Genomic DNA, 54,401 nt, shown 5'->3' with positions numbered 1-54,401 from the left:
CGATGACGCGGTCGCAGACGCGCTGCACCTCCTCCAGTTCCGAGGTGTAGAACAGCACCGACTTGCCGTGGCCGGCAAGTTCGCGCAGCAGCTTGTAGATTTCCTGCTTGGTGCCGACGTCGATGCCGCGCGTCGGGTCGAAGCACAGGATGGTGCGGGCGTCCGCCGCGATCCAGCGCGCGATCGTCACCTTCTGCTGGTTGCCGCCGGACAGGCGCTGCACCTCGCCCTGGGCGCGGGTGTCGATCTGCAGGCGCTGGATGGCGCTCGCCACCGTGGCGCGCTCCTTGCGCATGGCAATCGGGCCCCAGTTGCGCAGCGCGGCGCTGAAGGGAAGCGCAATGTTCTCGCGCACCGAGCGCTGCATGGCGAGTGCCTCGGACCGGTCGCCCGGCACATAGGCGATGCCGGCGCGGATGGCATCGATGGGATGTGCGAATTTCACTGGGCTGCCGTCGACTTCGATGGTGCCGCCCGATGGCTTGATCGAGCCGGCAAGGGCTGCGAACAGTTCGTCCTGGCCCTGGCCTTCCAGCGCCACCACGCCGGCGACCTCGCCATCCCAGAGGTCGAAGGAGATGTCGCTGAGCTTGGTGCCGACGCGCAGGCTGTGCACGGTGATGCGCGGGCGGGCAGGGGTGACCGCTGCCTTCTCGCTGGCGCTGCGGGCGACCTGGGTCTTGACGATGCGGGTGCCGAGCATCAGCTCGACGATCTTTTCCTCGATCCCCGGCACGATGTCGACGACGCCGACGGTCTCTCCGTCGCGCAGCACGGTGGCGCGGTCGCATAGCGCCGCGATTTCGACGAAGCGGTGCGAGATGAAGATCACGGCGCGGCCGGCGTCACCCTGGCGGCGCACCACCTCCAGCACTTTTTCGGCAAGGTTGGCTGGCAGTGCCGCCGTCATCTCGTCGAGCAGCAGCACGTCGGGCTCGACGGCGAGCGCACGGGCGAGGTCCAGCACGCGCAGCACGGCCAGCGGAATGTCGCGCGCGGTGTCGCGCAGGTCGAGGTCGGGAATCCCGAGTTCGCGCACCCAGGCGCGGAACGGCTCGACCGGCGTGCCGGTCAGCCGCAGATTGGACAGAACGTCGAGATCGGGGATCAGCGACGGCTCCTGGTAGACGGGCAAAAGCCCGGCTCGGCGCGCGGCCGCGGGCGAGCGTATGTCACGGGCCTCGCCACGGATAAGGATGCGGCCGGCATTGGCCTGGATGGCCCCGGTCAGGATCTTCACCAGTGTCGACTTGCCGGCACCATTGGCGCCCATCAGCGCGTGAACCTCACCCGGCAGCACGGAGAGCGACGCGTTTCGAAGGGCGGCAACCGCTCCGTAGTTCTTGGCGACGCCTGACGCGTCGAGGAGGGGGCTGGTGGTCAAATCGTGTGGTTCTCGGGGTTGTGTGTTCAAATAAACTGCGAATGTCGGCGCCGCCCCTCACCTGCCTGCCGGCATCCTCTCCCCGTATAGTGACGGGGAGAGGGGGCTTGTCGCCGGCGTTGCGGCCAGCTTCTCTCTCCCCGTTCACGGGGAGAGATGTCCGGCAGGACAGTGAGGGGCAGCGCCGACGCTAGTCAGCGAAGCCTCTGCTTATTCCCCCGGTCCCTTGCACGCCACGATCTGGTCCTTGGTGTAGGTCGTCCAGCCCGGGATCATGATCGAGACCGGCCATTCGGGGCTGAGCGACGGGTCGGCGGCGGCCTTCAGCTTGGCCTTGCCTTCCTCGGTGGCGTTGTCCCATAGCTGCGGGTCGACCAGCACAGTCTGCTGTGCCGGCTTCTTGCCGTCGAGGATCTGCAGGGCGAGCGTCACACCCGCACCGCCGATCGAGCCGGGGTTGGTGACCGCGGCACCGACGAGACCCTTGACCGAGCTCAGCTGGCCGACGAAGCCGGCATTGTCGGCGCCGACGACGGGCACCAGCGGCGCCTGCGATTCGACCAGCGCGTCGACGATGACGTTGTCGATGCCGGAGGTCCACACGCCGTTGAACGGCGTGCCGGTGGCCAGGAACGACAGCATCTGCTGCTTGGCCTGGTCCTGCTGCCAGCCGGTGAAGACTTCCTGTGCGACCTTCACGTCGGGGAATTCGGCCAGCGCCTTCTTGAAGCCTTTGTCGCGATCGCTATCGGCCGAGGCGCCGGCCGCTCCGCGCATGTAAAACACCTCGCCCTTGCCGCCCATCTGCTGGAACAGCCATTTGGCGCCGAGATAGGCATATTGTTCCTGGTTGTTGGAGATGATGTAGGCCGACGGTTCGGTGACCGCCTGGTCGACGGCGACCACGACGATGCCGGCCTTGGTGGCTTCCTCGAGGCCCGCCTTGATGCCGGCCGGATCGGCTGGGTTGACGACGATGGCGTCGACCTTGGCGCTGATCAGGTTGCGGATGTCCTCGAGCTGCCCGGCGGCATCGGTGTTGCGATGGGCGATGTTGAGCTTGGTCACTTCGCCCGAGGCCAGCGCCTGCGCCTTCATGGCGCACACCATCTCCTCGCGCCAGCCATTGCCCTGCACGGTGTTGGAGATGCCGATCGTGTATTTGCCGGCTGCGGACGAGACGCCCACCGAGGCCAGCAGCGCCGCGCTGGCAAGCAGCGGAACCATGGTCAGATATGTCTTCATTTCAGTACTTCCTCCACATTGTTTTTCAGTTTCAATTCCAACCCGTTAAAGCACGCCGCTGACAAGGTCAGTCATGCGGCACGCTCCGATTCACTTGACGAAGGGACGCAGCACGTCGCGGGCGAGCAAAAAACCCCGCTTCACCTGATCGTCGCTGCCTTCAAATCGCCTGTCCTCATGTTCGATGATGATGGAGCCGTCATAACCGGCGCGGTAGAGGCCGGAGAAGAAGCCGCTCCAGTCGACATCGCCCAGCCCCGGCATGCGCGGCACCTGCCAGCCTATCCCGGCCGAAAGAATTCCGCGCTCATACAAACCATCATGATCAATCATCAGGTCCTTGGCGTGGACATGCAGCATGTAGGGGCCGAATTCCCTGATGAAGCGGGCCTGGTCGATCATCTGCCAGACCAGATGCGAGGGGTCGAAATTCATGCCGACCTCGCCGCCCCAGGTTTCGAGGATGCGGCGCCACACCTGCGGCGAATAGGCGATGTTGTGCCCGCCCGGCCACTCGTCATAGCTGAAGATCATCGGGCAGTTCTCGAAAGCGAGTTTTACCCCGTGGCCGCGCGCGAAAGCGACGATCTCGGGCCAGATTTTCAGCGCGTCCTGCCAGTTGACGTCGACGGTCTTCGAAGCATCGCCGCCGCAGAAGGTGTTGACCACGGGAACGCCCATATTGGCGGCCAGCACGATGACCTTCTTCAGGTGGCCGATGACCGCCTCGCGGTGGGCGGGATCAGGATGCAGCGGGTTGGGGTAGTAGCCGAGGCCGGAGATGGAAATGTTCTTTTCCGCCAGCGCGGCGGCAATCTCTTTTGCCTGCGAGGCCGATGTGCCGTCAGCGTCGATATGGCTGGTGCCGGCATAGCGTCGGGTCGCGCCGGAGGTTTTCGGCCAGCAGGCGATTTCCAGCGCCTCGAAGCCGACAGAGCTTGCCCAGCCGGCGACCTCGCCAAGCGGCGTCTCCGCGAACGGTGCGGTGAGCAGTCCAAGTTTCATTGTGCCTCCCCTGACCGCGAACCCGCGATCGATACCTATAATGCCGATTGTTTGGATCGCTTCAACCTCGCGACCTGATCTTGTTCGAGACTGTGACGGACGGCCGCCATCGGATCGTCCGAGAGCAACTCGCCCAGCGCTGATGTGACGGCCGCGCGGAATATCTCGTTCGCGGCAAGGCCGGGGTCGAAAATCGTGTCGATGGCAAGGATGGCGGAAGCCAGTGCTTGCGCATCGCGTCCGGTTTCGTCGGCAATCGCGGCGATCCTGCCGGCATAGGGATCCGATACCGGCCAGCGTTTGCCGAAGCGGGCCGAGGCCAGGATCAGATAGGCCATCCAGCCGGCGACCGGCACCGACAGCAGGCCGATGCTTGTGCCGCGCTCCAAGCAGTCGCGAATCGGGTTGAGCAAGCGCTGGACGATCTTCTGCGAGCCGTCGGTGGCGATCTGGTGGTTGCGGTGGCGAATCGCGGTGTTCTTCAACCGGCCAAGGCTCTGCTCGACATAAGCCAGTGGCTCAATGCCGGGCACCGGCATCAGCGTCGGCAGCGTTTCCTCGACCAGCATGCGCCTGACGAAAACCGAAAGCAGCGGGTCGGCGACGGCATCGAATGTGTGTTCCAGACCGGCCTGCACGCCGAGCGTGGCGAGCGTCGTTTGCGCGCCGTTCAGCACCCGCATCTTGAGATGCTCGAAGGGCGTGACGTCGTCAACGAAAGTCGCGCCGGCCAGGTCCCAGCTTGGTATGCGGCCGGCGAATTTCTGCTCGATCACCCATTGCCGGAACGGTTCGCCCACGGCGACGGCTGTATCGCGGTAGCCGAACCATCGCTCGACGCTGTCGAGATCATCCTGTGTCACCGCCGGGGCGATGCGGTCGACCATGGCGGAGGGGAAGGCGGCGTTTGCCGCGATCCAGTCGGCCAGCCCGTCGCCGCGCCGTTCGGCAAACGCCCGCACGACATTTTCCAGGATGACGCCGTTGGTCGGAATGTTGTCGCAGGAGAGCAGCGTCAGCTTCCGTCCATGAGTGACCCTACGCTGCTCCAGAGCCCGTGTGAGGATGCCTGGCACGCTACGCGGTGCGTCCGGATTGGCGAGGTCATGGATGATGTCGGGATGGCCGAGGTCGAGCGCGCCGGTCGACGGGATATGGCAATAGCCTTTTTCCGTCACCGTCATCGTCACCAGTTCGATGTCGGGCGAGGCGAGCACGGCGAGCGCCGGATCGGGGCTGTCCTGGCTGTCGACCACCTTCACGATGCTGCCGATGACGCGTGCCTCGACATGGTCGTTCTCGCGGGTCAGCCTGGTGTAGAGGCCGCCCTGCCTGCCGAGCGTGTCGGCGAGGGTGGGCGGGCGGATGTTGATGCCGACGATCCCCCAGCGGTCGAACTGCAGAGCAAGCAGATCATCCGTGTATTCGGCCTGATGGCAGCGGTGGAAGGCCCCGACGCCAAGATGGGCCATGCCCGGAGCCAGTGACGCACGGTCATAGGACGGCCTTTGCACGGCGGCGGGGAGCCTCTCCAGCAGCCTGGGCCCGAGCGTTTCGATGGTGTTCACCGGTTCGCCCCGATCACCGCCTGCTCCTGGTCGATCACCGCGCCGGTCATCGGCCCGGCCGCGTCGGAAAGCAGGAAGACGGCGAGGTTCGCGATATCGTCCGGCTTAAGCAGCCGGCCGAAGGGCTGCGCGGCATTGGCGGCGTCGAGCCAGCCCGGGCCGTTGCCCAGCGTCTCGGCCTGCATCACCCGCTCGGCCGGCGTGTCGGTCCAGCCGACATTGATGCCGTTGACGCGGATGCGGTCGAAGCGGTGGGCGTTGGCGGCGTTCTTGGTCAGCGTCGCCAGCGCGCCCTTGGTGGCGGAATAGACGGCGAGTTCCGGCGAGCCGCAATGGGCGTTGATGGAAAGGATGTTGACGATCGCACCGCCCTGGCCGCGTTTCTTCATGTCGGCGATCGCCGCTTGCATCAGGAAGAACGGTGCGCGCGCGTTGACCGCGAACAGCGCCGCCCAGTCGTCCGGCGTCGCGTCGAGGAAGGAAGCGCGGTCGGTCATGCCGGCGGCGTTGACGAGGCCGTCGATGCGGCCGAAGCGCTCGATACAGGCCTGCGCCAAAAGGGCGGGGGCTGCCGGATCTCCGAGGTCGGCGGCGACAAAGAGTGTCGGCGGACCTAATTGCGAAAGCTCCGCCGCCACCGCCTCGCCGCGCTTGCTATCGCGCCCGGTGACCAGCAAGCCAGCAGCGCCGGAACGCGCCAGCGTCTCGGCAATGGCGCGGCCGATGCCTTGCGTCGACCCGGTGACCAATATCACCTTGCCGTCGAGCTTGATCTCCATTCCTCCTCCCGGAACAAAGTTTCTATTTTTGGAAATATGGAATGTAAATTCCCGATAGTCAATTGTGCCAGCGGCGCCTCATGTGCCGCGGCGCGCGGCGACGCCTTGGACCAGCGCCATGCCGACGGCCAACGATGCCGCCAGCGAGCGGAAGCCGGCGAAGTCCGATTCCACCACTTCCAGCCAGCTGTCCGACAGCCGGATCAGCGGGGAGAAGGTGCTGTCGGTGATGGTGACGATGCGGGCCTTGCGCTCATGCGCCACCGCCACCAGATCCGGCGTGATCGAATTGTAGGGGCTGAAGGACACCGCCAGCACCGCGTCGCGGGCGCCGATGCAGCCGACCTGGTCGAGCGCGGTCGAGCCGACATTGTCGACCAGCACATTGCGCACGCCTTGCTGCGAGAGCGTCAGCGACAGATAGGTGGTAACGGGGAAGGCGCGCTTGGAGCCGATGACGTAGATCAGATCCGCTTCGGCCAGCAGCGTCACCATCTTCTCGAAACTGTCGACATCGAAGCCGCTTTCGATACGACCGAGCGAGGCCTGCGAGGCGCCGACCATGCCGTGCAGGAAATGCAGGGCGGCGTTGGATTCGGCCTCGGCGCGCTGCTCGCCGCGGCCTTCCGGCCAGGATCCCTTGATGTGGTCCTTGAACAGGCCCTGGAAATCGGAAAAGCCGGAATAGCCGAAGATCTGGGCAAAGCGCACCAGCGTCGAAGGCTGCACGCCGGCCTGTGCCGCCACCTGAGCGATGGTGCCGAGCGCCACCTCGCTCGGATGCTGCCACAGGAAGATCGCCACCTGGCGCAGGCGCTTGGGAAAATGCACCGTGCCGGACGACAGCACGGCGCGCAGCTCCTCATAGTTCCGCGGCTGTATATAGCCAAGTGCCGCCAGCGAACGTCCGCGCTTGCGCGTCGCCGCCTCGTCGGCACTGGATCGTCCGGATGGTTTTCTCGCCCCGCTCATGAATTCAGGCTAGCGCGATACGATCGTTTCGCAATATGGAAATTGGAAATGGTGTTCGCTTGGATGCCTTAGAGAGGGATGCAAACCGTTCAAAGATGGCACTCTACGGGGGGCGCCGTAGAACTCGGCATCGGGATCAGCCCCTTAAAACAGTCAGCCCCGAGGAGAAAACATGGTCTACGCAACATCGGATGGATCGACGCACCAGCGTCTGCGCGTCGGCATGGTCGGTGGCGGCCGCAATGCCTTCATCGGCGCCGTGCATCGGCTGGCCATGCGCCTCGACGACCAGATCGCGCTGGTCGCCGGCGCGCTGTCGTCCGATCCGGACAATGCCGCCGCCTCGGCCGCCGAGATCGGCATTGCACCGGAGCGCAGCTATGCCGACTACCGCGCCATGGCAAAGGCCGAAGCCGCGCGGCCGGACGGCATCGAGGCGGTGGTCATCGTCACGCCAAACCATCTGCACGCGCCGATCGCCACCGCCTTCCTCGAAGCCGGCATCGACGTGATCTGCGACAAGCCGCTGTCGACGACGCTGGGTGATGCCGAAGCGCTGGTGGCGCTGGCGCGCGCGAAAAAGCGCCGCTTCGTCGTCACGCTCAACAACACCGGCTACGCCATGGTGCGGCAGGCGCGCGAGATGGTGATGGCGGGCGAGCTTGGCCGGATCGTGTCGGTGCATGGCGCCTATATCCAGGACTGGCTGACCAAACCGATCGACGCCGACGGCCAGAAGCAGGCCGAGTGGCGCACCGATCCGGCGAGGGCAGGGCAGTCGGCGGTGCTGGCCGATATCGGCGTGCATGCCTTCAACCTGGCAAGCTTCATTTCCGGCCGCGAGGCCGAGGCTGTGTCGGCCGACCTGTTCACCGCGGTGCCCGGACGCCGGCTCGACGACAATGCGCATGTGCTGGTGCGCTGGAGCGACGGCGCGCGCGGCACGATCCTGGCCAGCCAGACATCGCCCGGCCATTACAACGACCTGTCCGTGCGCATCTATGGCGACAGAGCTGGGCTCGAATGGTCGGGCGGGCGGCCGGAGGAACTGCGCTTTTCCGTCCATGGCGAGGAAACCCGCACGCTGGTACGCGGCGGTCACGGCTCGACGGCGGAAGCGCGCCGCGTGTCGCGCATGCCGGCGGCGCATCCGGAGGGCTATATCGAGGCCTTCGCCAATTTCTACCGCGACGCCGCCGACATCATCCGCGCCCACCGTTCCGGCGGCGCGGTCGATCCAGCCCGCGCGGCGCAGGTGCCCGACGTGGTCGACGGCGCGCGCGGCGTGAAGTTCGTCGCCGCGGCGGTGGAGTCGAATGCGTCCGGCGGCGCGTGGACGGCTGCCCTGTTCAGGTGAGGTCACGCCAAGCCTACAGCATGTCGCGGCGAATAGGATTCGCCCGACTGCTGTAAGCTTCTGATTTCATGCATGTCGTTATCCCGGAACCGAGGACACTTCCGGGCGACATGCATTAGGAATTCGAACGGAATTAGAGGAATTCGAACGGAATTAGCCGGCGACGGACAACCGACGAGATCGAACGAATCTTTCCAGCCCGTCGGAATCCAAGGGCTGCCCGAAGGCGTAGCCTTGCAGAATGTCGCAGCCAAGCGCTTTAAGCAGACGGGCATGCTCCATCGTCTCGACACCTTCAGCTACGATCTCGATGCCGAGGGATTTGCCGATTTCGATGATCGAAGACACGACTTGCCTCTGCTGGGGCGAATTCACGATCGGATCGACCAACTGGCGGTCTATCTTCAGGCGGCGAGGCTGCAATTTGAGCAAACTGACGATCGAGGCGTAGCCGGTGCCGAAATCGTCGATTTCGATGTCGATGCCGAGTTGCTTGATCTGCTCGACGTTCCATGTGGCCAGGTCATCGTTGTCGTCGAGGAAGATGGATTCGACGAGCTCAAACGAGAACGTTCCCTTCCTGATGTTCAGATCTCGCAAACTCGCTATGAGTTGCTCATCGTGAAGGCGCCGTGCCGAAACGTTGACTGACACGCGCGGAACGCCAATCTTCCGCGCGGACCATGCTTCGAAGTCCAAAAGCGATTGCTGGAGGATTTTCTGGTCTATTATCGAGACGACGTTCAATTCTTCGGCGGTCTTCAGGAAAACGTCGGGTGTCAGAATGCCCTTCTCAGGGTGGTTCCATCGCGCCAGCGCTTCAACTCCCACGATCTCCCGCGTCCTGGCGCTAAATTGAGGCTGGTAGAATGCGATGAATTGATTTCGTTCGAGGCCGGCGAGAATTTCGTCGGCAATTCTCTTCGTGTTGACGATTTCGCTTTGCAACTCGCCGCTGAAGAATTCGTGCCGGTTGCGGCCACGTCTCTTTGCCCGGTAGAGGGCGATATCGCCATTTACCAGCAACTGCCTGGTATCGGCGCTCGTACCATCGTCGATTGCAATCCCGACGCTGACGCCAAAACGGCACTGGTGACCGTTGTAATAAACGGGCCTGCGCATCTCTTCGATAATGCGGTCCGCGAGCGCGGCCGCCTGGGCATCGCCATCGTCCATCGTGCAGAGCACGACGAATTCGTCTCCTCCGACCCGAGCGACGAAACCTCGATCGCCGGCGTTGGACTTGAGAACGGATGCCGCATGCACCAGCATCGCGTCGCCCGCCGCGTGGCCGAGCGTATCGTTGATGTGCTTGAAGCGGTCCAAATCGACGTGAAGCAGCGCGGCACGGCCGCCGTTCAGCCTGGCCTTTGCCGCGTAATCATCCAGTACCTGATCCAGGTAGCGCCGATTGGGCAAATCCGTCAGCGAATCGTGCATGGCGACGTGTTCCGTGCGCGCCTTGGCAGCTTCGAGTTCCGCATTTTTCGACTCGGCCAGCTGTTTTGCGCGAACCAGATCGGTGTTCAGCATTACATCGGATGTGACGTCCCATTCGGCCCCCACCATTCGCGGCGAATTGTTCGCGGTCTCGTAAATGATCGCCCTGGACCGGACATGGCGAATTTCGCCGTCTGGACGAACGATCCGGTATTCGGATGAATAGGTGCCCCGTCGGGCCACGGCTTCGTCGAAATCCGCAAGCGCACGGGGCAGATCGGCCGGATGAATGGCACCGGCCCAATCCGGATATCCGCGTGGCCCTCCGGGCTCCTTACCGTATATTTCGTTGACGCGATTGTCCCACGCGAGAGAGTTGGTTTCGAGGTTGTGCTCCCACACTCCGATGGCGGATGCTTCCAGAGCAAGTTCCAGTCGTTGCGAAAGCCGATGCAGTTCCCAGTAATTCCGCTGCCTTTCGTCAACGAGACGGCCTGCCAGCAGAAAAGGGGACAAGATCAGCGCGGCCGCCGCCGTCATGATAGCTCGCAGCAGCCAGGCGTTGGCGGGGGTGCTCGGCCAACCGCCCTTGGGGATCGCCGCGATCCGCCAGGAGCCTGACGGGACAAGAACGTCGACCGTCACCGGATCGCCGTTGACGACACGTTCGTCACCGAAGAACCGGACTCCCTTTGCTCCGGGGGCGTCATCGCCGATGAGCGCGACCTCAATTCCGAGATTCTTGTCGAGCAGTCCGCTCGCCTGGTAGAGGCGTTGCACGTCGACGACCGCGGAAACGATTCCCCAGAACCGGTCGGTATTTCCCGCACTCTTTACGAATACCGGAAACCGGCCGATGAAGCCCTGTCCTCCCTGCTGCAGATCGACCGGGCCCGCGAGAACAAGCTTGCGCTCGTCGCGCGCACGCAAGGCAGCCGCACGCTGCTGGTCGTTGTTGCGGTAATCGAGACCAATGGCTTTCTCGTTGCCGGCCATCGGGTACATCAAGGAAATGACTAGGTCGGGCGCGCCGGCAATATTGCGAAGTTGAGACTCTTCGTTGAACAATCTGCTGGCAAGCTCAGCGAAACGTTGCTGTCCCATATAGGGTTCGGTCGTGACTGCCGCGACCAGTCCTCGCGCCAGTTGGAGGTTGCCGTTGATGTTTCCTTCGAGCCTGGCGCGAACGACATTGACTTCGGCGAGGACATCCGCCCGGGCAGCCTGGTCCGAAACGACTTTGTTTTGATGGTCAGCGAACGCCGCGCAAACGGCAATGACCACAACCGCGATCGCCACCGGAATCCTCGCCGGCGAAGAGACAGCCGCCTTCAAGCGGCCGAACATGTCGGCGAAAACAGCCAATAAGCGAGATTCCCTGTGCTAGTCAGGCTCTCTGGGAAGCCTCATCAAGGGAATATTAGTTCGCTATAACTTAATTTTAGCCTTCACAGTCCTTAAAATTTTTTCGCCTGCGGACACTGCGCGCGGACCGCACCAGAATTCGCCACATGGCGAAACTAGTGGCTATCGACCTTCTTCTGGACGATCCGATATGTTCCGACGCCGCGCTTGGTTGCCCCGATTGAATAGGCCATTGGAATCTTGGGAGCGTTTTCCGGCAGGCCGTACATATCCTTGCCGGCCCTTACCGCAAATGAAAAATGCTTCCAGGAAACGGTGTCGTGCTCGTTGAGAAAATCGAGGGTCAGCCCCGCCGCGATCAAGGCGTTCACGACGTCGCTGATCGGATGGATCCACTCATAGTAGCGAGGATGCTTCAAGGTGCGCTCGTCGCCGGTATAGGTCAGCTCCTCGTTCCAGACGAGCGGTCGCGCTACCGGCGTTCGCCAATCGTCCTTCAATTCGAGCGCAGCAGCCTTGCGATTGCACTGGAACATCAAGGGATGGCCCTCGGCCATATAGAGCCGGCCGCCGGGCCGCAGAAGATCGGCGACCACCCGAGCCCAACGGAAGACATCGTCAAGCCAGTTCACCGACCCCCAGGTAACGTAGACGATATCAAAGCTCCGGCCGACCGCCTCGACCGCCTCGTATAGTGGCGCTTCCACGAAGCGAACGTCGCTGCCCGCCTTGGAGGCGAAACCTCGCGCCGCGGCGATCGCCCTTGGTGAAAAGTCCAGGCCGGTCACACTGCCCGCGCCGAGATTCCTGAGGCTGATCGTGTCGAGCCCGATGTGGCACTGCAGATGGACGATGTCCTTGCCGAATAAGTCACCGATCTCGCGCGTTTCCAACTCGTAGAGATTGGATCCACCAGCCAGCACGTTCTCGATACGATAGCTGCCGGTCCTGTCGGTCGCGTGCAGTTCGGCCCGATCGTCCCAATTCAGGAGGTTCGCGTCTATGAACGGTTCCAAACTGTCCCCCCATCTCAGCCGCGGCATGGTAAACAGCTGGTTAACATAGATTGCAGTGAGTGGGCGTGCACGTCAATCCCAGGGTCTTGCGACGTGTCACAACTGGCAGGGGTAACTGGCGCGGTCATCGCAGATTCGGTGCCCGGCGCCACTTACGCCGGTAGGTATCCCGCATGCCGATGGCGCACTGGGATGGGGCGTGGACGACGACGAAGTTTGAGGAACGTCAGCCAATTGCCCCGCTCCCAGGGGTGGTTGGCAGCTTTATCGCGACCGCATCAAGCCGCCCCCAGCCGTTCCGCCAAATCCGCCACCATCGGGCGTTGCCCCGCAAGCATCTTGACCTCGGCCTCCGGCAAGGTGAACCAGCCGGCCCTGTCGACCTCCGGGAATTCCTTCATCGATCCGGACCTCGGCGGCCATTCCATGGTGAAGGTGTTGCTCCTGATGGCGGCGACATCGATGTCGGCCTCGACGGACCAGGCCGTGACGATCTTGCCGCCCGGTTGCCGGTAGTCGCCAAGGCGAGCGAAGGGGCCTTCGACCTTCATGCCGAGCTCTTCCTCGGTCTCGCGTCGTGCCGCCGCCAGTTCGTCCTCACCCTCCTCGACAAGGCCCTTTGGGATCGACCAGGCGCCATCGTCCTTTTTCGCCCAGAACGGTCCCCCGGGATGCACCAGAAGCACCTGGATGTCACCACCGCTGGGGTGATAGATCAGCAGGCCCGCGCTGCGTTTTGCCATGTTTGCATGTCCGTTTGCGACACTGGTGCGAAGTCGGCCGATCCTGCGTCGATCACCGCCGACCTTGCACCGGGAAATTGCGACGCTATGTCAGGCACGTCCGCATTGCACCTCCCGCGCTAGTCCGGCAATCTGAGAGAATCGTTTGGGGCGGCGTCGAAAGTCAGGTGAGGCGTCCGAATGCAGCTGAGTCTGATCGGCTATTACAGCGACTTCGTGGTCTATCCCCTGGTGATCGCCTTACTGGGCGTGGCCGGGCTGATCGAGGCCGGAGAGGAGGGGGCACCGGACTGGATCGGCACGGTGCTGATCTGCCTCGGCCTTTGGACGCTGCTCGAATACGTCCTGCACCGGTTCGTGCTGCATCACGTTCCCTGGATCCGGGATCTGCATGACCGTCACCATGTCGAGGAGCGCAGTCCGGTGGGCACGCCCACCTGGCTCAGCCTGGGCGTGCATGCGCTGGTGGCGTTCCTGCCTGTCTGGATGATCTCCGGTTTCGCGACCGCCAGCGCGGTGAGCTGCGGGCTTATGCTGGGCTATCTCTGGTACGTCAGCATCCATCACGCGATCCATCACTGGCATCCGGCCCATCCGAGCTATCTCTATACGCTCAAGCGCCGCCACGCTGTACACCACCATATCGACGACAATGCCAATTTCGGCGTGACGTCGATATTCTGGGATCGGGTGTTCGGCACCGCGCGGCTCTAAGAGGCGTTATTCTGCATTTTGTTGACAAGCCGTGCTTGCCGGCAGACGTTTTGGTGTGGGGGAATTGCCGTGAAGAAGATTTATCAAAAGCCGGTGCTGGTGAAGCGCGAGCTGCTGTCCACCGTGACCGCCGCGCCTGTTGGTTCCGGGCGTTGATCCGGAAGGTGTGACGGCGAGAGGCTGAGGCACCTCCGCTCATAGGTCCTTTTCCGCCAATTCCCTGAATTCGTCGGGCACCGAACGCGCCGCCTCCAGCGCCACCGTGCCGTAGCCGACCGCCTGTTTGCCGAAGCGTTCGCGGATCTTGTCGATGGCACGGTCGGCGCCGAAGCGCGCCAGGCCTTTTTGGCTGCCCGGGCGGCGCTTCTCGTCGGCGAGGCCGAGCGGCAGGTCGAGCTGCAGCTCGACGCTCTCTTCCAGGTGCGAGACCGAGATCGCCAGCAGCGAGATCGTCTTCTCCCGTGGATGATCGGCGAGCACGCCCCGCACCAAATCCCCTGCGATCTCGGCCAGCATGATGGTCGCCGAGATCGGCTGCTCCAGCGTGATCGAGCGCGTGACGGCGCTGAGATCGCCAAAGCGCACGCGCACCGTCACCGTGCGGCCGGGGCGGTTCTTGGCGCGCAGCCGGCTGGCGACGCGGTCGGCCAGATGCAGCAGTGTCGGCACAATCACCCGCGCCACGGCCGGTTTTTGCCCGAGCGCCGATTGCGCGCCGGCCGAGTGCGCCCGGCGCTTCGTCTCCAGCTTGCGCGGGTCGCGGTTCCATGACAGGGCCGCGAGCTTTTCGCCGGCGGCGGGGCCGAGCAGCCGCGTCAGCGCGCCGCTGTGCGTCCGGGCCAGCTCGCCGATGGTCTCGACGCCGATCTCGGCCAGCCGCGCCCTGGTTGCCGGCCCGACGCCCCACATCAGCGAGACCGGCAAATCGTGCAGGAAGGCAAGCTCGGTGCCGGGGTCGACCACCACCAGCCCGTCGGGCTTGGCGACCTGCGAGGCGATCTTGGCCAGATGCTTGGTGCGCGCCACGCCGATCGAGATCGGCAGGCCGAGCTCTGCCCGCACACGGCGGCGGATCGCTGTGGCGATCTCCCGGGGGGAGCCGAACAGATGCGTGCAGCCGGCGACATCGGCGAAGGCCTCGTCGATGGAGATGCGCTCGACCACCGGTGTGAAATCGTCGAGCACCTTGATCGCCGCGTCGCCCAGCCGCTGGTAGTGGCTGAAATTGCCGCCGACGAAGATCAATTGCGGGCAAAGCTCACGCGCCCTGCGCCCCGGCATACCGCCGCGCACGCCGAAGGCGCGCGCCTCATAGGAGGCAGCGAGCACCACGCCGCCGCCAACCGCGATCGGCTTGCCGTGCAGCGTGGGGTCGAGCAACTGCTCGACCGAGGCATAGAAGGCGTCGAGATCGGCATGCAGGATGGTGGCCGTCGTTTCCATCCTGTTCCGCTCATCCGCGATTGCTGATAGACTGGAACATATAGAGAACAAATGAGGATCATTGTCAAATGGGAGGCGGGTTGTGGAGGCATCTCGTTGGGGGTGTGACCTAGTTCAAATGCTTCGACTGGCTACCGAGGCGGCAGTGCTGCCCCTCATTGCCCTGCCGGGCATTTCTCCCCGTATAGTGACGGGGAGAAAGGGCGGCGGCTCCGCCGGCGCCCCTCTCTGCCACGCTGACGATTGGCGAAATCGTTGGTGCGAGTTGTCCCTCTCCCCGTCACTATACGGGGAGAGGATGCCGGCAGGCAGGTGAGGGGCGGCGCCGACTTTCAACGAAGCTGCTTCGCCCTTAGAACAGCGCACCCGCCTAAACAACATGCTCCGCCCGCAGCGCCATCTTCATCCGCTCCAGCGCCGGCTCGCCGCCGGCCGCCAGCTCGTCGGCGGTGCGGGCAAGTTCGCCGTCGGCCTTGCGGTGCCTGCTGCCCCAGGCGCCGAGCGTGGCCAGCACCGGCAAGAGGTCGATGCCGGGTTCGGTCAGCCGGTAGATCGCCTTCAGCCCGTGGCTCGGGTCGTCGCTGCGGGTGAGAATGCCTTCATCCTGCAGCGTCTGCAGCCGCTCGGCCAATGTGCGCGAGGAGATGCCTTCATCGGATTGCAGGAACTCGCGAAAATGCTTTTTGCCGGCGAAGATCAGGTCACGGATGATGAGCAGCGTCCAGCGGTCGCCGAGCAGTTCCAGCGACAGGTTGATCGGGCAACCGGATTTTTCGCGCGTCGACATTCTCTATGGTTCCATTTTTAAATCACTTTACTATTGACACCATTTTTTTCAGCAGGTCAAATGGTTGCGAAAGTAAATCGTTTCCGGCTAAACCTGACGAGGACAACCCGATGAAAAAGCTCATCCTTCAGATGCAAATGTCGGTCGACGGTTTCGTCGGCGGCGATGCGGATCATTCTTGGCAGCTCTGGGAATGGGGCGACGACAATGGCTGGGATGCCGAGCTGAGACAGGATTTCAACGCCGTGTTCGCCGGCATCGACACCATCCTCTTGAGCCGCAAGATGGCCGAGGAGGGCTATCTCACCCATTGGGGCAATGCGGCGAGGAAATATCCGGCCGATCCGTTCTATGCCTTCGCGCAGCGCATCGTCGACGCGCGCAAGGTGGTGCCGAGCGACAGGCTCGAGGCCTCGCGTTGGGAGCGCACGGCGGGGGTGAGCGGCGACCTGCCGCGCGAAGTCAACGCGCTGAAGGCAGGCGAGGGCGGCGACATAGCCGTCTTCGGCGGCGCCGGCTTCGCCTCGGCGCTGATCGCGGCCGGGCTGGTCGACGAGTTTCAGCTGTTCGTCAATCCTGCCGTGCTGGGTGCCGGACGCCGTATCTTCGACCAAGGCGGGTTCCGAGACCTGCGGCTGCTCGGCTCGAAGGCCTATGTGTGCGGGATGGTGGTCGGCCGCTATGCGCCGGCAGGCTGATCGCCGGCGTGTAGGCCGATAAAAACCTTTGGCCGGAATCCTTTGTCCTCTTCTCTTCGTCTTCAAGGTGCGTTCGTCGGAATGGCGATCGCATCAATGCTGAATGGAGAGATAGACCATGATCCTGGTGACAGGCGCCACCGGCCTGAACGGCAAGGCGATCGTGCGCGAGTTCGCGCGGCAGAAGCATCAAATGAGGGCGCTGGTTCGCGATCTGGGCCGGGCATCCGCGGCAGGGCTCGGTGGACTTGCCGGCGTCGAACTGATCGAAGGCGATATGCGCCGGGCCGAGACGCTTGGTGCAGCCCTCGATGGCATCGATCGCGTGCTGATGATTTCGACCGCCGCGCAAGACATGGTCGAGACGCAATGTCGTTTCATCGACGCCTGCAAGCAAGCCGGCGTCGCGCATGTGGTGAAGTTTTCCGGTGCCGAATCCAATATCGGCTATGACGCGACGAGGTTCCGCTTCACGCGTATGCATGAGGAGGTCGAGCGCTATCTGGAGGGAGCCGGAATGGCGTGGACCCACCTTCGCCCCAGCCAGTTCATGCAGGTCTATCTGCGCGACGCGCCGACCATCGCCACGGAAGGCGCTTTTTATCTCGCGCTCGGCGATACCGAACTGTCGCCGGTCGATGTCGAGGACATCGCCAAAGTCGCCGTCCGGCTGCTGCGCGATGGCGGCCACGAAGGCGAGAGCCTGGACATGACCGGACCCGAGGCGCTGACCATGAGCGACATCGCGGCGCGGATTTCGCAAGGGATCGCCAAGCCGGTCCGCTATGTCGATATCAGCCCGCGGGAGCGCCGGCGCAATCTGCTGGCCGCCGGCGTCCCTGCCGACTTCGCCGACGCGCTGGACGAGCAATTGGCGGAGCGGCGGCGGCGGCCGAAATCGCGGGTGCATCTGGCCACGCATGAGATGTTCGGTGTGCGGCCGACGCCGTTCGTCGAATTCGCGCGGCGGCATGCCGCGATGTTTGGCGGCTGAGCGTGTCCGCAAAAAAAGCGCCCGCCGCCGCGTATCCTTTTTGCCTGCCCGTACGTCTCTGCCTTCGAAGGTCGCGCCTTCCGCGATCCGCAACCCCAGGAGAATATCATGGCGAGCATCGAGAGCGAGGCAAACAGGAACCATTACGCTGTTATGGCGGCCAATGCGGGCAAGTTGACCAGCCCGCAGGCGATCATCGACCACAACGATATCCACTGGACGGCGCTGACCGGCGAGCCGCGCGGTGTCGACTATATCGAGGCCAATGCCGGCGGCGTGCCGCGATGTGGGTCGTGCCCAAAGGTGCCGACGAGCAGCGGGTGCTGTTTTATGCACATGGCGGCGGCTTCATCGGCGGCTCGATCTACACCCACCGCAAGCTGGTCGGCCACCTCGCCAAGGCCGTCGGCTGCCGGGCGCTGCTCTACGATTATCCGCTGGCGCATCAGGCCAAGCATCCGGCCCAACTCGAGGCGGCGATGGCAGCCTGGAACTGGCTTGTCGACCAGGGCTTCGACCCCGGGCGGATCGTGATCGCCGGCGACTCCTGCGGCGCGGTGCTGACCTATGGCGTCCTGCAGCGGCTGCGCGCGCAGCGGCGGCCGCTGCCCGTCGCCACGCTGATCATCTCCGGCTGGTTCGACATGGCGATGACCGCTGCCAGCTACGAGACCAACCGCGAAAAAGATCCGGCCTTCGCCAAGGCCGGCGTCGACTGGCTGGCGGCCAATTTCATCGGCGATGCGGATCGGCGCGATCCCGAGGTCAGCCCGCTCTACGCCGACCTCTCCGGCTTTCCACCCGTCTTCCTGCAGGCCGGCGCGGACGAGACGCTGGTCGACGAAAGCCGCGTGTTCGCCGAACGGGCAAGGCAGGCCGGTGTGGAGACACGGCTCGACGTCTTCGACGGCATGCTGCATTCCTTCCAGATGATGGCGGGGCGGGCGCCGGAGGCCGACGATGCCATTGTCCGCTTCGCCGCCTGGGTACGGCCGAGACTGGGGCTGCCGGCAGCCGGTGAGAAAACCAGCGAGAAGGCGGCGTAAGCATGCGGCGGCTGATCGTGTCGAGTTTCGTCTCGCTGGATGGCGTCATCGAGGGGCCGATGACATGGGCCTCGCCATTCTTCGTCGAGGAGAATGTGGACCATGCCTTGCAGGCGCTTTCGAACGTCGAATTCTTCCTGCTTGGCCGCGTCACCTACGAGATGTTCTTCGCGCGCTGGCCCGGGATCAGGGACAACCCCTACATGGACCGCATCAACGGCCTGAAGAAGCTGGTCGCCTCGACGACGCTGGAGACGGTGTCGTGGAATGCCGCGCTGATCGAAGGCGACGTCGCCGAGGCGCTCGCGGCGCTGAAACGCCAGCCGGGCGGCGACATCCTGAAATATGGGGTGTCGCAGCTCGACCGCACCTTGCTTTCCGCTGGGCTGGTGGACGAGTATCATCTGTCGATCGTGCCGACATGGGTCGGGCACGGCAAGCGCGCCTTCGACGACGTCGGACCGGTCGATCTCGAGCTGGTCGACATCAATCGTTTCGCCAATGGCGTGGTGACCTTGACCTATGTGCCGCGATGAACCAGCAGATCCGCAAATCCCACGACACGGCGCAAGGCATGCGGGCCTGGCTTGAGCCCGACCGCGTGTTCGACCTGCGCTATGCCGCGTTCCTCGAGACGGTTTCGCATCTGCGCGCCAGGCTGCATCGCTATTGTGCTCGCATGACCGGCTCGGCGCTGGATGGCGAGGACATCATGCAGGAGGCGCTGTTCGAGGCCTATCGCAAGATCGAGCTGCTCGACGATGCGCAGGCGCTGCGGCCGTGGCTTTTCCGCATCGCGCATAACAGGTGCATCGATTTCATCCGCAACCAACGCACGCGGCACGCGGCCGAAGCTTTCTATGCCGACGACGACATCGTGCTGCCGGTCGAACCGGCCGGTCCGGGCGCCGGCCGCGCCATCGAGCGGCTGGTCGTGCATCTGCCGCCGAAGGAGCGCGCCTGCGTGCTGCTCAAGGATGTCTTCGACCATTCGCTGGAAGAGATCGCCGACCTGGTCGGCTCGACCCCAGGCGGCGTCAAGTCGGCGCTCAATCGCGGCCGTGCCAAGCTCGCCGCACTGCCAGCGCAACCGGTCGCGGCGCCGCCACACGATCCTGAACTGGAGCAATTGCTTGGCCGCTATGTCGCGCTCTTCAACGTCAGGGACTGGGACGGCGTGCGCGCGCTGACCAGTGCCGATGCACGCCTGAAGGTGTCGGACTGCTACAGCGGCCTGCTCTCGGCTTCGCCCTACTTCGTCGAATATGAGCGCAGCGAGCTGCCCTGGCGCATACGGCCAGGCGCGTTCGAAGGGGAGATCGTGCTGGTCGTCGACCGGGAATATGGCGAAGTCTGGCGGCCGGCCTATCTGGTGCGGGTCCGTGCCGATGGCGGGGTCATCAAAAGCATTGCCGATTATTACGCGTGTCCCTGGATCCTGGAGATGGTGTCCGCTGATGCAGGCTCCCGACGGCCTCAATACCTCACTTCGCATCGTGAAAAATAATGCCGACGGTGTGGCGCATGCCTGAGCGCAGGCGGCTGACGCCGTGGCGCAGATTGACGCGGTAATTGCCCTTCGTTCCCTGTACCGGCCGGTTGTGGACGGCGAAGGCCACCGCATCGCCCTGGCGCAAGGGCACCACCTCGACCCGGCTCTGCATGCGCGGCCGCTGTTCGGTCAGCGCGAATTCGCCGCCGGTGAAATCCTGGCCGGGCTCGGAAAGCAGGGTCGCTACCTGCAGGGGAAAGGCCAGGTCGCCATAGAGGTCCTGGTGCAGGCAGTTGAAGTCGCCAGGCACATATTGCAGCAATAGCGGTGTCGGCCTGACCTGGCCGGCGGCATGGCACTGGTCTAGAAACTCCGCATGCGTGCTGGGGTAGCGCATGGCAATCCCCATGCGCTCGTTCCACCGGTTGGCGACCTCGGCCAGCCTGGGATAGAGCGCGCTGCGCAGGCCGCCGATGAGATCGGGCAAGGGATAGCGGAAATAGCGGTATTCGCCCTTGCCGAAGCCATGCCTGGCCATGTGGATGTGGCTGCGGAAATGCTGCTCCTCAGAATAGAGGCCGGCGATCTGCCGGCACTCCTGCGGCGACAGCAGCTTTTCCATCACCGCGCAGCCGAAGCCGTCGAGCTCGGCGGTGAGCGCCGACCAGTCGTAGGCGTCGACGCGTGTCTCGGCAGCTTCGATCAATGATGGGGCAACCCTGGCGTTGGCGTTCATATCGCGGCCTCCCCGTCCAGCAAGGCGCGCTTGCGTTCGATCCCCCAGCGATAGCCGGACAGCGAGCCGTCAGCGCGCAGCACGCGGTGGCAGGGAATGCCGAGCGCGATGGCGTTGGCGGCACAGGCCGTCGCCACGGCGCGGGCGCCGTCCGGCATGCCGAGGCGCCGGGCAAGGGCCGTGTAGGTGATGGTGGCGCCGCACGGGATAGTCCGCAGCACCTCCCACACCCGCTGCTGGAAGGGCGTGCCGTGGCGCATGTCGAGCGGCAGGTCGAGACCGGCGCCCGGCATTTCAATGAAGCGCGCTATCGCCGCGAGATCGTCGCGCAAGCCGGTCTCGTCTTCGCGTAGCACCCTGTCGGGGAAGCGGTTGGCGAAGTCTTGTTCAAGCGCCTTGGCGTCGGAGCCGATCAGGATGGCGCAGACGCCGATGGGGCTGCGCGCCACGAGGATGTTCCCAAGCGCGGACCGGCCGATGGCATAGGCGATGGTGTCGAGGGCGACGCCGGCGGCTGTCGCCGGCATATGGGTCTGCATGAGGTTCATTGCCTTCACTCCTTCTGTGTGCCTGAACTCTAGCCACGTGCCGGCTGTTCCTCACTCCGGTGCTTGCTTTCAAATTCAAATTGCCAACTTGTGGATGGCCGAGTTCTGTGGCGCCCCCCTCTGTCCTGCCGGACATCTCCCCCACAAGGAGGGAGATTTTCGGCGCCGGCCCTCGTCCGGCAACGTTGGAGATTGGCGAAGGCCGTGATGACAGCTAATCTCCCCACAAGTGGGGGAGATGTCCGGCAGGACAGAGGGGGGCGCCGTAGAGTGCTAAGGTGTACTTAGGCGACACGCGTGACACAGACCTCGCCGAGCAAGAACACCTCGCCTGATAACAGCCGCAGTTCGATCTCGCCGGTCGCGGTTCGGCTCCACTCGGCCTTGCCATCCTCGACAAGCGTGCCAATGGCAGCCATCACCAGCGTCTTCGCGTCCTCTCGGTTGACGGCGGCGCCGTTGGCGATCTGGCTGTTCGCACCGGTGATGGAGGACCTGGCCATCGCACGCATTGCCGGGTCCTCGTCAGGCCTGAGAGAGCCCGTTGTCGGGTGACTTCACCGGCGCGCCGGCCTCGCGGTCGAGCAGCGCGCGTTTGCGCTCCGCGCCCCAGGCATAGCCGGACAGGGCGCCGTCCTTCCTGATCACGCGGTGGCATGGAATGGCCACCGCAAGGGCGTTGGCGGCGCAGGCGGCGGCGATGGCGCGGGTCGCCTTCGGCGCGCCAATACGCTGGGCGATCTCGGCGTAGGAGACGGTGCGGCCGGCCGGGATGTCCCGCAAGGTCTGCCAGACGCGCTGCTGGAACGCAGTGCCGCGCACGTCGAGCGGCAGGTCGAGACCGAGCGCCGGCGCCTCGACGAAGCCGACGACCTGCGCGACCAGCGCCTCGTAGTCGCTGTCGCCGCCGACCAGCCGTGCCTTGGGGAAACGGTCCTGCAGGTCGCGCACCAGCGCGTCGGGATCCTGGCCGAGCAGGATCGAGGCGACGCCCTTCCGGCTCGAGGCGACCAGGATGGTGCCGAGCGAAGTTTCGCCGACCGCGAAGCGGATCTCCTCATTGGCGCCGCCGGCGCGATAGCGCGTCGGCGTCATGCCGAGCATGCCGGTCGATTTTTCGTAGAAGCGCCCGCTCGAATTGAAGCCCGCATCGTAGATCGCCGATGTCACGCTGACGCCGTCTTCCAGGCCCTGGCGGACCCGGGCGGCACGCCGGGCCGCTGCATAATCCTTCGGCGTCAGCCCGGTGGTCGCCTTGAAGACGCGGTGGAAATAGCCGGGGCTGCGGCCGGCGGCACCGGCCAGTTCGGCGAGCGAGGGTTCCTCCTCGCTTTCCTCGATCCTGCGGCAGGCATTGGCGACCATCGCGGCGTTGGCGGCCTCGAGCGAAGGGCCGTCCGGATTGCAGCGCCGGCATGGGCGAAAGCCTGTCGCCTTCGCCTGTTGTAAAGTGTCGTGCAACTGGACATTGGCGGGGTTGGCGCGCCGCGACGGGCAGGAGGGCCGGCAATAGACGCCGGTCGTCGCCACCGAATACCAGAATTTCCCGTCGGCCGACTTGTCACGCGCCACGATGCGCGCCCAGCGCGGGTCGTCGGCCACCGGCAGCGGCGCGGGTTGCAGACGTTTGGCCAGGGTGATGAACATAAGCGCATTGAAGCCGCCAAAAGCCGATCCCGCCACCCGTTTCCTGCCAACTGTCAGGAGGTGCAAGCGTGGTTGAGGTCAAGATGCTGCATCTAATGCAATCCTTCCCAATTTGGGAATTTCGCTTGTTCCCGGTTTGGGAATTCGCTATATAAGGTGATGCAAATCATCGCCAAGAAAGCGCTGAAGGACTTTTGGGCCAAGCACCATCAGGCGGAAGCGCCTCTGACGGCTTGGTATGTTGCTGTCGGCAGTGCCGATTGGAAGACTCCGGCCGACATCAAGGATGCATTCGGAACGACCGTCGATTTCGTGGGCGACAACCGCGTCATTTTCGATATTGGCGGCAACAAGTACCGCCTGATCGTCCACGTCGCCTACAAATTTCACCGGGTCCTGATCAAATTCGTCGGGACACATAAAGAATATGACAAGATTGATCCGGAGAAGGTATGATGGAAGACATTCGACCCATTAAGACCGAAGCCGATTACGATTGGGCGATCGCCGAAATCACCAAATACTTCGAGAATGAGCCGGAGATAGGCTCTCCCGACGGCGATCGCTTTGACGTTCTCGCAACCCTGATCGAGGCTTATGAGGATAAGCACTATCCGATTGAAGCACCCGATCCCGTTGAAGCCATTCATTCGCACATGAAATTGTTCAACCTGTCGCGAAAGGCTTTGGCCGAAGTGATCGGATCGTCGCCTCGGGCAACCGAGGTCCTGAACAGAAAGCGCGCCCTTACCCTCGACATGATCTTCAAACTGAACAAGGAATGGAACATTCCCGCCGAAATCCTCGTGCGACCCTATCACCTCGCAAATGAAAGGGGCGGCAAGCGCGCCTAAGCTTCACCACGGGCTTGCCGACGGCACCTGCTCCTACGCCGCGCGTTTGGGTTCCACCGCGAACGGGCTGAGGCCAAGCCAGGCCTGCATCTTCCTGCCGATGGACTGGTCGCCGGTCAGGGTGACCTTCGCGCCGGCCTTCTCGACGGTCAGCAATCCCATCCAGATCGCCGTCATCGTGTGCAGGTCGGTCGAGACATAGAGGTCGACGTCGAAGCCCGGATCGTACCAGCACAGGTCGACCTCGCCGTGCTTTTCGACGATCAGCCACCACGAGCGTTTGGAGGCGGGGAGTTCCTGGTACAGAAATTGTATCACCGTGCGCCCTTCGGGCAGCGGCGAGGGATTCAGGTTGCGCCGCATGTCCCACATCAGCAGCGACGGATCGAGGTTCTTGAGGGACAACCGGGATTCGACCCATTTCTGGCCCCAGAAGCCCATCGCCTCGACGACCGGGCGCAGATCGCGGCCGGCCTCGGTCAGCCGGTAGTCGAAAATCCCTCTTTCTCCCTGGACCTCCTTGCGCTCGACGATCCCCGCCAGCTCAAGCTCCTTCAGCCGTTGCGACAGAAGGGTCGGCGACATTTTGGGCACGCCGCGGCGCAGGTCATTGAAGCGGGTCGACCCCGCCACCAGCTCGCGCATCAGCACCATCGTCCAGCGGGTGCACAGCACCTCGGCGGCCATCGATAGCGGGCAGAACTGTTTGTATCCGTGCTGCGTCATGACTGTGCCTCTCCCTCGAACCTTGCGAGAACATTAGCCCTTCATGATTGAGGCGGCGAGTACAGAAACTGTACCGGCCCGGTACAGATCGCGGACTGGCTGGCGTAGGCCTTGCCATGCGAGCCCTTTGGCCGGTGCACGGGATACCCCTGTGCGCCGCAACTAGGAGACCACAATGACTGCTTACGTTATCGCGGACATCAAGATGAAGGACCCGAAATGGGTCCCGGCCTATGCCGCGTCGGTGCATGACCTCGTCCACAAGCATGGCGGCAAATATCTGTCGCGCAGCGGCAATGTGAAGACGCTGGAAGGCAAGCCGCTCGACACGACGCTGATCGCCCTGATGGCTTTCCCGTCGGAAGCCGCGGCGCGCGCCTTCACCAATGATCCGGCCTACGCGCCTTTCGTTTCGGCCCGCCAGGGCGGCAGCGACAGCCGTTTCCAGCTGATCGACGACACCGATCTGGCCGGAACGATCCCGTATCTGCCGAAGGGATGACCGGCATTCGCCGCGTCGTTTTCGGTACCTCCAAACAGCAACAGCCACGGCGCTTGCCTGTCGTGCCGCCGTATTGTCGGCGGCCGGCCAGCCATGCGTTTTCAACAGGAATGGAATGGATATGAAATCAAACTCTCGCAACAGGCTTCTCATGGCGGGGGCAATGCTGGTCGTCTGCACGACCTTTGCTGAGGCGCATCAGGAGGCGGCAGCGGGCGCGCCGGATGCCAGTCCGCTGGCTGAAAAGGTGCGGGCCGCCAACAGCCGGTTTCTCGACGTCAACGCCGCGACAGCAGAAGGCTATGCGCCCATTCCCTGCGCCAGCGGCATCACCGGCGGCGCCATGGGCATCCACTATGTCAATGGCGGGTATCTGAAGGACGACAAGATCGACATCGCCCGTCCCGAAGCGGTGATGTACGAGCCGATGGCCGACGGCACGCTGAAGCTGGTGGCGGTCGAATACATCACCTCGAAGGGGCCGGCCTCGCTCGAAGGGCAGTTGTTCAACTTCAACAGCGCGCCCAACCGCTATGGCCTGGGTGAGTTCTACGAACTGCACGTCTGGGCCTGGAAAGGCAACCCGACCGGCACGTTCGCCGACATGAACCCCAAAGTGTCGTGCGAGCACGCGATGGCGCCGAGCCAGTAACCGGCACGGCCAGGCGGCGCCGACGCCGCCTGGCCATTGTCCCGAAGTTCCCGTCGACCCCATGGAATCAGCGATGCGGGCGTAGCAGACGGCTCTTGCTGCCTCCGACGAAGCCAGGCAGGCTGATCATTGCGATGCCGGTTCGGGCAGCGGCAGTTCCATCCCGGCGGCGTCGCGGCTGGCCCGCGGCAGAACGAAACGTCCGGTCAGGTACCAGAGCACAGACACGACGAGGACGGAAAGGTAGCCGTCCACCGCATAGTGCCAGCCGGTGTAGACCGAACCGAACAGGATAAATGCCGCGAAGGACCAGGCGGCAAACGCCCACCGGCGACCGAAACCGCTCAGAAAGAACGCGTTGAGCGTGGCGAAGGCGACATGCATGCTTGGCATGGCGGAAATGCCGCCGCCAAGTTCCGGCCGCTTGCTTTCGAAAGCGGCAAGCAGATAATTGGCATAGGTATGAACCGGCGCGGCATAGCCGTTCTGCGCCAGAGCGTCCCGCAGTGCGCCAAATCGGTCGCCGCCATAGAACTGGTCGTGGAATATCGGACCCGTGGACGACAACAACGTGGCCAGAACCGTGCCGCACAGAATCGTGGTCAGCGCCAGCGCCCAGAGATAGCGCAGACGCCCTGCCGGGTTGTTCCAGAAGGCGACGAACAGCAAAGTGCCGAACCATTGCACGTGCCAGCCATATCCGTAGCCGAAGAAAACGACCGCCGAGACGGATTCGGGAACGACGCTGTGCGCCCATGTCCAGGGGTCGGCGCCATGCAATCCAAGATCAAGCTCCGCCAGCATGCCGTCGGCATAGAATGGCACGAAGTCGGACATGGAGATCTTGAAGGTGGTGAAGGCTGTGATGCCGAGAAAGAACAGGAGGATCACCGGTGCGGCGCCCAGCCAACGCTGCCTGATCGTGTCGAGCATGAACCTGGTCGGGTTTTGCCTGGAGAATGTCAGCGCCACCAGGCCCAGACCGGCCGCAAGCAGCGCGGGCAGGAAGAAGGCGAACGGCTGGGCGTAGGACTGGGCCAGGTGCAGGTACCGGTACGGCGCGATGCAGAGCGCGGCCAGGGCGTAAGCCAGGCACATGGCCGTCAGCAGCCAGCCGCTTCTGGTCGTCGCGATGTCCAGGTCAAGAACGGCAAACGAGCGGCGATCGCCAGCCCGGCGCCCGGTGTACGCACTCATCGAAAGACGTCCCGCCAACTGCCCCAAGATTTCCGAATCTTGTCTATGACGGGAAGTATTACTGCCAGGTTACACTTTTGGAGAAAGGATATTTCAAACATCGCGCGGATATGATTCTTCCCTTTTCCTCAAGGAGTTTTTAACGAAGACGTCGATGAAATGCGGCAGTATCGATGATTGCCGGTTCCCCGGAAACGCTGCCGCGCCTCCGCCGCGATCGAAGAGGGCATCGCTGTCCAGGCGATCGCCCCCTTCGCTCAAGTGGGCTCGCTCAGGCGGCCTTGATCAGGCCGAGCTGGGTGAGGGCGGCGACGCCGTCGTCGAGGCCGATTTCCTCGACGATCCTGCCGTCGATCACCTTCAGCACCGTTGTGCCGGTGAAGCGTATGGTGCGGCCGGTGGCGGCGGGCAGCGAGCCGGCGAGGAAATCACCGAAGGCCGGACCGGTATGCGTCCCGCCACCTTCCCATTGGCCGACGACATAGTCATCCTCGGCGATGAGGTCGGCGGTGGCCCAGAAGTTGAGATCCGGGAAAGCGGTGCGGAAATCGGTCATGAAGGCCTTGATGTCGTCGCGGCCCCGGCGCGGCTCATGCAAGGAATATTTGAGCAGCATGTCGGGCGCGGCAAGGTCGTCGACGACGGACAGGTCGCAGGTTTCACCCCAGAAGTCGGTGAACCATCTGACGACGACGGCCTTGTTGTCTTCTTGCTTGGTCATAGGGAGCGTCCTCTTCTTGTCTGGCTTGGGGATCACCCATGTCGATGATCCGGGGCATCCCTAGGACGATCGGACCATCACAAAACTCCGGTTCTTGCCGGCCAATCGAAAGGCTGAAGTCACGATTGTCGCCGGGAGAGCAGACATTGCGCCCCTTCCGCTGCCCGGTAACTGTTTCTTCTCTGGTTTTGTCGCAGATTGCCCGCGGGGTGGGGCAGAAGAAACGGACAATGGCGCGTCAGGGTAAGAAAAGTCGCAACGGAGGGTTCTGGGCCAAGGCCCTGGAGAGTGCCCATCTTGGCGTCTGGGACTGGAATCTCAGCACCGGCGACTGCTTCTATTCGGCGACCTGGGCCCGGATGCTGGGCTATGAGGAGAACGAGCTTGCCGCCACCAGCGACCTGTGGCTGCAACTGACCCATCCCGATGACCGCGAGCGGGCGCTGGCCAGCGGCGACCGCCATATTGCCGGGCTGACCGACGCCATCGAGACCGAACTCAGGCTCAAGCACAAGAAGGGCCATTGGATATGGGTGCTCGACCGCGGCGGCATCGTCGAGCGCGACGCCGACGGCAAGCCCCTCCGGCTAATGGGCGTACAGACCGACATCTCGAAGCAGAAGGCGGCCGAGGCCGCGCTCGAACAGGTCAATGTGCGCTTCCGCTTGGCGCTCGCCGCCAGCGGCACCGGCATCTGGCATTATGACCTGGCCACCAACAAGAGCTATTGGGACGCCCGCACCCGGGACATATTCGGCCTGGTTGCCGACACCGACGAAGTGTCGGGCGACCTCTGGCATACCTACCTGCATCCCGACGACAAGGACGCCACCGAGCAGGCGCATTTGCCGACACCCGGCTCGGACAGGGTTACCGCCTCGCAATACCGCATCATCAGGCGCGACGGCGCCATCCGCCATGTCGAGTCGCTGGTGCGCTTCGTCGCCGCGGCGGGCGCGGCCGGCCTGGTTCTCGGCACCCTGCGCGACATCACCGAGGACAAGCTGCGCGAACAGGAGCTTGCCTTCGCCGCCCGTCATGACGCGCTGACCGGCCTGTGGAACCGCGCCGCCTTCGACAGGCTGCTCGCCCACCATATCGCCACGGGCGTGCCGCTTGCGGTGTTCTACATCGACCTCGATTACTTCAAGGCGCTCAACGATTTCGCCGGCCATGCCGCGGGCGATCTGGCGCTGAAGAGCGTCGCGGCGGGGATTGGCCGCTGCCTGCCGCCATCGGCGCATGCCGCGCGGCTCGGCGGCGACGAGTTCGCGCTGATGGTGCCCGATTGCGACGCCGTGCAAGCCGAGCGGCTGGCCGGCGCCATCCTGGCGGCCGTGCGCGACGCCGATCTTGGCCTTGCCGCGACGTCGCGCCGGCTGGCGGCCAGCATCGGCATCGCCATCGTCCGCGACCATGTCACCACGGTTGCCGACGCGCTGGCCTGCGCAGACGATGCCTGCTACGCCGCCAAGGCCGCCGGGCGTGATCGCTTCGCGCTGTTTTCGACCGATGCCATCTCGGGTTCGGGCGGCCTCAACGCGGCACGGCTCGCCGCCGACACGGTGGACGCCATGGATGACGGCAGGCTGAAACTGTTCGGCCAAGAGATCCACCGGCTGGGCAGGCCCTGGGAAGAGAACCGCCATGTCGAGGTGCTGGCGCGGCTTGCCGGAAAGGGCGGCCGGCTGATCCCGCCCGGCGAGTTCATACCGGCGGCGGAGCGCTTCGGCATTGCCGCCCGGCTCGATCGTTGGATCATCCGCACCGCGCTGTCGCAGCACAGCGCGGCGATGAAATCCGGCGTGATCACGCTCGGCTTCAACCTGTCGGCGCAGACGCTGAGCGATCCCGGGCTGTGGGACTTCGTCGACAGCATCATCGAGGAAACCGGGGCGCCGCATTCCGGCATCGGCTTCGAGATCACCGAAACCGCCGCCGTCACCAATTTCGATGCCGCCGAAACCTTCGTGCGCAAGGCGCGCGAGCGGCGCTGCAGGGTCAGCCTAGACGATTTCGGCGCCGGCATGAGTTCGTTCGAATATCTCAGGCGCTTTCCGGTCGATGCCATCAAGATCGACGGCTCCTTCATCGAGCATATCACGGAAAGCCGCTTCGACCGCGAGATCGTGCTGGCCATCACGAGCATCGCCCGCAGCCTCGGCTGCGCGGTCGTGGCCGAGAAGATCGAGCGGCAGGACACGGTGGCCATGCTGGGCGACATCGGCGTCGAGTTCGGCCAAGGCTTCCTGCTGCACCGGCCCGAACCGCTGGAGCGGATCGTGGCGCGCGCGGCACCAATGGCCGACGACGCATCGAGACGCAGGGCGTCCTGACAGGACAAAATGCATGTCGCTCCAAAAGCGACATGCATAGCGACATGCGTGAAGACGAAGACTTGATGCGCGCAGCCTGAATCCGTTGAACGCGGCGCGTTTTGTTCAACCGTGCCGGCGCGCTGCCGCGCGCGGAAATTCCAGCACCCCGGGTTCCGGCTTCCTGTGCTGTGCTTCCGCCACCATCTCGATCAACAGGTCGAGGGCCTCGCATGTCGAACGGCTCGTCTCGTCATTGCCGCGCAGATAGTGGTAGGCGCGTTCGAGATGGAGACGGGCGGCTGAAAAATCGCTGGTCAATGGTCCCTCCATGATCCCGCCCTAATGTATCTTGGCCGGCCTGCCGCAACGCGGGGTAAATATCCACAGGCGCCTTTTATTCAAATGCCGCCGGATGCCATGAAGAGGCGTGGCGCCGTCGTGTCAGGAGTGGCGGGCCGCGGCCTTGCGCGGCGTGGCGGCGCGGCTAGAGTGCGCGCTTTTGTCCGAGGTGAAATCGATGATCGTCCAGGCCTGCATCAACGGCGCGCGTTCGCGCGATTTCCATCCCGGGCTGCCGCTGACGGCACAAGCGATGGCCGGCGATGCCGCGGCCTGCGTCGCCGCGGGTGCCGCCGAACTGCACATCCATCCGCGTGGCGCCGACGGGCGCGAGAGCCTGGCCGCGGTGGATGCGACGGTCCTTGCCGTGCGCCGGGCCTGTCCGGGCACATTGATCGGCGTGTCGACCGGCGCCTGGATCGAGAACGATGTGGCGCGGACCCGCGCGGCGATCGCCGCCTGGCGCGAGCTGCCCGACTATGCCTCGGTCAATCTCTCGGAGGCCGACGCACCCGATGTGATGGAGCTGTTGCGCAAGCAGGGCGTCGGCATCGAGGCGGGGCTTGCCACGACGGCTGATGCCGAGCGCTTCGTGGCGCTTGCCGATCACGGCCGCGTGCTGCGCATCCTGATCGAGATCGACATACCGGACCTGCCCCCAGCCCTCGACGAGGCGCACGGGATCGCCGCCGTTCTCGAACGCGCAGGCGTGCGGCGGCCAATCCTGCTGCATGGCGTCGACGGCACAGTCTGGCCGTTCGTGGACCTTGCGCGGCAAAAGCGCTGGTCGACACGGGTCGGGCTGGAGGACGGCAAGACGCTCGCCGATGGAACGGTGGCCAGGGACAATGCGGAGATCGTGGCCGCTGCCGCCGCGATATTCCAGTCCATGGGTATACGCTAAACCGCGGCCATCTCAGGCTTGCCCGCCCTCCGGTGCCGTCCACCCGCGCAAAATGTGTTTCTGGATCTTGCCGGACGCGGTGCGCGGCAGTGCCTCGGTGAGCAAAAACTCTTTCGGCACCTTGTAACGGGCGATGCGGGCGCCGCAGTGACCTGCGAGAGCGGCCGGATCCAGGATCCGGCCGGATTTGACGACGATGAAGGCGCGGCCGACTTCGCCCCAGCGCTCGTCGGCGATGCCGATCACGGCCGCTTCGGCGATGTCGGGATGGTCGAGCAGCACCATCTCGATTTCGACGGGATAGACGTTCTCGCCACCGGAGATGAACATGTCCTTGCGACGATCGACGAGGGTGACGAAGCCTTCGTCATCGCGTCGCGCGATGTCGCCGGTGCGGAACCAGCCATCGTCGGTGAAGGCACGGGCAGTCTCTTCCGGCCGGTTCCAGTAGCCCGGCGTGATCGAGGGGCCGGACAGCCATATCTCGCCCGGTCGGCCGGCGGCGACGTCTTGGCCGTCGTCGTCGACGATACGCAGGCCGATCGTCGGCGCCGGCAGGCCGGCCGAGCCGGCCTTGCGGGCGATCCGCTCGGCCTCGACCGGCATGCCAAGCACGGTGCCGGCTTCCGTCATACCGAAGCCGTCGACCATGCGGATGCCTTGTGCCAGCCACCATTCGATATCGGGGGCCGGATTCGGCGCGCCGCCGGTGAAGATGGCGGTGAGGGAGGTCCAGCGCGCCGGCGCGAAGTCGGGATGTTCGCGCAGCATCCTGGCCATCTGCGGCACGCAGAAATAATGGGTGACGCCCAGTGTGGGGTCGGCCAGGCGGCGGTTGGTGGCACCGGCATCGAAACCGGGCGAGATCAGCACCGTGCCGCCTTGCAGCAGCGGTGGACGCAGGTTGGTGATGAGACCGATGACATGGAACATCGGTGCATCGCAGAGGAAGACGCTGGCATTGCCGACGCGCCCCAGCACGCCGAAATTGACCGCGGTCGCCAAGGCATTGCGCTCGGTGACGACGACGCCTTTCGGCCGGCCCGACGTGCCCGATGTGTAGAGGATGATCGACGGCGTATCGCTCTCCGGCAAGGGACGGCGCGGCGCCGGTGCCTGGGCCTCGACCGCCTTGGCGAAGGCCGCGACGTCTACTGACATGCAGCCGTCGGGCAGCACCATTTCGAGTGCTGCGTCATGCAGCAGCAACACCGGGCTGCAATCGGCCAGGATCGCCTGCCGTTCGGCGCCGGCGAGCCGCCAGTTGAGCGGCACGAAAATGGCGCCGAGCCGCATGGCGGCCTGCTGCAGGACAAGCAGGTCGGCGCTGTTGCGGGCAAGCGTGGCGATCCGTTGCCCCCGTTCGATGCCATAGGCGGTTTCGAGGACGCCGACGGCGCGCTGGATGGCCCGGTCGAGCGCGGCATAAGTCCAGCGCCGGCCAGATGCCAGGTCGACGCAGGCAAGACGATCCGGCTGCGTCCCGGTGTGCAAGGCCACGGGATCCGATGTCGTCCAGGCCGGCATTCGCATCTCCTCCCAGATTGCGTCGATGGTTTATGGCGTCATCTGGCCTTGTCGTAGGCGCCAAGACCCGGCTTGTAGCTCTTCTCGTCGATGAACTGGCGGATGCCTTCCTTGCGGCCCTCATTGTCATGGGAGTTGGCCGCTTCCTGCGCCCGCACGAGATAGTCCTCGGCATTGTCATAGGTCATCTCGGCGACGCGGCGGATCGCGTCCTTGGTCGCCTTCAGGGCGATCGGGTTCTTCTTCAAAAGGATGTTCGCGACCGCGGCGACACGCGTCTTCAGCTCGGCCAGCGGCAGGCTTTCATTGACCAACTTCCAGGCGGCGGCCTTCCTGCCGTCGATGAGTTCGCCGGTCAGCGCGTGGTACATGGCGTCGCGCATCGAGAGCAGATCGACCACCACCTTGGTGGCGCCGCCGCCGGGCAGTATGCCCCAGTTGATCTCGGACAAAGCGAACTGTGCCTCATCGGCGGCGAAAGCGAGATCGCAAGCGAAGAGCGGGCCATAACCGCCGCCGAAACACCAGCCATTGACCATGGCAATGGTCGGCTTGCCATACCAGCGCAGGCGCCGCCACCAGCCATAGGCTTCGGACTGCGCCTTGCGGACGGCGCCGAGGCCCTTGGCCTCGGTCTCGCGGAAATACTCCTTGAGGTCCATGCCCGCCGACCAGGCGCTGCCTTCGCCCGACAGCACTAGCACGCCGACATCGTCGCGGAATTCGAGTTCGTCCAGAACCTCCATCATGCGCCGGTTGAGCGCCGGGTTCATGCAATTGCGCTTGTCCGGCCGGTTGAAGCGCACCCAGGCGATGCCGTTCTCGACATCGAAGGCAACGGGCTCGTCGGTCATGGTCTGTGTCCTCCCTCGGCTTGATATCTGCGAAAATTGCTATGCGATATAGCTATCTACTTTGCTATGTCGCATAGTATTTTTCTCTTGACAAGGGCTTTGATCGCGGCGATCGGTTCAAGCATGGATGAGACCGAAATTGACGCCGATCCCAGTGCGCAGCCCGATCCCAGTGCATCAGGGGCGATGGCCGAAGACGCGCTCGACGCGCAGATCGGCTACAATCTCAGGCGTGCCTCGACTTTGGCCTTGAGCGATTTCGCCGTCGAGCTCGCCGACGCGGCGCTGCGCCCGGTCACCTACGGCATGCTGGCGCTGATCGACGAACAACCCGGCATCCGTGCCGCCGAACTCTGCCGCCAGCTTGGCATGAAGAGCGCCAACATGGCGCCGCTGCTTGCCGAGCTCGAAGGGCGGGGGCTGGTCGAGCGCGACGACCATGCGGACGACAAGCGCGTGCAGGTGCTGACCCTGACACCGGCCGCGAGGAAAGCCATGCCCGGATGGCGGCGCCAGGTTCGCCGGCATGAAGACCGGTTCCTGCATCGGCTGACAGCCAAGGAGCGGGCAACGCTGCTTCGCCTGCTGCGTCTGGTCTGGACGGAGCAAGGCTAGGAGTTAGTTCCCGTCAGGCAGCGCCGCCAGCGAACACAGCAATGCCCGCCGCTCAGCAAACCCATGTGACTTGAGGACCAGCTGAAATAAGGCCACATTCGAGGGCGAGGGGAGATGTCCTGCCGTTTTGGAGCTCTCGCATGTCATTGTCCGGTACCACAACCCGCTATGGGCGCGTTGCCCAGGCTCTCCATTGGCTGACGGCGTTGCTGGTGCTCGCCGCTTTCCTCGTATCCGCCGGCGGTCCGCCCGAACGCGTCTACTCGACGGCCAGGGCATCGACATTGCTGCTGCACGAATCGCTTGGCTTCTCGGTTTTCTGTCTGCTGGTCATTCGCCTGGTCTGGCGCCTTTTCGATCGCATTCCCGACGCGCCGGCCATGCCCACCTGGATGGAGGTTGCTTCGAAGGCAACGCACTGGGCGCTCTACGCCCTGCTGTTCGCCGTCCCGGCGACCGCCATGCTCGGCGCATGGTTTGGCGGGCATCCGGTCACGGTGTACGGCCTTGGCGCCATCGGTCCGTTCTCGGGCACCTGGGGCGCTCCACTGGCTGACATCCATGGTAAGCTTGGCGATGTCATCATGTGGCTCGCCGGCCTGCACGCGGCCGCAGCCATCTTCCATCACGTCTTCCTTCGCGACCGCGTGCTGAGCCAGATGCTGCCGGGCCTGCCCGATCCATCGTCCGGACAGGGCGGCTGAACGCGGTCAATCGAGAATGATCCGGATCGCCTGATCGACCACCGGGTGCAGGCCGCTGGCCTGGAAGGAGAGGCGATTGCCAGAGCCGACATTGCTGGTCATGGCGATGGTCAGGTCCGCCTCCGGGTCGTGCAGCATGACGGCGACGTAGCCCGGAATGCTGCCCTGGTGCCCATAGAAGGCGCGGTCGGCATAGGCGCTCTGGAACATGCCCGCGCCGGTTTCCCGCATGCGGGTGCCTGGAAAACTCGCCGGCACACGGTGTTCGAACATCTCGGCGAAGAACGGCGATGACAATAGCTTCCCAGAAAACAGGCCGCGCATGAAACCCAGCATGTCGGATGGCGTCGACACCATGTCGCCGCAGCCATAGGCGGCGCCGAACGGGAAGGAGTCCGAGGAGTCCTGCAGCTCATCGGAATAGGACAGCACGCCGTCCATGCGCCACATCTCGCCGCCCGAGGCGATGTCGGTGGGGGCGTTCGGCGCCGGCGGCGGCCGGTGGTAATAGCCGCGCACCATCGATTTTTCCGGAAAGACTTCGGTGGCAGGCGACCAGGTATTCTTCAGCCCGAGCGGCTCAAGGACCGCGCTTCTGACATAGGCGCCCAGCGACTGGCCAGTGACGGCCTCGATCACCATGCCGGCCAGGACATAGCCGGTGTTGTTGTAGACGGCGGGTCCGCCCGGCACCTTCTGCTTGTCGGAAGCGAAGGCAATGTCGACCAGCTGCTGGGGCGTCCATTGCCGGCCCGGGTCCATCGAGATGTAATATTCGAATTCCGGCAGCCCACTGCGATGATTGATGAGCTGGCGCACCGAAATATCCCTGGCGCCCGGCAGGTCCGGGAACCAGGAGGAGATCGGCGCGCCGAGATCGAGCTTGCCGGTTTCGGCGAGCTTCACCAGCGCGGCGGCGACGAAGGTCTTGGTGCAGCTGCCGATCTTGAACAACTGGTCCGACGTGACTGATGTGCCATGCGCGCGGTCGGCGAGGCCCGCGGTGAGGGCGGTTGGTGTGGCGCCTGTCGAGTAGGCGAGCGAAGCACCAACCGCGCCATCGGCGAGGTAGGTGTCGAGGAGAGTTTTCAGGTCTTTTGGCATGGTGGTCTCGCTTTGTCGCTTCGTTCTTCCCTTCTCCGACAAGGGGAGAAGGGAAGGGCGGCGCTCCGCTCTACTCCGCCAGGTCGACGGCGGCGAAATTCTGCCGGCCGAAGGGATCGAGTACGTAGTTGAGCACGCTCTTGCGGATCGGGATCGCCACCATCGAATGGGCGATCGGCGCCACCGGCACCTCTGCCTTCAGGATCGCCTGTGCCTTGCCGTAGATCGCGGCGCGCTCCTTCGGGTCGGCGGCGACGCGGCCCTCGTCCAGCAGTTTCTCGAAATCCCTGTCGCACCAGCGCGAACGGTTGGAGCCGCCCTTCACGCCGTCGCATGACAGGAGGTAGCTCAGCATGTTGTCGGGATCACCATTGTCGCTGCTGCCGCCGAGCAGGAAGGTGTCCTGCTCGCCCGCCGCGGTGCGCTTGAGATATTCGCCCCATTCGAAGCTGACGATTTCTGAGTGCACGCCGACCTTCGCCCAGTCGGCCTGGATCATCTCGGCCATCCGCTTGGCGTTGGGGTTGTAGGGACGCGACACCGGCATCGCCCACAGGCTGACCTTGAGGTCGCTTTCGTGGCCGGCTTCCTTCAGCAGTTTCTTCGCGCCATCGGGGTCATAGTCGATGCCGGCATCGGTCACGGCACCGAGTTGCGCCGGCGGCACGACGCTACCGGCCACCGTGCCGGCGCCGGCATAGACCGCATCGACGATCGCCTTGCGATCGATGGCCTTGGCCAGTGCCGTGCGCACGCGCACGTCGCCCAGCGGCTGGTGTTCGACATTGAAGCCGAGGATGCCGATGTTCTGGCCCTTGAGATCCAGCACTGTGATGTCGGGATCGCTGCGCAGGTCGGCGACAGCACTCGGCGGCGGCGGCGCGGCGACCTGGCATTCATTGGCCTTGATGCGCTCGACGCGGGTGGTCGGCTCGGGCGTGACGGCGAAGACCAGCGTGTCGATCTTCGGCGCGCCGCGCCAGTAATCCTTGTTGGCGGCGTAGCGGACCTGGCTGTCGGGCACATAGGCCTGAAGCACGAACGGACCGGTGCCGACCGGCATGCTGTCGATCAGCTCCGGCGTGCCGGCCGCGACCATCTTTTCGGTCTGCTCCAGCGACAGGATCGAGAGATAGTCGAGCGCCAGCCCGGCGAGGAAGGTGACGTTGGGCGCCGTCAGCGTGAAGCGTACGGTGTAGTCGTCGACCTTCTCAATTCTGTCGATCAGCGTGCCCATGCCGAGCGCGTTGAAGTACTCGTAAGCGCCGCCGCCGAGCTTGTGATAGGGATTGTTGGCGTCGCGCTGGCGGTTGAAGGTGTAGAGCACGTCGTCGGCATCGAAGTCGCGCGAGGGCGTGAAATGCTCGTTCGACTGGAATTTCACGCCATGCCTGAGATGGAAGGTGTAGGTCTTGCCATCCGAAGAGACATCCCAGCTTTCGGCCAGCGCCGGCCCGACCTCGGTGGTGCCCGGCTTGAACTCGACCAGCCGGTTGAAGATCGTCTTGGCGGCGGCGTCCATGGTGGAATCGGCGATGCCGATCGCCGGGTTGAAGGTCTCGGGATTGGCCTCCGAGCAATAGACCAGCGTCTTGGCAAAGGCCTGCCCGCCGAGAAGGGTGGATGAGGCCAGAAGGGATGTGGCAAGCACTGTGCGCAGAACGGTGGATTTCATCGCAAACGCTCCTGATGACACTTTACGGGTTTGAGGAAAGGGCCGGAAATTCATGGGGCGGCCGCCGGGGCCAGGAAGCGGTCCGGCGCCAGCGCCGCCGCGGTGACGCCGAGTGCCGCGACATCCCCGGGGATGGACTGGCCGCGCATCAGGGCCGCGCTTAGCCTGGCCAGCGTCAGCGAGACCTGGAAGCCATAGCCGCCCTGGCCGCCGAGCCAGAAGAAGCCGGGCAGGCGCGGGTCGAAGCCGGCGACCGGCGTGCGGTCGGGCGCGAAGGTGCGCAGGCCCGCCCATGGCGTCGACGGGCGGCCGATGCGCATCGAAGTCGCCTGTTCGATGCGGTCGACGGCGATGGCGACGTCGATGTCTTCCGGCCAGGCGTCGCAAGGCTCGGAATCCGTCTCGTCGGCGAGCGAGCCGATCAGCCTGCCGGCATCGGGCTTGAAGTAGAATTGTTCGTGCAAGTCGACCACCAGCGGCCAATTGGCGATGTCCATGCCGGCGGGCGGATCGAACAGGAAGGCGGTGCGCCGTTTCGGCTGGAAGCCGAGCCCCGGAAGCCCCGCCATGCCGGCGACGACATCGACCCAGGCGCCGGCGGCGTTGACGACGATGTCGGCGGGATAGACGCCAGCGCTCGTTTCAACCCGAAAAGCGCTGCCGTCGCGTGAGATGGCGCGGACCGCCTCGCCGGTGCGGATGATGCCGCCGCCGGCTTTGAGCGCCGAGGCGCTGGACCCCAGCATCTTGCCCGTGTCGACATCCACCGCGTCCGGCTCATAGACGCCGCCGCAGGTGTTTTCGCTGGCAATGACCGGAACGAGTGCATGGAGTTCGGCCGCCGACAGGCGGCGCACACTTGGCACCAGCGCCTGCAATTCGCCGGCCAGCCGGTCGATGGCGTCGTCGTCCCCAGTCCATCCGACATGCAGCGCGCCACGCCGATGGGCGACGAAGCCGCCCTCGACGATCGCCTGCCGGCTGGCCAGCGTCAGTCCGCGCACCAGCCGGTTGCCATAGGTCTCGGTGAACAGAGCCGCCGAGCGGCCGCTGGCGTGATAGCCGAGATGGGGCTCGCGCTCGATAAGGATGACATTGGCCCAGTCCGCTGCCTCGGCGGCAAGCGAGAGGCCGGCGATGCCGCCGCCGATGACGACGATCTTCGTGGGAGAGTTCGACTGCATCCATCAGTCGTAAAAATAATTTCGTATCCAGTCAATATTTAGCGTATAAGAAAATTGTTGGTGTTGTTGATGACGGCGGGGAGTTCGAATACCTAGAGTGGAGAAGCGGCCCGACCGCCGCGCCATGGAGCTGACAATGTCGGAGCAGCCGAACCTCGGTGATTGTCTGCGTGCCTTGAGAAAAACCCATGGCTGGACCTTGCAGGAGGTCAGCACGCTCACCGGCGTCGCGGTGTCGACGCTGTCCAAAGTCGAGAATGACCAGATGTCGCTGAGCTACGACAAGCTCCTGCAGATCTGCGAAGGGCTCGGCATCCATGTGACGGAACTGCTCAGCGGCGACCGCAAGCAGCCGGCGGCGCGCACCCGCCGCTCGGTGACTTCGCAATCCAACACGCTGCGCCAACTCACCCGCAACTACGACTACCGATATCTCGCCACCGACCTGGTGCGCAAACGCATGGTGCCGATTCATGCTTATGCGCGCGCCCGCACGCCGGAAGAATTCGGCCCGCTGACCCGGCATGCCGGCGAGGAATTCCTGATCGTGCTTAAGGGCGAGATCGAACTGCACACCGACCAGTACGCCCCGGTGCGGCTGAAGGAGGGCGAGAGCGTCTACATCGATTCCACCATGGGCCACGCCTATCTCTCGGTCGGCGAGGGCGACGCCGAGATGCTGTGCGTCTGCTCCGGCGACGAGCCCGACATGGAAGGCACGCTGCTCAGTGTGCTGGAGACGGTCGAGGGGTAGGGGCGATTGCCGCCGTCGCACGCCGGGCGCTAATTTGCGTGGCTATCAATGCCTTCCGGAGGCGATCCCGCCATCGATCTCGGATGCCTCATTGCCGATCCTGCGTCTCCTCTTTTTTCGTCGTAACGAGGTTTGCATCGCGCGCAAGCCGCCATTGGCCGTCCTTCTCCTTGCGCAGGAGCGTCAGCGTATATCCCGACCGATGGATGCTGCCATCCGGCGAGGTGGCGCTCATTTCAATGCGGTTGCGGATAAAGGCCCAGTCTCCAAGCAGTTGCAGTTCGAGGATTTCGCTCGTTCCGTCGATCTTTGCGTCAGCCATGCCTTGCGACGCTTTGGCAAAGGCCGCCTTGCCGAACGGCTCCTGGCCGGGAACCGTGAAGATCACGTCGTCGGTCATGAGCGAAAGCACGGTCGCCAGATCGCCGCTTTTGCTGGCAGTCATCCAGGTGTCGACCACTTGCCTGATGGCTTTTTCGTCGTCGTTCATCACGCAGTCCTCCGGGTGAGTTCGGAAATCGGCGAGAGCAGAGATAGTGCGATCCGCTGTATCAGCAACAACGGTTGCGGCGGCCATTGCGGGCTGACCGGGCGCCGGCGGCTCGCATTGAGTTTTTCTGCAACCTGGATTCAGCCTTTCCGGTTCGAACTGGCTGAGGAAACCGGCTATACGGTGCCTCAGCGTCGGCCATGCCGGTTGCAGTTTTGCCGAACCCAAAAAGGAAAACCCAATGAATTCAGAAAAGACAGCCGTCATCGTCGCTGGTGGCAGCGGCATGGGGGCGGCGGCGGCGAAGCGCCTGGCGGTGGATGGGTTCAAGGTCGCGATCCTGTCGTCGTCCGGCAAGGGGGAGGCGCTGGCCAAGGAGCTTGGCGGGCTCGGTGTCACCGGCTCCAATCAGTCGAACGACGATTTGCAGCGTCTCGCCGACTTGACGCTGGAGCGCTATGGCCGCATCGACGTGCTGGTCAACAGCGGTGGCCATGGGCCGCGCGCGCCGATCCTGGACATCACGGACGAGCAGTGGCACACCGGCATGGATGTCTACCTGATGAACGTCATCCGGCCGGTGCGTATCGTGGCGCCGCTGATGGTCAAGCAGAAGGGTGGCGCCATCATCAACATCTCGACGGCCTGGGTGGCCGAGCCGAACGCGATGTTCCCGACCTCGGCCGTGTTCCGCGCCGGCCTTGCCGCCTACACCAAGATTTTCGCCAACACCTACGCGGCCGACAATGTGCGCATGAACAATGTGCTGCCCGGCTGGATCGACAGCCTGCCCGCCACGGATGAGCGTCGCGACAACGTGCCGATGCAGCGCTACGGGACGAGCGAGGAGATTGCCGCCACCATCGCCTTCCTGGCTTCGGAAGGCGCGGGTTACATCACCGGGCAGAACATCCGCGTGGATGGTGGGGTTATCAGGGCGCTGTGAGGCTTCGACCGGGAGAGGGAGCCGGCACTGGCTCCTTCGGCGCGATCAAGGGCATCGACAGACCAGAAGCGCGCCGCATCGCCTACGCGCTCAAGGCATTTTGCCTTTCGAAAAGTCTATGAACCTCGGAGCACGGCATTGGGCGGCCGAAGAACCAGCCTTGGACATCCGTGCAACCATTTTCCTTGACCAGCCTGTACTGGTCCTCGGTCTCGACGCCTTCCGCGGTCGTGGTCATGCCGAGCGTCGTGCCGAGTTCGGCAACGGCCTTGACGATCGCTCGGCTTTCGCTGCTCTCGCACATCAGGCTGACGAAGCTACGGTCGATCTTGATGCGGTTGAACGGGAACGACCTGAGATAGCTCAGCGAGGAATAGCCGGTGCCGAAATCGTCCATGGCTATGCTTATGCCCAGGTCCCGCAGGCTGTGGAGCGTCTTTATCGTGTTTTCATTGTGCGCAAGCAGCACCGACTCGGTGATTTCCAGCTCGAGCCGTGACGACAGCAGGCCCGAGGCCGCGAGCGCCGAGGCAACCTGAAGAGGCAGCGCCTGCTGTTTGAACTGGGCCGGCGAGAGATTGACCGCGACCTTGATGGTCGCGGGCCACTTCGCGGCATCGGTGCAGGCGCGCCTCAAGATCCACTCGCCAAGCGCCTCGATGACGCCCGTTTCCTCGGCCATCTGGATAAACTCCAATGGTTGGAGCAGGCCGAGGCGCGGATGCTCCCATCGCACCAGCGCTTCGAAGCCCGTCAGTTCCGAGGTCTGTGCGTCATGTAGCGGTTGATAGTGCAAGACGAACTGCTCGTTCGCAACACCGAGAGCGAGCTCGGACTCGAGCTGGCGCCGTTCCTGCAGTCTTGCGTCCATTCCTGCCTCGAATGACCTGCAGGTCCCGCGGCCTTCCATCTTGGCCTTGTACAAGGCAAGGTCGGCATTGCGGATGAGGATTTCCGAACTTTGCCCATCGTCCGGGAAGACGGCGATGCCGATGCTGCTGCCAATGTTGATCTTGTGGCCCTGAATCAAGAATTCGCCGGCCAGGGCGTGAATTACGCGGCTCGCCAGCACGCCGGCCTCGTCGTTGTCATCGAGCAAGAGCTGGAGAATGACGAATTCGTCGCCGCCGATTCTGGCCACCATGGCGGTCTCACCGGCCTGCTGCTGCAGGCGCCTCGCCACTTCACTGAGGAGCCGGTCGCCGATCGGATGGCCGAGCGTGTCATTGACCGGTTTGAAACGGTCGAGATCGACGCAATGGACGGCCAGTTTCTCGCCCTCCCTGAGGCTTTTCAGCGCCTCGTCCATCGTGCCGGCCAACAGACCCCGGTTGGGCAGGCCGGTGAGGATGTCGTGCGTGGCTAGGTGCTGGATCTCGATGGTGCGTTCCTCGACTCGCCGCTCCAGGGTCTCGGCGGCATCGGCCTGCATCGTCATCGTGCGCCCGATCGCATACCAGCAGGCCAGCGCCAGCAGCGTGACGACCGCGACCGCCGCGTAGCTGGCCAATTCGAATTCCCGCACGGCGAGGGCGTCCATGTTGTCGTCGAATCTGCCGTTGGGAAAACCGGCCCAGAGGCGCCAGGCACTTCTAGGATCGTTGAGCGAGAGCGGGAGGACTTCGGAATAGATCAGATTGGGGTCCGCCGCCGTGAAGGCGTGGGAATCAGCCGCCAGGGCCGTCGACATCTTGTGCTGGTCGGATTCGAACCCGTAACCTGAATTGACGATGACATAGTCGCTGCTCGGCAACAATTTCCTCAACGCCGAGGTGAGCATGATCGCCGAGACGGAGCCGCGCAGTCTGCCATCCTGGCCGAAGACCGGGACCGAAAGAATGAAGCCGGAGCGATCCGCGTCATTGCCGGTATGGATGAAATCGGTGTTGTCGCAGGTGATGAGTTCCTTCGTGCCGATGACCGGCACATCCAGCCCGTCGATGTTGCTGGAATTGGGATAGTTCGCCTTCAGCCAGGCAAGCTGTTTGACCAGCTCATGGTATTCATAGGTTTCAACTTCTTCGGGCGGACGGGTCAGGGAATTGTCATCCAGCTTGACGGGCTTCGTGTCCGCGGCGGCGTCTGACCTTGCCCTGGCATTCACGATCAACTGGTCGAACTGGAGGATCGGCTCCTCGAGCTTGCCGGTCACGGCGTCGAAGCGGTCCGGGTCGAAATCCAGCGGCAGGAAGTAGACCTCGGAAATGGAGACGTTGTTAGCGAGGTTATTGTAGATCTGCTGGATGGTCGCACGGCCTTCGTCGCCCAGATTGGTGCCGTGCCGGTCGAGGTTCCTGACGCTTGGCAGATAGGTTAGGGTCCGGACATTTTCATAGACGGATCGCAAGGCGTCTTCGACGGTCTTGGCGGTCGCGCGCGATGCCGCCCGGGAGTTTTCCAGATAGCGTTCCCTGGCAAGCGCGTAATCCCGCTGGGCATCGATGTGCAAAGCCACCAGCATTGCTGCGCCGGTGACAAGGATCACAACAAATCCGACTGCTCGCCCGAATGCGTTCATCGGCGTCCTACCATCGATTGGCAAGGATACCCCAGAGCGGTTTAGGAAGCCCTAATGACGATGTCCTTCTTTCGCCGTTTTTCCGGGCGCGGTTGCTTCGGATGGCGCGGGTTACATCACCGGGCAGAACATTCGCGTTGACGGGGGCGTGATCCGCGCGTTGTGAGGTGGAGGAAGGGAAGGCCTCGGTTCATTTCCTCAGCGCCGCCCATTCGAGCAGCATGTCGAGCGCCGGGCATAGCGCCTGGCCCCACTGCGTCAGGCTGTATTCCACTTTCGGAGGCACTTCGGGATAGATCGTCCGCGAGACGATGCCGTCGCGCTCGAGCTCGCGCAGCTGCTGGATCAGCATTTTCTGCGAGACGGCCGGAATGGCGCGTTCCAGTTCCGAAAAACGCAAGGTGCCGCGATCGAAGAGATGGAAGATGATGACCATCTTCCATCGGCCTTCCAGCATGCGCAACGCCGCCTCGACGCCGGTCGCCGCCATGTCTGGGGTCACATCCTCCAGCTTACCTGTAGGTGAGTACCCTACTTTTTTGTCGGTTCTTGCCATATCGACAGGCTACCATCAAATACCGGAGCAGGAAACATCCTCAGACGGGAGAGTCCGATGACGCCTGCTTTGCCAGCCACGCTCAGCCGATACTTCACCGCGCAAAACGCGCATGACATCGACGCCATGGTCGCCTGTTTCGCCCCCGACGCCAGAGTTCACGACGAGAATGAGGACATCGTCGGGAGAGCGGCGATCCGCGCCTGGAAGGAGAAAACGGTCGCCAAATACAAGGTCGCCGTCGAACCGCTCGACATGCGCCGGGAGCACGACCGTACGGTGGTCTCGGCCAAGGTTTCCGGCACGTTTCCAGGCAGCCCTGTCGTCCTGACCTACCGCTTCGGCCTGGATGGGCAGGGACGGATCAGCGCGCTTGAAATCGGCTGACGGAGAGCGAGCGATGCGGCACGAGATGGAATTCGCCGGCAAGAGAGTGCTTGTCACCGGCGGCACAAGGGGCATAGGCGCGGCCGTCACGCATCGGTTGCGCGGAGCCGGTGCGACGGTCCTGGTGACGGCACGCGCCCGCCCCGACGAACCGATCACGCCGGCCCTGTTCGTGGCTGCCGACATCGGCACGGCGCAAGGCTGCGCGACGGTCGTCCAGGCCACGCTCGACCGGCTCGGCGGCGTCGACATCATCGTCCACGTGGTCGGTGGTTCGTCGGCGCCGGCGGGCGGCTTTGCGGTTCTCGATGACGGCATCTGGCAGCGGGCGCTCGACATCAACCTGCTGGCGGCGGTGCGGATCGATCGCGGCCTGCTGCCATCGATGATCGGGCAAGGCTCCGGCGCCATCGTCCACATCACCTCCATCCAGAGGCAATTGCCGCTCCCCGAAGCCACCATTGCCTACGCGGCGGCAAAGGCCGCGCTGTCGAACTACAGCAAGGCCCTGTCCAAGGAGGTCGGGCCGAAGGGCGTGCGCGTGGTCAGGGTGGCGCCCGGCTGGGTCCAGACCGAAGGCGCGGTCGGTCTGATCGAGGCGCTGGCGGCCAGGAGCGGCACCGATTTCGAGGGCGCCCGCCAGACGCTTATGGCCAGTCTCGGCGGCGTCCCGATCGGCCGCCCCGCCTTGCCGGAGGAGGTCGCCGAACTCGTCGCCTTTCTTGCGTCCCCGCGCGCCGCCTCGATCCACGGCACGGAATACGTCATCGACGGCGGGACCGTGCCCACCGCGTAGCGACCGAAGGGCGCCGCGGCAACGGTCCCGATGCAGCGCTACGGGACGAGCGAGGAGATCGCCGCGACATCGCCTTCCTGGCATCCGAGGGCGCTGGCTATATCACTGGTCAGAACATCCGAGTGGATGGAGGCGTCATCCGGGCGCTGTGACGGCAGGGGCTCAAGCCGAATATCGCGACACAAAATTTTTGTAGACGCCGCCGGGACAGCGGGGCCGCCAAGGAACGAGACTCGTTATCGAGCCTGAACCGTCTCGCGGCTGTTGCATGCTATTGGTTGAACGCTCATCCTTGGGCCCGAGAGGGAGAGAGCAATGTCTGACAACTACCTGCGACTGGTGCCCTATGATCCACGCTGGTATCCGGCTCAACACGCGGCGACTGCGGCTGTGAATGCTGCGCACGGGCTGTTCCCGGTGGCAGGACATATTGCTGTCGAATACGAGCAAGGGGTGACTTTCTTCGACGCCGGAGCCAATACGGAAAGCGTCCATTGTCCGTTTTGCGGCAGCGATATCGAGGAATGGTGGGGCGACGCGATGAACCAGGCGGCTGAGTCGCGCTTCGAGGACCTTTCGGTCACCACGCCATGCTGCCACAGACCGACCTCGCTGAACGATCTGCGCTACGTCTGGCCGGCGGCGTTTGGCGTTTGTGCGCTTACGGTCATCAGTCCGGGCGTGAACTCCGTAAGCAGTGAACAGTTGCGGACGATTGAACAAGCCATGGGTTCACCGCTGAAGGTGATCTGGCAGCACCTCTGACGCCCGGGATGGATTATGGAAGAGCAGGAACTCAAGGAAATTGCAGAGCGATGCTTACGTGCCACACCAGGGCCATGGAAGTCCTGGATCGAGGGTCGCGATCACACTTCGGGGTCGAATATGATCGGAACCGGAGGCGATGCCGACATAGAATTGTTGGGAGCCACCAACGCCGATCAAGACTTCATTGCCGCGGCACGGCAGGATATTCCGGCATTGCTCGCGGAAGTGGCCCGGCTGCGTTCGGAATTGGCTATTAAGAACTAGCTCTGCGTTATCCGTGCCACGCATTCACTGCGACGGCTTCGCTACCTGATCCGCATCGGTGAGCGTCTGCAGAAACGCGACGATGTCGTTGATTTCGGCGTCGGTCAGCGCCGGCTTGTCGCCGGGTTTCTTGCCGTCGAAGGGCGGTTCCTGGTTGAGATTTCTCCAGTAAGCCTTTGGCAGATCGTCATATTGCCTGATCGTGCCGTCGGCGTTCCTGGGATACCAGCGGCCGGGGTCGGTGTCGCGGCTGGCGTAGAAGGCGACGGCGTCGCGCAGCGTGTGAAAATATCCGTTGTGGAAGAAGCTCTTGCGCAGCGCGACATTGCGCAGCGTCGGCGTCTTGAACAGGCCACAATAGTCGCTCCGGCCATGGAAATCGGTGCGTAGCGGGCCGCACAGGCCGAGATCGGCATAGGCGGGGTCGGCATTGGCGGGGATGGCCGGGTTGCGCGGCACCGCGATGGCGATCAGGCCGAAATCGGTGAATTGCGGCGGTTCGCCGTCATTGGCCGGTTCGCTGAGGTGGCACGACGCGCAATTGCCTTTCGCCTCGTCCTCGAAGAGTTCGCGGCCATGCAGTTCCTGCGCCGACAGCGTCGCCTTGCCGGCGAGGAAGGCGTCGTAGCGGCTGGAATAGGGGTAGAAATCGGTGGCACTCTGCTCGAATGTGCCAAGCGCCTCGGCGGCGGCGTCGAAGGCGTCGCCCGGGCGGTCGAAGACATCCTGCCCGAACACGGCCTTGAAGTCATCGGCATAGGCGGTCTTGCGCAGGGAGGCGGAGACGGCTGCTTCATCCTTGTTTGCCATCTCGAAGGGCGAGAGCAGAGGGATTTTCGCCTGGTCGTTGCCGTGGTCGGCACGGCCGTCCCAGGTCAGGCCGCCGGTTGGTCCGTTGTCGACGCTCTCGTCGCCCTCGTCCTCGGAATCATGGAAATGCTCGGTGAAGGCGGGAGCGGCCTGGAGATAGCGCAGCGACGGCACCGCGCGCACGCCGGGCAGGTCGAGATGCGGCCCGCCCATCTCGACCGGCGAGGCCGAGGCCGGGCTGAAGGCATGGCGCGGATCATGGCAGGACGAGCAGGCCTGCTTGCCAGAGGCCGACAGCGCCGGGTCGTAGAACATTTTTCGCCCCAAAGCGGTCAGCGCCTCGGCGCGCGCAAACGCCTGCGCGCGCGATAGCGGCCCGGGATGGACGCCGTCCGCTGTATTCGCGGGCGCGGCAAAGCCAAAGGTCGAGATCGCGGCAATCGCGATCGCCCTGCTTTTCCATCGTCTTCTGGTCATGGGGCATGGTCCGCTTTGGCCGGGAAATAAGAATGGAGTGCAACGGATTGATGACCGGTTCGGGCGCTCACGAAACCGTGTTCGCCGCGGCGGCAGATGTCACAAAGGTGACAAGGCATCCACGTTAGCTGCACCACAGCCCCTCTAGCCACAGTCAAGCCACGAGGTCTTCCCATGACGAGGCTCAAGCTCCTCACTTCCTTCTGTCTGGCCGGTTCGGCCTTGATTCCCGTTGCGGCCAATGCCGCCCCTCCGGGTTTCGACAAGATCGACACCGTCGTCGTCATCTATGCCGAAAACCGCAGCTTCGATAATCTCTATGGCGGCTTCCCCGGCGCCAATGGGCTCGCCAATGTCTCGGCCGACCAGGCGCGCCAGCTCGACCGCGACGCCAAGCCGCTCACCGAGCTGCCGCCAGCCTGGGGCGGGCTGACCGGAAAAGGCGTCACGCCCGCGGTGACCGAGGCGCAGACCGCGCATCTCGCCAACGCCCCCTTCGCCATCGACGACCCCAAGGGCTTCAACGAAGGCACCAACGTCATCACCCACGATCTGTGGCACCGCTTCTACCAGGAGCAGATGCAGATCGACGGCGGCAAGAACGACAAATTCGTCGCCTGGGCCGATTCCGGCGGCTTGGTCATGGGTCACTATGACGGCTCGATCCTGCCGATGTGGCAGGTAGCGAAGAAGTATGTGCTGGCCGACAATTTCTTCCAGGGCGCCTTCGGCGGCTCCTTCCTCAACCATTTCCAGCTCGCCTGTGCCTGTACGCCTGTCTATCCGCATGCCGATACCAGTCCGATCAAGGGCCAGATCGCCGTGGTCGAGGCAGACGGCACGACGTTGAAGGTTGCCGACAATTCGCCGGGCTCCGCACTTGGCGGCGTGCCGAAATTCGTCAATGACGGCGCCATCACGCCCGACTTCCATGCCGTCAACACCATGCAGCCGCCCTATCAGCCGAGCGCCAACAAACCGGTCGAGGGTGGCGACAAGACGCTCGCCGACCCGGCCGCGCCGACCACGCTGCCGCCGCAGCACGACATCACCATCGGCGATCTCCTGTCGCTGAAGGGGGTCGACTGGGCCTGGTACGCCGGCGCCTGGCAGACGGCGCTCGACGGCAAGAACGCGACGCCGGTGCCGAATTTCCAGTTCCACCACCAACCGTTCAACTATTTCGCGGCTTACGCTCCGGGCACCGCCGCGCGCACCGAGCATCTCAGGGACGGTGGCCTGGACGGCGCCGCATTCATCAAGGCGATCGACGATGGCAAGCTGCCGGCCGTCACCTTCTACAAGCCGCAAGGCAATCTCAACGAGCATGGCGGCTATGCCGACGTGGCCAGCGGCGACCAGCATCTGGCCGACGTCGTCTCGCATCTGGAGAAAAGCCCGCAATGGAGCCACATGCTGGTGGTCCTCACCTATGACGAGAATGGCGGCTTCTGGGATCACGTTGCGCCGCCCAAGGCCGATCGCTGGGGCCCGGGCAACCGCATCCCGGCCTTCATAGTCTCGCCTTATGCGAAGATGGGCACGGTCGACCACACGCAATACGACACCACCTCGATCCTGCGCTTCATTACCGCGCGCTACGATCTTCCGGTGCTGACCGGCATCGTCGCCCGCGACAAGGCGCTGGCCGCCAATGGCGAGCCGCCGATGGGGGATCTGAGCGCGGCGCTGGACCTCAGCCGGTAGGCCGGAGCGGACCGCGGACATGCCGCCGCGCCGCAGGGCGCGGTGGCCTTCTCAGCCGCCATTCACAAGCGCAAGAATGAGCTTCTGCAGATTGCCGCCCTGGCCGAGTTCGACGCGGTCGAAATCGCGGCTTGCCTGCACCCGCGCCTTCGAGATGGCGTCGAGCCGACGGATTACCTCGGCCCTGGTCTTGCTGCATTTGGGATCGTCGGCAACGGTCAGGCCGTCTGTCGCGGCCTCGATGTCATGGACCATTTGTATCATACTGGCGCCATGGACCTTTTCATGGGCACTGACGCCGGCGATGAACACCTCCCAGCTTTTCTGGACGGCCGGCGGCAGCGGCGCGGAGGGGCTTGGCAAGGTGTAGGTGATGATCAGTTTCGGCTTCGCCGCCGTCAGCACGCAGCCCTTGCCGCTGGGCTTGTAGTCCCTGACCCCCCAGGTCAGCTTGAAATTGGTGAACGCAATGGCGTGGGCAATGCCGACATTCGGTCCGTTCTGGCCGATCGATCGGTAGAGCTCGAGCCCGGACTGGCCTGAAATGGCGTAGGTCTCGACCTTCTCGACCGGCTTCCACTCGGCGTGCGCCGCGAGCGGCAAGGCCACCAGCGCGGTTGTCAGAAGACACAGGCGAACTCTCAACACCGCTCTCTCCGAGGCACCGCCTTGCCGCACATGCAATGCCATTCCACGGCTTTTCCTATATGCTGGCGGCGAGTGCTGCAAATGCCCGGAGGGAAGTCATGAGAAGATATGTCGTTGCCGCGGGTGCCTTGGCGGCTTTGCTCGGCGCGCAGCCGGTTTTTGCCGCGTCCTGCGGCTGGAGCGCGAAGATGGAAGAAGACGAGGGCGGCAGGGTGCTGACGGCTTCCGTCTGCGGCGGGCCGAAAGGCGACGCGCAACTGATGCTGACCTGTTTCGACAATCCGGTGCTGAGCTACGACCTGGGTGCCAGCGGCCCGCAGCTGGAACCGGGCATCAGCGGTTCGTTCGATTTCAAGGCCGACGGCAAGACGGTGACGAAAACGCTGCAGCTGGAGGCGATGTACAATTATTTCGTGGTCGATCTGGGCAAGGCAGACCCGCTGCTCGATCTCCTGCGCTCGAAGGGGGAGGTCTCGGTCAGCGCGGCCAAATATGGCGATGTCAGTTTTCCGCTGAAGGGCTCGAGCGGCGCCATCGGCAAGGTGCTGGCGCAATGCGGCAAGGCTAAGCCGGCGGCTGATGCTGATTGAGTCTCGATCGTTGCGCCGCCCCTCATTGTCCTGCCGGACATTTCTCCCCGTATAGTGACGGGAAGAAAGATACCGTAATCACCCATTTCGCCAATGTCGGCTTCGCGGAATAGGCGCCGAGGTTGCGACAGCTGTCCAGCCGATAGGTGGGTAACAGAATGGACCGGATACATAGGTAACAGTTCTCCCCCTATGCGTCAGCCGCGACGCCAAGCGGCTTGGCGGCGACTGGCGCATAGCGGAAGCCTTTCAGGCACTATTCAAATCGCCCGGCAAAGCGGATATAGGTCAGCTAGATTGACCTATTGTAAAAACGTCTGGGGAGGCGTGTCTTGAGCCTTTTGAACCTCCTGGCCTCGCGCTCGTCGCGCATGAAGGCCTCTGAAATCCGCGAGCTGTTGAAGCTGCTCGACCAGCCCGACATCATCTCGTTTGCCGGTGGCATCCCGGACCCGGCGCTGTTTCCGGCGGATGCCATCCGCGATGCCTATGCCGATGTGCTCGGTGGCGCGGAAGCCGGGGCGGCGCTGCAATACCAGGTCTCGGAAGGCTATCTGCCGCTGCGCCGCTGGCTTGCCGGACAGATGGGCAAGCTCGGCATTGCCTGCGACGAGGCCAACATCTTCATCACCTCCGGCTCGCAGCAGGCGCTGGATTATCTGGGCAAGCTGTTCCTGTCGCCGGGCGATACCGCGCTGGTGACATGGCCGACCTATCTCGGCGCGCTGCAGGCCTTCAACGCCTACGAACCGCGCTACGACCGGCTGCGGCCCGAAGGCGGCAACATGACGCCCGACGCCTATCGCGCCGCTGCCGCCACCCCCAGCACTTTTTCGAAAGAGAGCGGCAGGGTGAAATTCGCCTATCTGGTGCCCGATTTCGCCAATCCGACCGGCAACACGCTGGACCGAAAGCAGCGCGAGGCCGTGCTCGACCTTGCCGGCGAGCTCGACATCGCCGTCATCGAGGACGCCGCCTACCGCGCGCTACGCTATGACGGCGAAGGCGTGCCGCCGATCCTGGCGCTCGACTGCATCAGGTCCGGCGGCATCGACAAGGCGCGCACGCTCTATTGCGGTTCGTTCTCGAAAATCCTGTCGCCGGGCATGCGCGTCGGCTGGGTCTGCGCGCCGCGCCACGTGATCGAAAAGCTGGTGCTGATGAAGCAGGCTTCGGACCTGCACAGCCCGTCGGTCAACCAGATGGTGATGCACCGCGTCGCCGAATCCGTGTTCGACGGCCAGGTGGAAAAGCTCATCGGCGCCTATCGCGAGCGCCGCGACGGCCTGCTTGGCGCGCTTGAGGCCAACATGCCGAAGGGCGTGACCTGGAGCCACCCGGAAGGCGGCATGTTCGTCTGGATGACGCTACCTGAAGGGGCTGATGCCACGGAACTCCTGGCACGGTCGGTGAAGGAGGCGCGCGTCGCTTTCGTGCCTGGCAATGCCTTCTACGCCGACGGCACCGGCCGCAACACGCTGCGGCTCTCCTTCACGCTGGCCGACCGCCGCGCGGTGAGCGAGGGCATCCCGCGGCTGGCGGCGCTGCTCAAGGGCTAGGCTCGCAGCCTAAGCCGGCACCTTCACCAACTGCTTGAGCTTCGCAAGCCTGGCGCGGGCAAGCTTGCGGACTGGTTTTTGGAAACCTTCTTCGCCGGCCTCGATGACGAAGACCAACGTCTTGAAGTCCAGCATGAACTCGTCGATGGTCCGCGCCGTCTTTTCGGACCTGTCCTTGAACCGGAGCAGCAATGCGTTCGCTTCTTCAATGCAGCCTGCATCGGCGCTGTCGACGAGCGCTTCAAGCCTCTGAAAACAATCCAATCGCAATTCCCTCCCGCCGCGCCACCAAACTTGCCGTCAGCCGAAAAGTTCCATCGGGTCCCGAAAAATTGTCGCTGGTTGTCAGCAGATGCACGCCCCCGCGTTGACGCCCTGCCGCCCGGGCCTAAATTCGAGGCCTTGCGAGGAGGAGCCTTCATGGAAACCCAGGAATTGCATCGCGGCCGGCTCATCGACCACCTCCAGCTCGTGGTCAGGGACCTTCCCGCCAGCCGGCGTTTCTACGAGGCGCTCTTCCAGGTGCTTGGTGTCCCGATCGGGGGCATCGGCGAGGATTATTTCTGGGCCGACGAATTGTTCATCTCCAGCGCCGACAGCCGGGCCGCACTGGGAAAGCTGACCGGCCGTCATCATCTGGCCTTTCAGGCCAGGGATCACGCCATGGTCGATGCCTTCTACGAAGCCGGGCTGGCGGCCGGCGGCACGGACAACGGCGCGCCGGGCGAGCGGCCCTATCATCCCGGCTATTATGCCGCCTTCCTGCTCGACCCGGACGGCAACAACATCGAGGCCGTCCACCACGGCCCGGCCAACCGCAGCGCGGCTTCCGTGAAGATCACGTTCTAGGGTGTATTGATCTTCAGGTGAGGTCGGCCTGCAAATGCCGGCTTCCTGCGCTTCCGGTGCTCACATACCCAAACGTACGCTCCGCTCCGGTTCTCGGAATCCGCCTAGTTTGGTCGCTTCGCGCCCGTCTTCGACTCCGGCTCGGCCTGACCTGAACCTCAACACACACTGGGCCGTGACGGCGGTTGCCGCGCCAGGCGAGGCCGGGTGATTCCCATCCCGCACTCCGGGTATTTTGGAAATTCACACGCCGGGGCGGCGTATCCGATCGGATTCTTGACCTGGGCGGCACTGAAATTGTCCTGCAAGGCATGAATGGCGCCGGCTCTGGACAAGAGGCAAATCGGTCCAATACGGTGCGGCTTCAGGGAGGCCGGTTGCTCGTTGAAAAAGAACGTCTTCTCATCGGTCGACCTGCCGCCGCATCTCGACGACCGCGCGCGCTTCGCGCTCTGGCAAGACATCCATGTGGCGGAGATATGGTCGGTCGAATACGCCATCTCCGGCAACGTGCGGTTCCAGGCGGATATCGAAGCCACAGCCATCGGGCCGCTGGTGCTCGGGCGGATGGCCGGGACGATCAGGCATGCCAGCCGCAAGACACGCAACATCGCCGATGACGGCCGCGACGGCTATCTGCTGCTGGTCAACGACGGCGAAACCAGGCTGAGCGGCGTGCAGACCGGCCGCGACTACAGCATCGGCAGGGGCGAAGGCGCGCTGGTCTCGGCTTCGGAAGCGCTGGAAATGACCGGCGGCGACCGCAATGTCTGGACCAATGTCGTGGTGCCCCGCGAAATCCTGGAAAATGCCTTCGCCCGTGTCGAGGATCGCCTGGCGCTGACCATCGGCGCCGACAATGAAGCGCTCGACATGCTCAAGCGCTATTGCGGCTTCCTGGAAGCGGGACCGGCATTGCTCTCGCCCGATCTTGTCGCCCACGCCACCGAGACGATCGTCGACCTTATCGGGCTGGCGACGGGCGCCAAGGGCGAGATCGCCGAGCTGGCCGGCGTGCGCGGCCTGCGCGCGGCAAGGCTGCAAGCAATCTTGCAGAAGATGCGGGACAATTTCGCCGATCCCGGCATCTCGGCCCAGCACATCGCCCAGCATTTGCGGCTTTCCGCGCGCTACGTCCATGATCTCTTGCAGGAAACGGGCTCCAGTTTCGCCGAGCATATTCTCGAACTGCGCTTGCAGAGAGCCCATCGCATGCTGCGCGACCGGCGCAACGACCGCATGCGGGTCAGCGAGATCGCGCTCTTGAGCGGCTTTTCCGACGTCTCCTATTTCAACCGCTGTTTCCGCCGCCGCTTCGGCTCGACGCCGAGCGGCGCCAGGTAGAGCGATTCATCGTTCATTGAATCGCTGACGCTCTACAGCATGTCGTGGCGAATAGGATTCGCCCGACCTGCTGTAAGCTTCTG

General features: G+C 64.0%; 56 protein-coding genes and 1 pseudogene (1 of these 57 cut by a window edge). 27 read left to right on the top strand and 30 right to left on the bottom strand.

From position 1 onward, the window contains the following. The 6 genes from C7I87_RS01980 to C7I87_RS01955 all read right to left on the bottom strand — a co-directional run. On the bottom strand, window positions 1-1,384 hold the 5' portion of the coding sequence (locus C7I87_RS01980) for a sugar ABC transporter ATP-binding protein (RefSeq protein WP_149902601.1). The gene continues 155 nt to the left of window position 1, outside the view; the window shows 1,384 of its 1,539 coding nt (coding positions 1-1,384); its start codon is at window positions 1,382-1,384; its stop codon lies off the left edge, out of view. Window positions 1,385-1,594: 210 nt separating this feature from the next. Beyond that, window positions 1,595-2,629, bottom strand: a complete 1,035-nt coding sequence (locus C7I87_RS01975; RefSeq protein ID WP_149902600.1) for an ABC transporter substrate-binding protein — start codon at window positions 2,627-2,629, stop codon at window positions 1,595-1,597. 90 nt (window positions 2,630-2,719) lie between these two features. Continuing rightward, window positions 2,720-3,634 carry a sugar phosphate isomerase/epimerase family protein gene (locus C7I87_RS01970; RefSeq protein WP_149902599.1) on the bottom strand — a complete coding sequence of 305 codons (915 nt, stop codon included), beginning with the start codon at window positions 3,632-3,634 and terminating at the stop codon, window positions 2,720-2,722. Between the two features lie 35 nt (window positions 3,635-3,669). Beyond that, window positions 3,670-5,202 carry a mannitol dehydrogenase family protein gene (locus tag C7I87_RS01965; RefSeq protein WP_149902598.1) on the bottom strand — a complete coding sequence of 511 codons (1,533 nt, stop codon included), beginning with the start codon at window positions 5,200-5,202 and terminating at the stop codon, window positions 3,670-3,672. Further along, the gene (locus C7I87_RS01960; RefSeq protein WP_149902597.1) at window positions 5,199-5,981 is read right to left on the bottom strand and encodes an SDR family oxidoreductase; all 783 of its coding nucleotides are present in this window, start codon (window positions 5,979-5,981) and stop codon (window positions 5,199-5,201) included. Before C7I87_RS01960 ends, C7I87_RS01965 begins: the two co-directional genes overlap by 4 nt. A 78-nt stretch (window positions 5,982-6,059) precedes the next feature. After that, complete coding sequence (locus C7I87_RS01955; protein WP_149902596.1) at window positions 6,060-6,953, bottom strand: MurR/RpiR family transcriptional regulator; 894 nt, start codon at window positions 6,951-6,953, stop codon at window positions 6,060-6,062. A gap of 172 nt (window positions 6,954-7,125) precedes the next feature. Here C7I87_RS01955 and C7I87_RS01950 point away from each other — a divergent pair, with 172 nt between their 5' ends. Next, window positions 7,126-8,310 (top strand): Gfo/Idh/MocA family protein, encoded by a 1,185-nt coding sequence (locus tag C7I87_RS01950; RefSeq protein WP_149902595.1) that lies wholly within the window; start codon window positions 7,126-7,128, stop codon window positions 8,308-8,310. A 153-nt stretch (window positions 8,311-8,463) separates the two neighbouring features. On the opposite strand, the gene C7I87_RS01945 is transcribed toward C7I87_RS01950, so the two are convergent. The 3 genes from C7I87_RS01945 to C7I87_RS01935 form a co-directional block, all read right to left on the bottom strand. Further along, entirely contained in the window at window positions 8,464-11,097 is a 2,634-nt protein-coding gene (locus C7I87_RS01945) for a bifunctional diguanylate cyclase/phosphodiesterase (protein WP_188393689.1), read from the bottom strand. Window positions 11,098-11,270: 173 nt separating this feature from the next. Next, a complete protein-coding gene (locus C7I87_RS01940) occupies window positions 11,271-12,131 on the bottom strand; it encodes a class I SAM-dependent methyltransferase (RefSeq protein WP_149902594.1) in 861 nt (286 codons plus the stop codon). 278 nt (window positions 12,132-12,409) lie between these two features. Further along, a complete protein-coding gene (locus C7I87_RS01935; protein WP_149902593.1) occupies window positions 12,410-12,874 on the bottom strand; it encodes an NUDIX hydrolase in 465 nt (154 codons plus the stop codon). 180 nt (window positions 12,875-13,054) lie between these two features. Between C7I87_RS01935 and C7I87_RS01930 the strand changes: the two genes are divergently transcribed. After that, entirely contained in the window at window positions 13,055-13,588 is a 534-nt protein-coding gene (locus C7I87_RS01930; protein ID WP_149902592.1) for a sterol desaturase family protein, read from the top strand. A gap of 195 nt (window positions 13,589-13,783) precedes the next feature. Here C7I87_RS01930 and dinB read toward each other — a convergent pair whose 3' ends face one another. Then, a complete protein-coding gene (gene dinB, locus C7I87_RS01925; RefSeq protein ID WP_149902591.1) occupies window positions 13,784-15,031 on the bottom strand; it encodes a DNA polymerase IV in 1,248 nt (415 codons plus the stop codon). Window positions 15,032-15,401: 370 nt separating this feature from the next. Continuing rightward, the gene (locus C7I87_RS01915) at window positions 15,402-15,818 is read right to left on the bottom strand and encodes a winged helix-turn-helix transcriptional regulator (protein WP_149902589.1); all 417 of its coding nucleotides are present in this window, start codon (window positions 15,816-15,818) and stop codon (window positions 15,402-15,404) included. Window positions 15,819-15,928: 110 nt separating this feature from the next. Between C7I87_RS01915 and C7I87_RS01910 the strand changes: the two genes are divergently transcribed. From C7I87_RS01910 to C7I87_RS01890, 5 genes are all read left to right on the top strand, one after another. Further along, window positions 15,929-16,516, top strand: a complete 588-nt coding sequence (locus tag C7I87_RS01910; protein WP_149902588.1) for a dihydrofolate reductase family protein — start codon at window positions 15,929-15,931, stop codon at window positions 16,514-16,516. A 118-nt stretch (window positions 16,517-16,634) separates the two neighbouring features. Then, on the top strand, window positions 16,635-17,510 hold the full coding sequence (locus C7I87_RS01905) for an SDR family oxidoreductase (protein WP_149902587.1): 876 nt from the start codon (window positions 16,635-16,637) through the stop codon (window positions 17,508-17,510). 284 nt (window positions 17,511-17,794) lie between these two features. After that, window positions 17,795-18,556 (top strand): alpha/beta hydrolase, encoded by a 762-nt coding sequence (locus tag C7I87_RS01900; RefSeq protein ID WP_246696135.1) that lies wholly within the window; start codon window positions 17,795-17,797, stop codon window positions 18,554-18,556. A 2-nt stretch (window positions 18,557-18,558) separates the two neighbouring features. Continuing rightward, a complete protein-coding gene (locus C7I87_RS01895; RefSeq protein ID WP_149902586.1) occupies window positions 18,559-19,092 on the top strand; it encodes a dihydrofolate reductase family protein in 534 nt (177 codons plus the stop codon). Continuing rightward, entirely contained in the window at window positions 19,089-20,063 is a 975-nt protein-coding gene (locus C7I87_RS01890) for a sigma-70 family RNA polymerase sigma factor (RefSeq protein ID WP_149902585.1), read from the top strand. The genes C7I87_RS01895 and C7I87_RS01890 overlap by 4 nt, the downstream gene beginning before the upstream one ends. On the opposite strand, the gene C7I87_RS01885 is transcribed toward C7I87_RS01890, so the two are convergent. The 4 genes from C7I87_RS01885 to ada all read right to left on the bottom strand — a co-directional run bounded on the left by C7I87_RS01885 (window position 20,041) and on the right by ada (window position 22,979). Then, window positions 20,041-20,784 (bottom strand): 2OG-Fe(II) oxygenase, encoded by a 744-nt coding sequence (locus tag C7I87_RS01885; RefSeq protein ID WP_149902584.1) that lies wholly within the window; start codon window positions 20,782-20,784, stop codon window positions 20,041-20,043. The genes C7I87_RS01890 and C7I87_RS01885 overlap by 23 nt on opposite strands. After that, a complete protein-coding gene (locus C7I87_RS01880; RefSeq protein WP_149902583.1) occupies window positions 20,781-21,332 on the bottom strand; it encodes a methylated-DNA--[protein]-cysteine S-methyltransferase in 552 nt (183 codons plus the stop codon). Before C7I87_RS01880 ends, C7I87_RS01885 begins: the two co-directional genes overlap by 4 nt. Window positions 21,333-21,616: 284 nt before the next feature. Then, a complete protein-coding gene (locus tag C7I87_RS01870; RefSeq protein ID WP_246696134.1) occupies window positions 21,617-21,835 on the bottom strand; it encodes a hypothetical protein in 219 nt (72 codons plus the stop codon). A 22-nt stretch (window positions 21,836-21,857) separates the two neighbouring features. Then, window positions 21,858-22,979 (bottom strand): bifunctional DNA-binding transcriptional regulator/O6-methylguanine-DNA methyltransferase Ada, encoded by a 1,122-nt coding sequence (gene ada / locus C7I87_RS01865; protein ID WP_188393688.1) that lies wholly within the window; start codon window positions 22,977-22,979, stop codon window positions 21,858-21,860. 159 nt (window positions 22,980-23,138) lie between these two features. Between ada and C7I87_RS01860 the strand changes: the two genes are divergently transcribed. Together C7I87_RS01860 and C7I87_RS01855 are read left to right on the top strand one after the other, a co-directional pair. Beyond that, a complete protein-coding gene (locus C7I87_RS01860; protein WP_149902632.1) occupies window positions 23,139-23,435 on the top strand; it encodes a type II toxin-antitoxin system HigB family toxin in 297 nt (98 codons plus the stop codon). Continuing rightward, window positions 23,435-23,833, top strand: coding sequence for a helix-turn-helix domain-containing protein (locus C7I87_RS01855; protein ID WP_149902631.1), 399 nt, complete (start codon window positions 23,435-23,437; stop codon window positions 23,831-23,833). Before C7I87_RS01860 ends, C7I87_RS01855 begins: the two co-directional genes overlap by 1 nt. A 33-nt stretch (window positions 23,834-23,866) precedes the next feature. Here C7I87_RS01855 and C7I87_RS01850 read toward each other — a convergent pair whose 3' ends face one another. Beyond that, entirely contained in the window at window positions 23,867-24,559 is a 693-nt protein-coding gene (locus tag C7I87_RS01850; RefSeq protein ID WP_149902580.1) for a winged helix-turn-helix transcriptional regulator, read from the bottom strand. Window positions 24,560-24,734: 175 nt separating this feature from the next. Between C7I87_RS01850 and C7I87_RS01845 the strand changes: the two genes are divergently transcribed. Together C7I87_RS01845 and C7I87_RS01840 are read left to right on the top strand one after the other, a co-directional pair. After that, window positions 24,735-25,061 carry a DUF1330 domain-containing protein gene (locus C7I87_RS01845; protein WP_149902579.1) on the top strand — a complete coding sequence of 109 codons (327 nt, stop codon included), beginning with the start codon at window positions 24,735-24,737 and terminating at the stop codon, window positions 25,059-25,061. 151 nt (window positions 25,062-25,212) lie between these two features. After that, window positions 25,213-25,713, top strand: a complete 501-nt coding sequence (locus tag C7I87_RS01840) for a hypothetical protein (protein ID WP_149902630.1) — start codon at window positions 25,213-25,215, stop codon at window positions 25,711-25,713. Window positions 25,714-25,839: 126 nt separating this feature from the next. Here C7I87_RS01840 and C7I87_RS01835 read toward each other — a convergent pair whose 3' ends face one another. Continuing rightward, a complete protein-coding gene (locus C7I87_RS01835) occupies window positions 25,840-26,910 on the bottom strand; it encodes a phosphatase PAP2 family protein (RefSeq protein WP_149902578.1) in 1,071 nt (356 codons plus the stop codon). 271 nt (window positions 26,911-27,181) lie between these two features. After that, entirely contained in the window at window positions 27,182-27,631 is a 450-nt protein-coding gene (locus tag C7I87_RS01830) for an ester cyclase (protein WP_149902577.1), read from the bottom strand. Between the two features lie 230 nt (window positions 27,632-27,861). On the opposite strand from C7I87_RS01830, the gene C7I87_RS01825 reads away from it, so the two are divergent. Further along, entirely contained in the window at window positions 27,862-29,967 is a 2,106-nt protein-coding gene (locus C7I87_RS01825; protein WP_149902576.1) for an EAL domain-containing protein, read from the top strand. Window positions 29,968-30,072: 105 nt separating this feature from the next. Here C7I87_RS01825 and C7I87_RS01820 read toward each other — a convergent pair whose 3' ends face one another. Then, a complete protein-coding gene (locus C7I87_RS01820) occupies window positions 30,073-30,267 on the bottom strand; it encodes a hypothetical protein (RefSeq protein ID WP_188393680.1) in 195 nt (64 codons plus the stop codon). Between the two features lie 199 nt (window positions 30,268-30,466). On the opposite strand from C7I87_RS01820, the gene C7I87_RS01815 reads away from it, so the two are divergent. Beyond that, window positions 30,467-31,192: a 3-keto-5-aminohexanoate cleavage protein gene (locus C7I87_RS01815; protein WP_149902629.1), complete on the top strand. Its 726-nt coding sequence runs from the start codon at window positions 30,467-30,469 to the stop codon at window positions 31,190-31,192. Between the two features lie 12 nt (window positions 31,193-31,204). Here the strand turns inward: C7I87_RS01815 and C7I87_RS01810 are convergent, their stop codons facing one another. Both C7I87_RS01810 and C7I87_RS01805 read right to left on the bottom strand, forming a co-directional pair. Further along, window positions 31,205-32,725 (bottom strand): AMP-binding protein, encoded by a 1,521-nt coding sequence (locus tag C7I87_RS01810; protein ID WP_149902574.1) that lies wholly within the window; start codon window positions 32,723-32,725, stop codon window positions 31,205-31,207. A gap of 32 nt (window positions 32,726-32,757) precedes the next feature. Next, on the bottom strand, window positions 32,758-33,573 hold the full coding sequence (locus C7I87_RS01805) for a p-hydroxycinnamoyl CoA hydratase/lyase (protein WP_149902573.1): 816 nt from the start codon (window positions 33,571-33,573) through the stop codon (window positions 32,758-32,760). A 123-nt stretch (window positions 33,574-33,696) separates the two neighbouring features. Between C7I87_RS01805 and C7I87_RS01800 the strand changes: the two genes are divergently transcribed. Both C7I87_RS01800 and C7I87_RS01795 read left to right on the top strand, forming a co-directional pair. After that, a complete protein-coding gene (locus C7I87_RS01800; protein ID WP_246696132.1) occupies window positions 33,697-34,188 on the top strand; it encodes a MarR family winged helix-turn-helix transcriptional regulator in 492 nt (163 codons plus the stop codon). 140 nt (window positions 34,189-34,328) lie between these two features. Continuing rightward, window positions 34,329-34,892: a cytochrome b gene (locus tag C7I87_RS01795; RefSeq protein ID WP_149902572.1), complete on the top strand. Its 564-nt coding sequence runs from the start codon at window positions 34,329-34,331 to the stop codon at window positions 34,890-34,892. Window positions 34,893-34,898: 6 nt separating this feature from the next. On the opposite strand, the gene C7I87_RS01790 is transcribed toward C7I87_RS01795, so the two are convergent. The 3 genes from C7I87_RS01790 to C7I87_RS01780 form a co-directional block, all read right to left on the bottom strand. After that, window positions 34,899-35,996: a serine hydrolase domain-containing protein gene (locus C7I87_RS01790; RefSeq protein WP_149902571.1), complete on the bottom strand. Its 1,098-nt coding sequence runs from the start codon at window positions 35,994-35,996 to the stop codon at window positions 34,899-34,901. 70 nt (window positions 35,997-36,066) lie between these two features. Next, complete coding sequence (locus C7I87_RS01785) at window positions 36,067-37,671, bottom strand: ABC transporter substrate-binding protein (RefSeq protein ID WP_149902570.1); 1,605 nt, start codon at window positions 37,669-37,671, stop codon at window positions 36,067-36,069. Window positions 37,672-37,721: 50 nt separating this feature from the next. Further along, entirely contained in the window at window positions 37,722-38,855 is a 1,134-nt protein-coding gene (locus C7I87_RS01780) for an NAD(P)/FAD-dependent oxidoreductase (protein WP_149902569.1), read from the bottom strand. A 136-nt stretch (window positions 38,856-38,991) separates the two neighbouring features. On the opposite strand from C7I87_RS01780, the gene C7I87_RS01775 reads away from it, so the two are divergent. Beyond that, entirely contained in the window at window positions 38,992-39,609 is a 618-nt protein-coding gene (locus C7I87_RS01775; RefSeq protein ID WP_149902568.1) for a helix-turn-helix domain-containing protein, read from the top strand. Between the two features lie 88 nt (window positions 39,610-39,697). Here C7I87_RS01775 and C7I87_RS35750 read toward each other — a convergent pair whose 3' ends face one another. Beyond that, window positions 39,698-40,366 (bottom strand): YybH family protein, encoded by a 669-nt coding sequence (locus C7I87_RS35750; protein WP_246696131.1) that lies wholly within the window; start codon window positions 40,364-40,366, stop codon window positions 39,698-39,700. Between C7I87_RS35750 and C7I87_RS01765 the strand changes: the two genes are divergently transcribed. Next, a complete protein-coding gene (locus C7I87_RS01765; RefSeq protein ID WP_149902567.1) occupies window positions 40,341-41,045 on the top strand; it encodes an SDR family oxidoreductase in 705 nt (234 codons plus the stop codon). The two genes, C7I87_RS35750 and C7I87_RS01765, sit on opposite strands and share 26 nt — an antisense overlap. Before the next feature lie 82 nt (window positions 41,046-41,127). Here C7I87_RS01765 and C7I87_RS01760 read toward each other — a convergent pair whose 3' ends face one another. Both C7I87_RS01760 and C7I87_RS01750 read right to left on the bottom strand, forming a co-directional pair. After that, window positions 41,128-43,530 (bottom strand): putative bifunctional diguanylate cyclase/phosphodiesterase, encoded by a 2,403-nt coding sequence (locus C7I87_RS01760; protein WP_246696130.1) that lies wholly within the window; start codon window positions 43,528-43,530, stop codon window positions 41,128-41,130. A 223-nt stretch (window positions 43,531-43,753) separates the two neighbouring features. Next, a complete protein-coding gene (locus C7I87_RS01750) occupies window positions 43,754-44,119 on the bottom strand; it encodes a winged helix-turn-helix transcriptional regulator (RefSeq protein WP_149902566.1) in 366 nt (121 codons plus the stop codon). A 57-nt stretch (window positions 44,120-44,176) separates the two neighbouring features. On the opposite strand from C7I87_RS01750, the gene C7I87_RS01745 reads away from it, so the two are divergent. The 5 genes and pseudogenes from C7I87_RS01745 (at window position 44,177) to C7I87_RS01725 (ending at window position 46,334) form a co-directional block, all read left to right on the top strand. Next, window positions 44,177-44,506 (top strand): nuclear transport factor 2 family protein, encoded by a 330-nt coding sequence (locus C7I87_RS01745; RefSeq protein ID WP_149902565.1) that lies wholly within the window; start codon window positions 44,177-44,179, stop codon window positions 44,504-44,506. A gap of 13 nt (window positions 44,507-44,519) precedes the next feature. Further along, window positions 44,520-45,302, top strand: coding sequence for an SDR family oxidoreductase (locus C7I87_RS01740; protein WP_149902564.1), 783 nt, complete (start codon window positions 44,520-44,522; stop codon window positions 45,300-45,302). Between the two features lie 21 nt (window positions 45,303-45,323). Continuing rightward, a pseudogene (locus C7I87_RS35745) lies at window positions 45,324-45,454 on the top strand (SDR family oxidoreductase); the annotation flags it as partial. Between the two features lie 163 nt (window positions 45,455-45,617). After that, window positions 45,618-46,067 carry a hypothetical protein gene (locus C7I87_RS01730; RefSeq protein WP_149902563.1) on the top strand — a complete coding sequence of 150 codons (450 nt, stop codon included), beginning with the start codon at window positions 45,618-45,620 and terminating at the stop codon, window positions 46,065-46,067. 15 nt (window positions 46,068-46,082) lie between these two features. Continuing rightward, the gene (locus C7I87_RS01725; RefSeq protein ID WP_149902562.1) at window positions 46,083-46,334 is read left to right on the top strand and encodes a hypothetical protein; all 252 of its coding nucleotides are present in this window, start codon (window positions 46,083-46,085) and stop codon (window positions 46,332-46,334) included. A 24-nt stretch (window positions 46,335-46,358) separates the two neighbouring features. Here C7I87_RS01725 and C7I87_RS01720 read toward each other — a convergent pair whose 3' ends face one another. Continuing rightward, window positions 46,359-47,621, bottom strand: coding sequence for a cytochrome-c peroxidase (locus tag C7I87_RS01720; RefSeq protein WP_149902561.1), 1,263 nt, complete (start codon window positions 47,619-47,621; stop codon window positions 46,359-46,361). A 174-nt stretch (window positions 47,622-47,795) separates the two neighbouring features. Here C7I87_RS01720 and C7I87_RS01715 point away from each other — a divergent pair, with 174 nt between their 5' ends. After that, window positions 47,796-49,328: an acid phosphatase gene (locus C7I87_RS01715; protein ID WP_149902560.1), complete on the top strand. Its 1,533-nt coding sequence runs from the start codon at window positions 47,796-47,798 to the stop codon at window positions 49,326-49,328. Between the two features lie 51 nt (window positions 49,329-49,379). Here C7I87_RS01715 and C7I87_RS01710 read toward each other — a convergent pair whose 3' ends face one another. Further along, window positions 49,380-50,018 carry a DUF922 domain-containing Zn-dependent protease gene (locus tag C7I87_RS01710; protein WP_188393679.1) on the bottom strand — a complete coding sequence of 213 codons (639 nt, stop codon included), beginning with the start codon at window positions 50,016-50,018 and terminating at the stop codon, window positions 49,380-49,382. Between the two features lie 56 nt (window positions 50,019-50,074). Between C7I87_RS01710 and C7I87_RS01705 the strand changes: the two genes are divergently transcribed. Together C7I87_RS01705 and C7I87_RS01700 are read left to right on the top strand one after the other, a co-directional pair. After that, window positions 50,075-50,566, top strand: a complete 492-nt coding sequence (locus tag C7I87_RS01705) for a hypothetical protein (protein ID WP_246696128.1) — start codon at window positions 50,075-50,077, stop codon at window positions 50,564-50,566. 371 nt (window positions 50,567-50,937) lie between these two features. Next, window positions 50,938-52,125, top strand: coding sequence for an aminotransferase-like domain-containing protein (locus tag C7I87_RS01700; protein ID WP_188393687.1), 1,188 nt, complete (start codon window positions 50,938-50,940; stop codon window positions 52,123-52,125). Between the two features lie 9 nt (window positions 52,126-52,134). Here the strand turns inward: C7I87_RS01700 and C7I87_RS01695 are convergent, their stop codons facing one another. After that, complete coding sequence (locus C7I87_RS01695) at window positions 52,135-52,389, bottom strand: hypothetical protein (RefSeq protein ID WP_246696127.1); 255 nt, start codon at window positions 52,387-52,389, stop codon at window positions 52,135-52,137. Between the two features lie 156 nt (window positions 52,390-52,545). Here C7I87_RS01695 and C7I87_RS01690 point away from each other — a divergent pair, with 156 nt between their 5' ends. Both C7I87_RS01690 and C7I87_RS01685 read left to right on the top strand, forming a co-directional pair. Further along, a complete protein-coding gene (locus C7I87_RS01690) occupies window positions 52,546-52,974 on the top strand; it encodes a VOC family protein (protein WP_149902558.1) in 429 nt (142 codons plus the stop codon). 384 nt (window positions 52,975-53,358) lie between these two features. Beyond that, window positions 53,359-54,318, top strand: coding sequence for an AraC family transcriptional regulator (locus C7I87_RS01685; RefSeq protein ID WP_149902557.1), 960 nt, complete (start codon window positions 53,359-53,361; stop codon window positions 54,316-54,318). The last annotated feature ends 83 nt before the right edge of the window (window positions 54,319-54,401 follow it).

The organism is Mesorhizobium sp. SARCC-RB16n (genome assembly GCF_008520305.1).
Lineage (GTDB): Bacteria > Pseudomonadota > Alphaproteobacteria > Rhizobiales > Rhizobiaceae > Mesorhizobium.
The sequence above is the reverse complement of the archived record's forward strand: the minus strand, read 5'-3'. Positions and strand labels throughout refer to the sequence as shown.

Bases quoted from the DNA above. Each gene is read 5' to 3' on its own strand.
- C7I87_RS01975 (WP_149902600.1), bottom strand. From the start codon at position 2,629: ATGAAGACATATCTGACCATGGTTCCGCTGCTTGCCAGCGCGGCGCTG.
- C7I87_RS01970 (WP_149902599.1), bottom strand. From the start codon at position 3,634: ATGAAACTTGGACTGCTCACCGCACCGTTCGCGGAGACGCCGCTTGGC.
- C7I87_RS01960 (WP_149902597.1), bottom strand. From the start codon at position 5,981: ATGGAGATCAAGCTCGACGGCAAGGTGATATTGGTCACCGGGTCGACG.
- C7I87_RS01955 (WP_149902596.1), bottom strand. From the start codon at position 6,953: ATGAGCGGGGCGAGAAAACCATCCGGACGATCCAGTGCCGACGAGGCG.
- C7I87_RS01950 (WP_149902595.1), top strand. From the start codon at position 7,126: ATGGTCTACGCAACATCGGATGGATCGACGCACCAGCGTCTGCGCGTC.
- C7I87_RS01945 (WP_188393689.1), bottom strand. From the start codon at position 11,097: ATGTTCGGCCGCTTGAAGGCGGCTGTCTCTTCGCCGGCGAGGATTCCG.
- C7I87_RS01935 (WP_149902593.1), bottom strand. From the start codon at position 12,874: ATGGCAAAACGCAGCGCGGGCCTGCTGATCTATCACCCCAGCGGTGGT.
- C7I87_RS01930 (WP_149902592.1), top strand. From the start codon at position 13,055: ATGCAGCTGAGTCTGATCGGCTATTACAGCGACTTCGTGGTCTATCCC.
- dinB (WP_149902591.1), bottom strand. From the start codon at position 15,031: ATGGAAACGACGGCCACCATCCTGCATGCCGATCTCGACGCCTTCTAT.
- C7I87_RS01915 (WP_149902589.1), bottom strand. From the start codon at position 15,818: ATGTCGACGCGCGAAAAATCCGGTTGCCCGATCAACCTGTCGCTGGAA.
- C7I87_RS01910 (WP_149902588.1), top strand. From the start codon at position 15,929: ATGAAAAAGCTCATCCTTCAGATGCAAATGTCGGTCGACGGTTTCGTC.
- C7I87_RS01905 (WP_149902587.1), top strand. From the start codon at position 16,635: ATGATCCTGGTGACAGGCGCCACCGGCCTGAACGGCAAGGCGATCGTG.
- C7I87_RS01900 (WP_246696135.1), top strand. From the start codon at position 17,795: ATGTGGGTCGTGCCCAAAGGTGCCGACGAGCAGCGGGTGCTGTTTTAT.
- C7I87_RS01895 (WP_149902586.1), top strand. From the start codon at position 18,559: ATGCGGCGGCTGATCGTGTCGAGTTTCGTCTCGCTGGATGGCGTCATC.
- C7I87_RS01890 (WP_149902585.1), top strand. From the start codon at position 19,089: ATGAACCAGCAGATCCGCAAATCCCACGACACGGCGCAAGGCATGCGG.
- C7I87_RS01885 (WP_149902584.1), bottom strand. From the start codon at position 20,784: ATGAACGCCAACGCCAGGGTTGCCCCATCATTGATCGAAGCTGCCGAG.
- C7I87_RS01880 (WP_149902583.1), bottom strand. From the start codon at position 21,332: ATGAACCTCATGCAGACCCATATGCCGGCGACAGCCGCCGGCGTCGCC.
- C7I87_RS01870 (WP_246696134.1), bottom strand. From the start codon at position 21,835: ATGGCCAGGTCCTCCATCACCGGTGCGAACAGCCAGATCGCCAACGGC.
- ada (WP_188393688.1), bottom strand. From the start codon at position 22,979: ATGTTCATCACCCTGGCCAAACGTCTGCAACCCGCGCCGCTGCCGGTG.
- C7I87_RS01860 (WP_149902632.1), top strand. From the start codon at position 23,139: ATGCAAATCATCGCCAAGAAAGCGCTGAAGGACTTTTGGGCCAAGCAC.
- C7I87_RS01855 (WP_149902631.1), top strand. From the start codon at position 23,435: ATGGAAGACATTCGACCCATTAAGACCGAAGCCGATTACGATTGGGCG.
- C7I87_RS01850 (WP_149902580.1), bottom strand. From the start codon at position 24,559: ATGACGCAGCACGGATACAAACAGTTCTGCCCGCTATCGATGGCCGCC.
- C7I87_RS01845 (WP_149902579.1), top strand. From the start codon at position 24,735: ATGACTGCTTACGTTATCGCGGACATCAAGATGAAGGACCCGAAATGG.
- C7I87_RS01840 (WP_149902630.1), top strand. From the start codon at position 25,213: ATGGCGGGGGCAATGCTGGTCGTCTGCACGACCTTTGCTGAGGCGCAT.
- C7I87_RS01835 (WP_149902578.1), bottom strand. From the start codon at position 26,910: ATGAGTGCGTACACCGGGCGCCGGGCTGGCGATCGCCGCTCGTTTGCC.
- C7I87_RS01830 (WP_149902577.1), bottom strand. From the start codon at position 27,631: ATGACCAAGCAAGAAGACAACAAGGCCGTCGTCGTCAGATGGTTCACC.
- C7I87_RS01825 (WP_149902576.1), top strand. From the start codon at position 27,862: ATGGCGCGTCAGGGTAAGAAAAGTCGCAACGGAGGGTTCTGGGCCAAG.
- C7I87_RS01815 (WP_149902629.1), top strand. From the start codon at position 30,467: ATGATCGTCCAGGCCTGCATCAACGGCGCGCGTTCGCGCGATTTCCAT.
- C7I87_RS01810 (WP_149902574.1), bottom strand. From the start codon at position 32,725: ATGCGAATGCCGGCCTGGACGACATCGGATCCCGTGGCCTTGCACACC.
- C7I87_RS01805 (WP_149902573.1), bottom strand. From the start codon at position 33,573: ATGACCGACGAGCCCGTTGCCTTCGATGTCGAGAACGGCATCGCCTGG.
- C7I87_RS01800 (WP_246696132.1), top strand. From the start codon at position 33,697: ATGGATGAGACCGAAATTGACGCCGATCCCAGTGCGCAGCCCGATCCC.
- C7I87_RS01795 (WP_149902572.1), top strand. From the start codon at position 34,329: ATGTCATTGTCCGGTACCACAACCCGCTATGGGCGCGTTGCCCAGGCT.
- C7I87_RS01790 (WP_149902571.1), bottom strand. From the start codon at position 35,996: ATGCCAAAAGACCTGAAAACTCTCCTCGACACCTACCTCGCCGATGGC.
- C7I87_RS01785 (WP_149902570.1), bottom strand. From the start codon at position 37,671: ATGAAATCCACCGTTCTGCGCACAGTGCTTGCCACATCCCTTCTGGCC.
- C7I87_RS01780 (WP_149902569.1), bottom strand. From the start codon at position 38,855: ATGCAGTCGAACTCTCCCACGAAGATCGTCGTCATCGGCGGCGGCATC.
- C7I87_RS01775 (WP_149902568.1), top strand. From the start codon at position 38,992: ATGTCGGAGCAGCCGAACCTCGGTGATTGTCTGCGTGCCTTGAGAAAA.
- C7I87_RS01765 (WP_149902567.1), top strand. From the start codon at position 40,341: ATGAATTCAGAAAAGACAGCCGTCATCGTCGCTGGTGGCAGCGGCATG.
- C7I87_RS35750 (WP_246696131.1), bottom strand. From the start codon at position 40,366: ATGACGGCTGTCTTTTCTGAATTCATTGGGTTTTCCTTTTTGGGTTCG.
- C7I87_RS01750 (WP_149902566.1), bottom strand. From the start codon at position 44,119: ATGGCAAGAACCGACAAAAAAGTAGGGTACTCACCTACAGGTAAGCTG.
- C7I87_RS01745 (WP_149902565.1), top strand. From the start codon at position 44,177: ATGACGCCTGCTTTGCCAGCCACGCTCAGCCGATACTTCACCGCGCAA.
- C7I87_RS01740 (WP_149902564.1), top strand. From the start codon at position 44,520: ATGCGGCACGAGATGGAATTCGCCGGCAAGAGAGTGCTTGTCACCGGC.
- C7I87_RS01730 (WP_149902563.1), top strand. From the start codon at position 45,618: ATGTCTGACAACTACCTGCGACTGGTGCCCTATGATCCACGCTGGTAT.
- C7I87_RS01725 (WP_149902562.1), top strand. From the start codon at position 46,083: ATGGAAGAGCAGGAACTCAAGGAAATTGCAGAGCGATGCTTACGTGCC.
- C7I87_RS01720 (WP_149902561.1), bottom strand. From the start codon at position 47,621: ATGACCAGAAGACGATGGAAAAGCAGGGCGATCGCGATTGCCGCGATC.
- C7I87_RS01715 (WP_149902560.1), top strand. From the start codon at position 47,796: ATGACGAGGCTCAAGCTCCTCACTTCCTTCTGTCTGGCCGGTTCGGCC.
- C7I87_RS01710 (WP_188393679.1), bottom strand. From the start codon at position 50,018: ATGGCATTGCATGTGCGGCAAGGCGGTGCCTCGGAGAGAGCGGTGTTG.
- C7I87_RS01705 (WP_246696128.1), top strand. From the start codon at position 50,075: ATGAGAAGATATGTCGTTGCCGCGGGTGCCTTGGCGGCTTTGCTCGGC.
- C7I87_RS01700 (WP_188393687.1), top strand. From the start codon at position 50,938: ATGAAGGCCTCTGAAATCCGCGAGCTGTTGAAGCTGCTCGACCAGCCC.
- C7I87_RS01690 (WP_149902558.1), top strand. From the start codon at position 52,546: ATGGAAACCCAGGAATTGCATCGCGGCCGGCTCATCGACCACCTCCAG.